Source organism: Bradyrhizobium sp. NBAIM14, assembly GCF_020193895.1.
Lineage (GTDB): Bacteria > Pseudomonadota > Alphaproteobacteria > Rhizobiales > Xanthobacteraceae > Bradyrhizobium > Bradyrhizobium yuanmingense.
Map to the genome: position 1 here is coordinate 1 of NZ_JADYVQ010000027.1, position 57,039 is coordinate 57,039.

Below are 57,039 nucleotides of genomic sequence, written 5' to 3' on the forward strand. Positions count from 1 at the left end.
GCCGCAGGAAAAGCGCACAGCGTCGCCCTGATCGCTTGCGCCAGGAAGCTCCTTATCTACGCCAACACCGTTGTTGCCCGAGGTACGCCCTGGCGTGAAAATACCGCCGCAACTTAATGGTTGCTACGCGACTGTGGTTATGGATCCCGGGCTCGCGCTCCGCGCGCCCCGGAGTGACCGCGGAAATTACTTCGGCGCCTGCCACGCCTTCATCACCGCCCCGATCTCCGCCGCCTCCGGCTCGCGCGCGGCCGAGGGCGTGCGCGAGAACCGCGGCGCCGGGGCCGGCTGTTTCACGCCGTGACGCTCGATGAAGACGTTGCGGGCGACCATGTGCGGATGCTGTGTCGCCTCAGACATGGTCAGCACCGGCGCGAAGCAAATGTCAGTGCCTTCCATGATCTTGCACCAGTCCTCGCGCGTCTTGCTCTTGAACACGGCCTTCAGCTTCTCCTTCAGCGCTGGCCAGGCCTTGCGGTCCATCTGCGCGTCGAAATCGGCGTCGGTGAGGCCGGCGTGCTCGCGCAGCAGCGCGTAGAATTGCGGCTCGATCGAGCCGATCGAGACGAAGTGCCCGCAGGCGCATTCGTAGACGCCGTAGAAATGCGCGCCGCCGTCGAGGAAGTTCTGGTTGCGCTCCTCGGTCCAGCGTCCCATCGTGGTCATGTCGAAGAAGAACGACATCAGCGAGGCCGCGCCGTCGCACATCGCCGCGTCCACCACTTGGCCTTTGCCCGACTTCTGTGCTTCCAGCAGTGCGGCGAGCACGCCGACGACGAGATAGAGCGCACCGCCGCCGAAATCGCCGACCAAATTGAGGGGCGGCACCGGCGCTTCCTCAGTGCCGATCGCGGCGAGCGCGCCGGTGATGGAGATGTAATTGATGTCGTGGCCGGCGGCGTTGGCGAGCGGGCCTTCCTGGCCCCAGCCGGTCATGCGGCCATAGACCAGCTTCGGGTTGCGTGCGAGCACGACGTCCGGCCCGAGGCCCAGCCGCTCCATCACACCGGGGCGAAAACCCTCGACCAGCGCGTCCGCGCTCGCGAGCAGATCCAATACTTGCGCGATCGCCGCCTTGTCCTTGAGGTCGAGCTCGATCACCTTGCGGCCGCGCCCGGCCACCGACTTCATGCTCTTCTTCGCGCCGACGCGGTCGAGCGTGACGACGTCGGCGCCCATGTCGGCCAGCATCATGCAGGCGAACGGACCGGGCCCGATGCCGGCGAATTCGACGATGCGGAAGCCCGAGAGCGGGCCGGAAGCGCGGACGGAGGAGGTGGGGGCGGGTTTGTCGAGCACGTTGTTGTTTCCTCGGGTCGCGGACGGATGCCGGCGATCGGCAATCGCCTCTGACGTTTCTTCTGTTGAGCGAGTTAATCGGCCGATTAACTTTTCTCGCCTTCACGCCAGCGAGGCAAGCGGTTTTCATGCCGCACGGCCAAAATAAAACGGCGCGCACCGAAGTGCGCGCCGCGGAAAATTTGCGTGGAGACGCTAAGTCGAACTGTCAGCGCGCAGCAGCGACCGCGCGTTGTGCCATCACCTTGATCAGATTGGCGCGATATTCCGCCGTGCCGTGGATGTCGGCCAGCAATCCGTTCGCCGAGATGCTGACGCTGTCGATCGCCGATGGCGACCAGTTCGCCTTCAGCGCCGCCTCGATCGCGCCCACCCGCATCACGCCGGTTTGCGAGGCGCCGGTGGCGGCGACCCGAACCTCGCCCGACTTGGCCTGCGCCACGAACACGCCGGTCAGCGCGAAGCGCGAGGCCGGATGCCGCATCTTCTCGTAGCCCGCCTTTGCCGGCACCGGGAATGACACGGCGGTGATGATCTCGCCGTCTTCGAGCGCCGTCGTGAACAGGCCCTGGAAGAAATCATCCGCCGCAATCGACCGCTTGTTGGTCTTCACGGTGGCGCCGAGCGCGAGCAGCGCCGCCGGGAAATCCGCGGCCGGATCGTTGTTGGCGATCGAGCCGCCGATCGTGCCGCGGTAGCGCACGGCGGGGTCGCCGAGCACGGAGGTGAGGTAGGCGATTGCAGGAATCGCCTGCTTCACGTCGGCATTCGTCATGATGTCGTAATAGGTCGTCGCAGCCTTGATGGTCAGCGTGTCGCCTGACAGCTCGACGCCCTGCAGCTCCTTGATCCTGCCGAGGTCGATGACGTCGGAGGGACCTGCGAGGCGCTGCTTCATGACCGGCAGCAGCGTCTGACCGCCGGCGAGGAACTTCGACTCGCTACCCTTGGCGAACAGGCTGGCGGCCTCGTCGACCGAGAAGGCGCGATGATAGGTGGTCTGGTACATCTTCGGTCCTCCCTTAAGCCGCGTGGATCGTGCGCCACACCCTGTCAGGGGTTGCGGGCATTTCCAGGTTGTTCTTGCCGATCGCATCCGTGATCGCGTTGATCACGGCCGCCGATGCGCCGATCGCGCCGGCCTCACCGCAGCCCTTGATGCCCAAGGGATTGCCCGGGCACAGCGTCGTGGTGTGGGACAGGTTGAACGACGGCACGTCGTCGGCGCGCGGCATGGCGTAATCCATGAACGAGGCCGTGACCGGCTGGCCGTTGGCATCATAGATCGCATGCTCGAGCAATGCCTGCCCGATGCCCTGCACGAGGCCACCATGGACCTGGCCCTCGACGATCATCGGGTTGATCAGCCGGCCGAAATCGTCCGCCGCGACGAAGTTGACGAAGGAGGTCTTGCCGGTGCCGGGATCGACCTCGAGCTCGCAGATATAGGCGCCGGCCGGGAAGGTGAAGTTGGTCGGGTCGTAGAAGGCGCTCTCCTTCAGGCCCGGCTCCATCCCGTCAGGCAGATTGTGCGCCGTATAGGCCGCGAGCGCGACCATCGGCAGGGCGATCGCCTTGTCGGTGCCTGTCACCTTGAACTCGCCGTTCTCGATGACGATGTCGGCCTCCGACGCCTCCAGCGCATGCGCGGCGATCTTCTTGGCCTTGGATTCCATCTTCTCCATCGCCTTCAGGATCGCGGTGAGGCCGACGGCCGCCGAGCGCGAGCCGTAGGTGCCCATGCCGAACTGCACCTTGTCGGTGTCGCCATGGACGATCGAGACCTGGCTGATCGGAACGCCCAGGCGCTCCGCGACGAGCTGGCAGAAGGTGGTCTCGTGACCCTGCCCGTGGCTGTGCGAGCCGGTGAGGATCTCGATGGTGCCGACCGGGTTGACGCGCACCTCGGCCGATTCCCAAAGGCCGACGCCGGCGCCCAGGCTGCCGACCGCCTTCGACGGCGCGATGCCGCAGGCCTCGATGTAGCAGGACACGCCGATGCCGCGCAGCTTGCCGTCGGCCTTCGCCTTGGCCTTGCGGGCAGGGAAGCCGGCATAATCGATCGCTTTCATCGCCGCATCGAGGGAAGCGTTGAAGTCGCCGGTGTCGTAGGCCATGATGACAGGCGTCTGGTGCGGGAACTGGGTGATGAAGTTGGTCCGCCGCAACTGGGCCGGATCGACGTTCAGCTGCCGCGCCGCCGTTTCCATCAACCGCTCGATCAGATAGCTCGCCTCGGGCCGGCCCGCGCCGCGATAGGCGTCGACCGGCGTGGTGTTGGTGTAGACCCCGATCACCTCGGCATGGATCGCCGGGATGTTGTACTGGCCCGACAGCAGCGTCGCGTAGAGATAGGTCGGCACCGAGGACGAGAACAGCGACATGTAGGCGCCGAAATTGGCGTAGGTCTTCACCTTGAGGCCGATGATCTTGTTGTTGGCGTCGAAGGCCATCTCGGCATGGGTGATGTGATCGCGGCCATGCGCGTCGGTGAGGAAGGCTTCGGTGCGGTCGCCGGTCCACTTGACGGGACGGCCGACTTTCTTCGAGGCCCACAGCGCCACCATCTCCTCGGGATAGATGAAGATCTTGGAGCCGAAGCCGCCGCCGACGTCGGGCGCGATCACGCGCAGCTTGTGCTCGGGGGCGATGTTGTAGAACGCCGAGAGCACGAGACGGGCGACGTGCGGGTTCTGCGACGTCGTATAGAGGGTGAAGTGCTCCTCCGCGGTGTCGTAATCGGCGATCGCCGCGCGCGGCTCCATCGCATTCGGCGCGAGGCGGTTGTTGGTGACGTCGAGCTTCACCACATTGGCGGCTTTCGAGAAGGCGGCATTCACCGCGCCCTCGTCGCCGATCACCCAATCATAGACCTGGTTGCCGGGCGCCTCAGGATGAAGCTGCGGCGCGCCGGGCTTGATGGCGGCGTGCATGTCGGCGACCGCGGGGAGCTCCTCGTAGTCGACCACGACGGCTTCCGCCGCGTCGCGCGCGAGATTCTTGCTGTCGGCGATCACGACGGCAATTGCCTGTCCGACGAAGCGCACCGTGTCCGGCGCCATCGCCGGCCATGCGCCCATCTTCATCGGGCTGCCGTCCTTGGAGGTGATGGCCCATCCGCAGATCAGGTTGCCGACCTTGTCGTCGACCAGCTCCTGTCCGGTGAGCACCGCGACCACGCCCGGCATCTTCAGCGCCGCGGACGAGTCGATCTTCTTGACCTTGGCGTGCGCGTGCGGGCTGCGGATGAAATAGGCATGGGTCATACCCGTCAATTTGATGTCGTCGACGTAACGGCCCTTGCCGGTAATGAAACGCTTGTCTTCCTTGCGCACGACGCGTGCGCCGATGCCTTCAACACCCATGTCTGGTCCTCCCGACCGGAAATTTCCTTGATCGCGCCGTCCATCGACGGCTGCGACGGTTGTTCTTGTTTCGAGGCGCGCCGCTTACTCGGCCGCCTGCGAGACCTTCATGCGGCCGGCGGCGTCCAGCACCGCCTTGACGATGTTGTGATAGCCGGTGCAGCGGCAGATATTGCCTTCGAGCTCGGTGCGGACGGTCGCCTCGTCGAGCTGTCCACCATGGCGGTGCACGATGTCGATCGCCGACATGATCATGCCCGGCGTGCAATAGCCGCACTGCAGGCCGTGATTGTCGCGGAAGGCGGCCTGCATCGGGTGCAGTTCGTCGCCCTTGGCGATGCCCTCGATCGTGGTGACGTTGGCGCCGTCGGCCTGCCCCGCCAGCATGGTGCAGGATTTCACCGCGCGGCCGTCCATGTGCACGACGCAGGCGCCGCACTGGCTGGTGTCGCAGCCGACATGGGTCCCGGTCAGGTTGAGGTGATCGCGCAGGAGCTGGACCAGCAGCGTGCGGTCCTCGACATCGACAGCAACGGCCTTGCCGTTGACCGTCAGTTTGACTGTAGACACTTGAAGTCCTCCCAAAGTTATTTTGATTGGTTCTAATTAGAGACAGCGCAAACGAAACTTTGCAACTGGGTTTTTGCTGACCGCGGTCATGGAAGGGTCATCGTGATGACGGTCGCCGATCTGCGATTCGGCCACGACGTCTCGTGCCGCCGCCATCACGTGCTGCGACATTGTAGGAGACACACGGAAAGTCGCAGCTAGCATCTGCGATGGCGTGCTCGGCTGCCGCCGCAATAGGCGCGTGAGCCGGTCGCGCGTGCCGTGGTCATCTCGCCGCTTGCCCTGGACCTAGGCCCGGTCGTGCGTCGTTCCTCCCTTTAATGCCGTGCTCGTTGCGCGAATAGGAGCATGCGCCCCCGCCTTTGTAATCGCGATCTTGGTAGTAGGGCGAGACGACTTAAGCCATTGATTTTGCTTACGGCAATGCAGCGAAGTGCCGCCGTCGAGCCGCGTGGGTTAGGACGCCCCGCGTGTTGCGCTTCCAACAACCCACTGCGTCATTCCGGGGCCCGAGCGGAGCGAGGGAGCCCGGAATCCATCGGGCCGCAGAGTCCGCGGGGAAATGGATTCCGGGTTCGCGCCAAGAGGCGCGCCCCGGAATGACATCGCGTGAATGAGAGGTCCGGAAAGCAGGACTACTACTTCCTGGCGATAGATCGCAGCCGCCCGTCCCCCTAGTCGAGCCGTACAGGCAACGGCAACAAGGGTGGAAGCGATGCAGATGAACGACAGTCAGCGGATCCCGGCGTCGAAGGCAAAGGTCTGGGCCGCGCTCAACGATCCCGAAATTCTCAGGCGCTGCATTCCCGGCTGCCAATCGCTCGAGATGGCGTCGCCGACCGAGATGACGGCGACCGTGGTGCTGAAGGTCGGTCCGGTGAAGGCGGCGTTCAGCGGCAAGGTGAGGCTGACCGATATCGATGCGCCCAACGGCTATCGCATCGTCGGCGAGGGCGCCGGCGGCGTCGCCGGCTTTGCCAAGGGCGGCGCGAAGGTCAGGCTGGAAGAAGAAGCCCCTGATGTCACCATCCTGCACTACGAGGCCGATGCGCAGATCGGCGGCAAGCTCGCACAGCTCGGCTCGCGATTGATCGACTCGACGTAGCGAAAACTCGCCGCGAGCTTCTTCGAAAATCTCGCCGGCGTGGTAGCGCCATCATCGTGATTGATGCGCGATGCCGCCTTCATTCGAACGCGCATTTCAAGCTGCAAAACAAGGGCAGGACGCAAGGCGCGACAACAAGATGAGCGGCGAAAGCCGCCGATGATTTGCACTACTACCTTCCGCCTATACTAAGCGCGAAACGGCGATGCTGTAATTTCGAACGATGGCTCGCAGGCGAACTGCGCATCACGAGCGCAGTGCGCTCAGGCGCCCAACGAGGCGTGCACAACAACATCGCGGAGGGAATACATGACCTTTGGAACGAAGGGCTTCTTGGCCGGCATCTCCATGATTGCGATGCTCGCCGCCGTTACACCGGGCGTTCGCGCCAACGACTCGGTGCTCAACGCGCAATCCGATTCGAATCAATGGGCCGTTGCCGGCCACGATTACGGCAACACGCGCTTCAGCCCGCTCAAGCAGATCAACACCGAGAACGCCGGGAAGCTGACGCTCGCTTACTCCTTCTCGCTGGCGTCGTTGCGTTCGAACGAATCCTCGCCGATCGTCATCGGCAACACGCTGTACGTTTCGAGCTCGTGGGGTCCGAAATACGTCTATGCGCTCGATGCGGCGACGGGGCAGCGCAAATGGACCTGGGAGCCCGATATTCCCGAGGACGTGCTGCAATACTCCTGCTGCGACGTGAACAGCCGCGGCGTCTCCTACGCCGACGGCAAGATCTTCGTCGGCCGCCTCGACGGCAAGCTGACCGCGCTCGATGCCGCGACCGGCAAGTCGCTGTGGACGGCGAAGGTGGTCGACTACAAGCAGGGCTCGGTCATCACCTCGCCGCCGCTCGTCGTGCGCGACAAGGTCATCACCGGTTTCGGCGGCGGCGAATACGGCGTGCGCGGCGCGCTGCTGGCCTTCGACATCAACACCGGCAAGCAGGTGTGGCAGACCTACACCGTTCCTTCGCCGGACGAGCCCGGCGGCGATTCCTGGAAGGGCGACTCCGCCCAGCATGGCGGCGGCGCGGCCTGGCTGGTCGGCTCCTACGATCCGAAGACCGACACGGTCTATTGGGGCACCAGCAATCCCGCCCCGTGGAACACGGCGGTGCGTTCGACCGGCGACGGCAACTTCGGCAAGCTGACCAACCTCTACACGGCTTCGACGCTCGCGCTCGATCCCAACACCGGCAAGATCAAGTGGCACATCCAGACCACGCCGGCCGACGCGTGGGACTATGACGGCGTCAACGAAGCCGTGCTCGCGGATCTCAAGATCGGCGGCAGCACCGTTCCGACGCTGATGAAGGCCGACCGCAACGGCTTCTTCTTCGTCGCCAACCGTGAGACCGGCAAGGTGCTGTCGGCGGAGAAATACGTGTTCTCCAACTGGGCCAAGAAGTGGGACGTCGCCACGATGCGCGCGGTCGAGGATCCCGACAAGCGTCCCGGGCCGGGCCATCCCGCCAAGGACATCTGCCCGAACCTGATCGGCGGCAAGAACTGGCAACCGATGTCGTTCAATCCGCAGACTGGCCTCGTCTACATCCCGTCCAACAACGTCTGCATGGACTGGTCGGTCAGCGACGTCACTTACAAGCGCGGCGTGTTCTATCTCGGCGCCGAATTCCCGACCAAGGAAGGCCCCGGCGGCTTCCTCGGCGAGCTCGTCGCCTGGGATCCGGTCGCGCAGAAGAAGGTCTGGTCGATCAAGGAAGACCTGCCCTTCAACGGCGGCACGCTGACCACCGGCGGCGGCCTCGTGTTTGCCGGCAACATCCATGGCGACTTCCGTGCCATCGATGCGAAGTCCGGCAAGGTGCTGTGGAGCAAGAATCTCGGCTCCGGCATCGGCGCAGGTCCGGTGACCTATCAGGTCGACGGCAAGCAATATGTCGCCATCGTCGTCGGCCGCACCGCTGCGCTGCCTGCGTTCCTGGGCGAGGTAGGAAAGAAGATGACGGCCGCAGCCCCCGAGGGCGGCTCGCTCTTCGTGTTCTCCGTCCAGTGACAACTCGCGCGCGTATCCTCGAGGTGACGGGATACGCGCGCGCTTTCTCCGGATTTTAGCTGCGGCATCGGCCGATGCCTGGTGCCGCTGCGCCCGGCTCAACGAGCTCCGGCGCAACAAAGCCAACACCAAGGGAGACGAGGATGCGTCCGAATCATTCCGCCACCGGTGCGAGCCGACATCGCGCCATCGCAGGCCTGCTCGCATGTGCCGCCGCGGCGCTGATCGTTCCGGCCTCGCCGCTGCAGGCCAACGAGGCGCAACCGTTCCGTCTCTGCGCCGATCCGACCAACCTTCCATTCTCCAGCGACAGTTCGTCGAAGCCGGGCTTCTATGTCGAGATCGGGCAGGCCTTGGCGCAGGCGCTCGGCCGGCCGATCGCCTATGACTGGTACAAATCCTATTTCGGCAAGCGCACGGTGCGGGTCACGCTGCTCGGCAAGCAATGCGACGCCATGATCGGGCTGCCGCGGTCCGCAGATTTCATGGGCCCGGCCGTGATCTTCTCCGACGCCATCGCCAAAGAGGGCTATGCCCTCGTCGCCACCAAGGAATCTGCGAAGGGCGCGGCGATCGGCGGCATCGAGGGCCTCAAGGGCAAGCGCGTCGCCGTGCAGTTCGCCAGCACGCCGCAAAACCTGCTCGCGAGCCGCGACGACATCCAGAAAGTGACGGTGCTGTCGCCTGAGGAGGGCATGCAGGCGCTCGACCAGGGCCGGGCCGACGTCGCCTTCATCTGGGGCCCGGTCGCCGGCTGGCTGAACAAGACCAGCTACGGCGGCCGCTACCAGATCGAGCTCACCGAGGGCGAGGGCCTGTCATGGGACGCCGCCATCGGCTTTGCCAAGGCCTCGACCGAGTTGCGCGACCGCGTCAATGCCGTGCTGCCGCAGCTTCAGGGCAAGATCGGCGAGCTCGCCGTGAAATACGGTTTGCCGGGCGGCGCGCCGGTTCGCTTCGGCGCAGCGCCGACGCCAGCGCCGCTGACGACGGGCACGGGAAGCGGAGCCGGCGTCGTCCAGGTCGCCAATGTCGTGGCGACTGAGACCAAGGGCGATGCGGTCACGCCGGGCCTTGAGGCCGTCGGCGCGGGCAAGGAGATCTTCAACGGAACCTGCGCCCACTGCCACGGTCCCGATGCGATCCAGAGCGAGCGCAAGATCGATCTGCGGCTGCTGCGTCACCGCTACGGCGACGAGATGCGCGAGAAATATTTGACCACCGTGCAGGAGGGACGGCCGAACAAGGGCATGCCGGCCTGGAAGGAGGTCTATACCGAGGACCAGGTCAACAGCATCTATTCCTTCCTGCTGACGGTCCAGGTCGAATCGAACGATTGAACGGTCTTGACCGAACCCGATCGGGAGGATGTGGTAGCGTTCATCCGGCGCCATCCCGGTGCCGGATTGATGCCGGATGGTTCCGCCTCTTCCGCTGCGGCGGCGGATGCCCGTACGGTGCAGCATTCGGCGGTGCAGTCCTGTGAAGGCGCCATGACCAGCTTCCTGATCATCGACGATCATCCGCTGTTTCGCGAGGCCCTCGGTAATGCGGTGCGGCTGGCTCTGCCGGAGGCGCGGATTGTCGAGGCGATGTCGATCGAGGACGCCCTTCACATCCTGACGGCCGAGCAGGGCGAGGGCATCGACCTCGCACTGCTCGACCTCCTGCTGCCCGATGCGACCGGCTTCTCCGGCTTTCTGCGCTTGCGCGAGGCCCATCCACGCCTGCCCGTCGCCATCGTGTCGAGCGAGGAGGACCAGCGCGTCGTTCGCGAGGCGCTGGAGCTTGGGGCCGCGGGTTTTCTGCCGAAGTCGCTGTCGAAGCGCGAGCTGGCGCAGTCGATCGAGGGCGTGCTGAACGGATCGGTGTCGGTGCCGAAGGATTTCGTGGTAACGTCGCAGCGGCGTCGGGCCGAGGCCAGCAAGGCGCTCGAGGTCAAGCTGCGCGAGCTCACGCCGCAGCAGCTTCGCGTGCTCGATCTGCTGCGGCGCGGCTATCCGAACCGGCAGATCGGCCAGGAGCTTCAGCTCGCCGAATCCACGGTGAAGGCGCATATCACCGAAATTCTGCGCAAACTCGGCCTGTTCAGCCGCAACAAGGCGATCATCGAGATCGGCAAGGTGGACCTGCCGGATCCCAAGGCCCGGCCTTATGCGCGGGCCGACCGCGGGCGGCCGCAATGACGCGCAATATCCTGCTTGATCTGGATCAAACCGGTCTGGTCCGGCTGCGACATTCTCGTTTCGGCGTCGAACCCTTCGATCATCTGGCCAATCAACCGGGAATGGCTCACGCGTGATGCGATTTCTGATCGTCGAAGACCATCCGTTGTTTCGAGAAGCCTTGGAGGGCGCGCTCCAGATGGCGGCGCCGGCGGCCGAGATCCTTCAGGCGACGTCGATCGACGGTGCGCTCGAGCAGGCCGCGGCGGCTGCCGAGCTCGACCTCATCCTGCTCGATCTGTCGATGCCGGGCACCACGGGCCTTTCCGGCATCATCCGCATCCGCAAGGCCTTTCCCAGGATTCCCGTCGTCATCGTATCAGGGCATCAGGATCCGCAGATCATAGCCGGCGCCTTGTCGCTCGGCGTCTCCGGCTACATCCTCAAATCGTCCTCCAAGCAGGAGCTGGCGCAGTCGATCGGCGAGGTGCTGCGCGGTGCGGTCTGTGTCCCAGCCGCCTATCGCGGGCTCGTCCGCCCGCAACGCGCCGCCGGCCCGGCGCAGGATCTGCTGAAACGCCTGCACGAGTTGACGCCGCAGCAATTGCGCGTGCTCGAAATGCTCAAACGCGGCCTGCAGAACAAGCAGATCGCCTTCGAGCTGAACATCTCCGAGACCACGGTGAAGGTCCACGTCTCCGACATCCTGCGCAAGCTCAACGTGCTCAGCCGCACCAAGGCCATCGTCGAAATGTCCCGGATCGATTTCGCGACCCTGGCCGGCGAAGGCGCCGGCCTGAAGGGGGAGCGTTCGCAGGCCGATCCGCCCTCAGGATAATCCGGTGTCATTCGTCGGAACGAGGCGAGCCGCGGTTCAAGCCGGTAGCGGCTGGCCGGCTTGCTCGCGAGCGATGTAGTCGGCGTACCAGTCCGGCCAGTTCGCATCGTACTGACCGCCGTTCCGCTTCTCGTGCTCACCGTGTGCCTTAGCCGCACGTCGGAGCGCGCTCGCGAGCTCGGACGAGGAGGTGAATGTTGTTCCTGCTGGCTCTACGCGTCCCGGCAATCGCGTGGTGATCTCCTGGAACAGCCAGCCGTTGCCATCGGGATCGTTGAATGAGACGTACGAGCGATAGCTGGCGCGTGCGGGATCCAGACCAGCAATCCGACGGCGCCCGAACAGATAAGGCTCGTCGGGTCCGGTGTGCACGTCGCCTTCAGCGTGGAAGACTTCGCTGACCTCGACGCCGCGACCGCGCAGATCGTCTCGCGCGGCTTCAATGTCGGAGACGATCAGGTACAGACCCTGGGCGGAGCCGGGCGCCGCCGCGGTCACGTTCTTGCCGAAAATGACCGAGGAGGGGGAGCCGGGAGGTGTGAACTGGATGACGCGGTAGTCGTCAGGCCCGGCGAAATCGGCATCGAGCCGCCATCCGAGGTTCGCATAGAACTTCTTGGCGCGATCGATGTCCGAAACAGGGATGACGACGACTTCGAGCTTCATGTCGATCGTTGGCGCTTGGGTGGTCTCATTTGCATCGGGGGCAGGCATTGCTTCTCTCCTGATTATAGCGGTTACGATATAATCGTGTACGAGATATAAAGTACCTTGGAGCCTCAATGTCAACCTTCCGATTTAATCGGACACGATATATATGCACGCGGAGTTTCACATGTCCGTGTTGGAAAGGGCACCCCCATGAGCCTGAAGAACGGTCCCAGAGCCGAATTCAGAGACGATTCCAGAGATGATTCAACGACCAATCAGCCGAAACCGGCCGAGGGCGACCGGCGCCTCGACGATTTCCTGTGCTTCGCGATCTATTCGGCCAACCTCGCCTACGGACGAGCCTACAAGCCGGGCCTCGATGAGCTCGGCCTAACCTACCCCCAGTGGATCGCGATCGTGGCGCTGTGGGAGCAGGACGACCAAACCGTCAGCGAACTCGGCGACAAGATGTTCCTGGAATCCAACACCCTGACGCCGATCCTCAAAAAGCTCGAGGCGGCAGGCTATTTGCGCCGCCAGCGCGATCCCGCCGACGAGCGGCAGGTGCGCGTCAGTCTCACCGACGCCGGCCGACGCCTCCGCGAGAAAGGCATGCACATGAATCTCGTGAAGTCGAGCGGACTAAAGCCCGATGAGTTCGCGCGGCTGCAGAAAAGCGTCGTCAAGCTCCGCGACAATCTAATCAAGGCGATGGAGGAGGAGTGACAGGCCCCTGTCTACTTTGCATGGGGTTGTTTTCGACATTCTTGTCTTGGCTACGTCCGATAGCCCCGCCGCAAGGAAGGCGAGGCGAAGATCATCCGCGCTTCAGCTCAGCAGGAACGACAGCAGCGCCCGCATCTCGGCCGGCTTGATCGGCTTCTTCAGCACTTCGAGGCCCTGCAGGCTCGCCTGCTTCGCCGCCTGTTCGGAATAGTCGGCGGTGATGATCATGGCGGGCGTGTCGAGCTTCAAATGCTCCCGCACGTCGGTGATGGCCGACAGGCCGCTTTCGCCGTGGTCGAGATGGAGGTCGGCGATCACGACATCGGGCGCGCCGCCGAGCTCGCTGAGGCGCACGAGCGCGTCCGCACCCGATCGCGTGGTCGCGACGTCGCAGCCCCATCCCTCCAGCAGCGCGGCCATCGCCTCCGAGCCGTTCGGATCGTTCTCGATCAGCAGGATCTTGGCGCCTTCGAGCCCGCTGTAATCGTAGTGCCGCGCGGCGGGCGCGACCTCCTGCACCTCGTCGGCGACCTCGGCGAGGTCGGCCGGCTCCAGCTCCAGGGTGAAGGTCGATCCCTTGCCGAGCTGTGACGACAGCCGCACCTCGTGCCCGAGCTCGCTGGCGAAGCGGCGGACGATGGAGAGGCCGAGCCCGAAGCCGGCTTGGTCGGCCGCGTTGGCATCGCCGCGCTGGAATTCGCGGAAGATCGCCTCCTGCTGCGCCTGCGCGATCCCGGGTCCGGTGTCGGAGACCTGGACGCAGATCTGCCCGCTGCGCGGCCGGCATCCGATCACGACGCCGCCGCTGCGGGTATAGCGAATGGCATTGGCGAGCAGGTTCTGCAGGATCCGCCGCAGCATCATCGCATCCGACATCACCGCGAGCTGAGAGGGGCGGATGCGCAAGGACAGGCCTTGCCGCGCGGCGATCGGCTCGAACTCGTTGCGGAGCTGCTCGAACAGGGGGGCCAGCGCGATCGCGCGCACGTCGGGCTTGAGCGCGCCGGAATCGAGCTTGGCGATCTCCAGCAGCGAGCGCAGCAGGTCCTCCAGCATCACCAGCGAGCGGCTCGCCTGGTCGATCAGCACGCCCGCTTCCTGCGACTCCATCATCTCCGTCAGTGCGGACAGGGTCAGGCGCGCCGCGTTGAGCGGCTGCAACAGATCGTGGGTGACCGAGATCAGCACGGAGGATTTCAGCGAGCTTGCCGCCTCTGCCTGCTGCTTGGCGCGGTAGAGTCCCTCATTGGCACGCTCGACCGAATGCAGCGCCTCGCGCAATTGGTGCGTCCGGTCGCGAACCTTGTGGTCGAGCGCGATGGCGGTTTCGAACAATGAAAAGGCGTTGAGCTGCTGGTCCATCGAGCGCTCGACGCGCGACATCAGCGCGGCATTGATCTTCCTCAGCTTGGCGGCCTCGCGCCTGAGCTGGTCGACCGCATCGGGGCCCTGCCACATGTCCGTCACGACCGGCGCCTTCCGATCGCAACTCCCGTGAAGGTCTGGTTCACATGCATGGAGCCGAACTGCTCGCCGTAAGTGTGAAAGCCGACCACACGGTTCTGCCGGTACAGTTCTGACATGTCGCGGGCGAGCTGATGCTGCTCGGCATCGAGCCGGCGGAGCAGGCATTCGAAGCCGATATAGAGCGAGACGTCTCCGATCTGGTCGCGGATGTCGGCGAACGTCTCGCGGGCCGCGCCGACCAGGCTTCGCGAGGTCGCGGCGGTCAGCACCATGCCCTCGTCGATGGCGCAGAAGAAATGCAAGGAGCCGTCCGGCTCGACCCGCTGGATCGAGCGTGCGTAATAGGCGCCGCCGACGCGCACGAGGACCGGATGCGAGGCGAAGGAGAACGGATCGAGCTTGGCATCCATGATGCCGACCACGCGCGAATATTCTTGCGCGGCAGGCTCTGCGTTCAGCTCCCGGACCATGCGGTTTTCGATGTCGGCCTCGGTCACCACCATCTTCTGCGCCTGCGGCTCGAAATTGTCGCACTTGAAGACGCGGAACGGCAACGAGGTGTTCAGCAGGATCAAGAGGGCGGCATTGCTGTGTGCCTTGCCGTCGAAGAACACGAATGTCTTCTCGAAGCGCAGCCCGTCGCCTGCCGACCCGCCGACGACCGGAATATCGTCCAGCGATGCATAGATCGCGGACATCACCGCTTCTTCGCGGCGGCACAGGCCGTCGATCAGGACCAGGCCGAAGGGACTGCCGCGCTCGACCTGCGGCGTGGCCCGCAACAGCTCGTGCCGGAGCTCGCCGCCGATCCTGCGGCCGTCCTCGACGCGGAAGCTGTCGAGATTGAAGATCGGCCGCACCACCGCGGAAAAGTCCGCGCGGCTGAACGCCAGCGCCACGACGCTGTTCTCGTCCCAGCCGTCAGGAGCAAGCTCGCCCGCGGTGGTACAGCCGCAGACCTCTGTGTCGTCGAATTGGCGGCTGATCTCCGCGATGAAGCGATCGGGGTCGTAGCTGGGAGAGACGAACACCAGGATCAGCGCCAGCCCGTCGGACGGGAGCTGGGCCGCCAGCTCGGCCACGGCGTCATCGACGCTCGCGGCCTTCGACTTGGCCACGGCAACGCCAGACGCACCGCCAAACCGAAAATCGGTTTGCCCCACTCCGTTTCTCCCTTAAGGCTCGGTCTGATGCCAAGTGCCTGATAATTATCGAGAGTAGGGCGTTTTCCGGTGAGCCGCAACACGGCAGCCGCTCCCCGCAAGCCCGGTCGGATTTACCACCCCTTGAGGATTCTGCCCTAATTTTCCGCAACGTTCGGAAAGGGCTGCTTCCGGGCCGCAGAATCACATGAGCTGGGGGTTGGGAATGTCCGGGCGTACCGCGTCGCCGTCGAAGCGTGCACAATTTCCGACCCTCAAGTTCCGCGCAAAGATCATACTCGGCTTCGCCGCCGTGCTGGTGATCTCCGCCGGCAGCATGGCGTTTTCCTATTTCGGCTTCGAGCGGGTCGCCGCCGGGGTCGGATCCTACCGCAGCAGCGTGTCGGAGGCCGATCTCGCCCGCAATATCGACCGTGAGCTGCTCGCCTATCGTTCGGCCGCCAAATATTTCGTCGTCACCGGTAAGGAAGACGACGCCAAGGCGGCGCTCGATGCCGAGGCCAGCCTGAAGAACGCCATCGACCAGGCCGTCAAGGCCGCCACCAAGCCGGCGCGGCAGGAAAGCCTCGGCAAGCTCGCCAAGGAGTTTTCCAACTTCTCCGCAACCTTCGCTAAGGTGCTCCAGGCCAAGCGCGACAGCGCGCTGCTGGTGCAGAACCAGCTCCAGCGCCAAGCCAATCTTCTGAAGTACAAGCTCGACGACATCGGCAACAACGCCTCCGACGCCGAAGCGCAGGCGATCGAGTTTGGCACCAAGCAGGTCAACGCCCAATTCCAGACCGCAAGCGCTGCAGCCACCCAGTTCGTGCTGACGTCCGATCAGGCGATCGCGAACAGCGCCCTCGCGCGGCTGAAATTCGTCGAGAACTCGCTGGGTGCGGTCTATTCCATGGACGACAAGATTGTCGCTGGCCTCAAGGAGGCCAAGTCCATCCTCGGCGCCTATCGCGAGGCGCTGGAGAAGTTGATCGCCAACGCCAAGCTGGTCGATGGCCTCGTCACGGAGATGAGCGGCTCGGCTGGCGCGATCCAGCAAGGCGCCACCGCCATGAAGGCGGACCTGGTCGCCGAGCAGCAGCGGCTGGATTCGGAATCGGCGGCGACCATCGGACAGACCGAGCAGCTGGTGCTGATGCTGGCCGTCGGCGGCACGCTGTTAGGCGCGGTCCTCGCCTTCCTGCTCGGCACCGGCATCTCGCGGCCGATGATTGCGATGTGCAAGGCGATGCGCGAGCTCGCCTCGGGCAATTTCGATGTCGTGTTGCCGGGCCTGGGGCGCAAGGACGAGATCGGCGAGATGGCCGGCGCGGTCGAGGAGTTCAAGATCCAGGCCGTCGCTAAGGCCGAGCGCGATGCCGCCGCCAGCGAAGTGCAGAACCGCGAGCAGGCCGCAAGCCGCCGCGCCGAACTGATCCGCTTTGCCGACGATTTCGAGAGCGCGGTCGGCGCCATCGTCTCCAACGTCTCGGCCTCGGCCGTGCAGCTGGAATCGGCCGCCTCGACGCTGACCCGCACCGCCGAGACCACGCAGAGCCTGTCGAGCCAGGTCGCCGGCGTCTCCGAGCAAGCCTCCTCCAATATGCAGTCGGTCGCGACCGCGACCGAAGAGCTCTCGGCTTCGGTCGAGGAGATCGGCCGCCAGGTGCGCGATTCCAGCCGCATCGCAGAGGCTGCCGTCATGCAGGCCAAGGAGACCGACGGCCGCATCGGCAAGCTGTCGCACGCGGCACAGCAGATCGGCGAGGTGGTCAAGCTGATCACCGCGATCGCCGAGCAGACCAATCTGCTCGCGCTGAACGCCACCATCGAGGCCGCCCGCGCCGGTGAAGCCGGCCGCGGCTTCGCGGTGGTTGCGAGCGAGGTGAAGTCGCTGGCGAGCCAGACCGCGAAGGCGACCGACGAGATCTCCTCGCACATCACGGGCATGCAGGGCGCCACCGCCGAATCGGTTGCGGCGATCAAGGAGATCGGCGCGACGATCGGCCAGATCTCGTCGATCTCGACCTCGATCGCGAGCGCGGTGGAGCAGCAGGGCGCCGCCACCCAGGAGATCGCCCGCAGCGTCCAGACCGTGGCGCAGGGCACCCAGACCGCGGCCACCGATATCGGCGAGGTCAACCGCGGCGCCGCCGAGACCGGCTCGGCCTCGGAAGAGGTGCTGAACTCGGCCAAGACACTATCGAGCGAAAGCACCCGTCTTCGCGCCGAGCTCGACCGCTTCATGGCGAACATCAGGGCGGCGTAGTAAAGCGCACCTTAACAAATCCCTACGTCACCTAACCGCCAGTTGCGGCGCCACAAGTTTACCGCAGCTTATCCTTTGCCGGTTACCGTGCACACGAGTCGGAAGCGGGCTGCTTCCCGGCTGCGCCTGGTTTTCCGCGAATGGAATGGGGTGGGGGAATGTCGGTCACGTCCAAATCGAGCCAATCGAAGTCGCGCCAATCGAAGCTGCCAACGCTGCGTTTTCGCGCAAAAATCATCCTCGGCTTCGTGGCGGTGCTCGCCATCCTCGCCGTCAGCATGGCGTTCGCCTATTTCGGCTTCGAGCGGATCGCAGGCGCTGTGGCCTCCTACCGCACCAGCGTAGCGGAAGCCGATCTGGCGCGGACGGTCGATCGCGAGCTGATCGCCTATCAGGGGCTGGCACGGGCCTATACCCTGACCGGCGCGGCTGATGACGAGACCGCGGCCAAGGCCGCTGAAGGAAATCTGAAGAGCGCGATCGCCAAATCGATGGCCGCCACCACGGGCGCGGCTCGCCGCGAGCAGGTCGGCAAGCTCGAGGCCGAGTTCCAGAGCTTTACGAAAGTCTTCAGCGAGATCATCACGCTGACGCGCGAGAACAACAAGATCGCGGCCGACGAGCTCAACAGTGTCGGCAACAAGATCCGCTTCAAATTCGACGATCTCGCCGACACCGCGGCGCTGGCGGGTCTCTCCTCGGTGCAGACCACGGCCAAGGACATCACCTCGCAATATCTGGCGGTCTCGACCTCGGTCAGCGCTTTCGTCGCCAAGCCGGAGCCGAAGACCGCCGACGGCGTGATCGCCCGCATCAAGTTCCTCGAGACGCTGCTGGTCTCTGTCTACGCGAACGACCAGAAGATCACCGATCGCGTCAAGGAGATCGGCGATCTCTTGAAGCAGTACCGCACCTCGTTCGCAAAGCTGACCGAGAACGTGAAGGTCATCGTCAAGCTGAACGGCGAGATGACCAAGACAGCGGCGACCATCCTCAAGCTCTCGGCCGAGCTGCGTTCGGATCTCACCGCGGACCAGCAACGCATCGAGGCGAGCGCCAATGCGACGATCGTAGAGACCCAGCAGCTGATGCTGATGATGGCGCTCGGCGGGCTGGCCATCGGCATCGTGCTGGCCTTGTGGCTCGGCAACGGCATCTCGCGGCCGATGATCGCGATGTGCAAGGCGATGCGCGAGCTGGCCTCGGGCAATTTCGACGTCGTGTTGCCGGGCCTGGGGCGCAAGGACGAGATCGGCGAGATGGCCGGCGCGGTCGAGGAGTTCAAGATCCAGGCCGTTGCAAAGGCCGAGCGCGACGCCGCCGCCAGCGAAGTGCAGAACCGCGAGCAGGCCGCAAGCCGCCGCGCCGAACTGATCCGCTTTGCCGACGATTTCGAGAGCGCGGTGGGTGCCATCGTCTCCAACGTCTCGGCCTCCGCCGTGCAGCTGGAATCGGCCGCCTCCACGCTGACCCGCACCGCCGAGACCACACAGAGCCTGTCGAGCCAGGTCGCCGGCGTCTCCGAGCAAGCCTCCTCCAATATGCAGTCGGTCGCGACCGCGACCGAAGAGCTCTCGGCTTCGGTCGAGGAGATCGGCCGCCAGGTGCGCGATTCCAGCCGCATCGCAGAGGCTGCCGTCATGCAGGCCAAGGAGACCGACGGCCGCATCGGCAAGCTGTCGCACGCGGCACAGCAGATCGGCGAGGTGGTCAAGCTGATCACCGCGATCGCCGAGCAGACCAATCTGCTCGCGCTGAACGCCACCATCGAGGCCGCCCGCGCCGGTGAAGCCGGCCGCGGCTTCGCGGTGGTTGCGAGCGAGGTGAAGTCGCTGGCGAGCCAGACCGCGAAGGCGACCGACGAGATCTCCTCGCACATCACGGGCATGCAGGGCGCCACCGCCGAATCGGTTGCGGCGATCAAGGAGATCGGCGCGACGATCGGCCAGATCTCGTCGATCTCGACCTCGATCGCGAGCGCGGTGGAGCAGCAGGGCGCCGCCACCCAGGAGATCGCCCGCAGCGTCCAGACCGTGGCGCAGGGCACCCAGACCGCGGCCACCGATATCGGCGAGGTCAACCGCGGCGCCGCCGAGACCGGCTCGGCCTCGGAAGAGGTGCTGAACTCGGCCAAGACACTATCGAGCGAAAGCACCCGCCTTCGCGCCGAGCTCGACCGCTTCATGGAGAATATCCGCGCGGCGTAGGTTCGCTGCTCCTGTAGCTCGCGGCCCCGAAGGGCCGCGCTATCGCCTTACACTCCGCTGTCCGGAACGACAGCGGAGTGAGTTCATTCCCTTCCGAACGCCCGCTTCAGCTCGACCTTCGCGCGCTCCAGTCGCGTGCGCTGCGTCTTGGACAGCGTCTTGCCGGCGCGGTTGATGTAGAAGGTCAGCATCGACAGCGCCGAGCCATAGGCGCCAGTCTTGCGTCGCGAGCTGTGCTCGGCCGAGCGCTTCAGCGAGGCCGCAATCCTCTTCGCGCTGGTCAGCTTGAACACCCCTTGCTTGAGGTCGAGCGCATCGCTCTCCTCCGTCACGCGCAGCGACCAGCGCCTTGTGGCGCGTTTGGTGCTCTTGTGCGCGGTCCCGCTCCGCCGGGTGTTTGCCTTGCGTGCCGTCTTGCGCGGGCTGCTGTTTCGAGAATGTGTCGTCTTTCTGACCTGAGCCATGCGCCAACTCCTTGCGGGTCCAGCGGAAACGAGCGGTGCTCGCTGGCGTTCCCGCGGGAACCCGGCCCCCTCGCAAACGTTGTCGCAGGTGGCAGGCAGAATGCCGCACCCCGATGATCGGATCGACCCCGTCCACGTTATGTGAGCCGGGGCCGCTTCCATTGATCAGACGCAACAATCCGATGGAACTGCAGCAGAGCCCAGCGCTGAACTATGCACCCGTAGTCTCGGCGGCGGCCGTGACCGACCGCATCGTCGAGACCAGCATTCCCTCGCGGCTCGATGCGCTGCCGTGGAGCGGTTTTCACACCCGCGTCGTGCTCGCGCTGGGCATCACCTGGATTCTCGACGGCCTCGAGGTGACGCTTGCGGGTGCGCTCTCCGGTGCGCTGAAGCAAAGCCCATCGATGCAGTTCTCCAATCTCGATCTCGGCATCGCCAACTCCGCCTACCTCGCGGGCGCCGTGCTCGGTGCGCTCGGCTTCGGCTGGCTGACCGACCGTATCGGCCGCAAGAAGCTGTTCTTCATCACGCTGGCGCTCTACCTCTCGGCAACGGCCGCAACCGCGCTGTCATGGGATGTCGCGAGCTACGCGCTGTTCCGCTTTCTCACCGGCGCCGGCATCGGCGGCGAGTACACAGCGATCAACTCGACGATCCAGGAGTTGGTGCCCGCACGCTATCGCGGCTGGACCGATCTCGTGATCAACGGCAGCTTCTGGATCGGGGCTGCGATGGGCGCAGTGGCGGCCATCGTGCTGCTCGATCCCGCAGTATTCGCTCCCGATCTCGGCTGGCGCCTGGCCTATCTGATCGGCGCCGCCCTCGGCCTCGTCGTTCTCTTGATGCGGATGTGGATCCCGGAAAGTCCGCGCTGGCTGATGATTCATGGTCGTCCCGACGAGGCCCATGCCATCGTCGACGGGATCGAGCGGTCGGTGATCGGGCACGACCAGGATACCAGCGACGGACGCTTCACCAAGATCCGCCTGAAGATGCGCGATCACACGCCGATCGCCGAGGTGGTCCACACCTTGTTTTCGGTCTATCGCCGGCGCGCATTGGTCGGCCTCGTGCTGATGAGCGCGCAGGCATTCTTCTACAACGCCATCTTCTTCACCTTCGCGCTGGTGCTGACTGATTTCTATGGCATCAAGGCCGACCACGTCGGCTGGTACTTGCTGCCGTTCGCGGCCGGCAATTTCCTCGGGCCGCTGCTGCTCGGCCGCCTGTTCGATACGCTGGGACGCCGCACCATGATCACGTTCACCTATGGCGCATCGGGCCTGTTGCTGGCGCTATCAGGCTATCTGTTCTCGATCGGTGTCCTGAGCGCGCAGGGGCAGACCATCGCCTGGATGGTGATCTTCTTCTTCGCCTCGCCCGCCGCGAGCGCGGCCTATCTCACCGTCAGCGAGACCTTTCCCCTCGAGGTTCGCGCGCTGGCGATCGCGGTGTTCTATGCGGTCGGCACCGGCATCGGCGGCGTGATCGGGCCGGCGTTGTTCGGCGCGCTGATCGACACGGGATCGCGCACCAGCGTATTCGCCGGCTATCTGCTGGGGGCCGTCCTGATGATCGCGGCTGCGATCGTGGCGTGGCGCTATGCCGTCGCCGCCGAGCGCAAATCGCTCGAACACATCGCGCGGCCGCTCGCCTTTATGGAGTAGACTGATGAAATCGGAACTTGCGGAAATGGCGTTGGACCAGAAGCTCACCATACCTGATGACGACGAGACGCCGGAAACGGTGCCGGTGCCGCATGCGTTGGTGCCGCATCTCGATGAAATCGCCATTCTGCTCGACATCGATGGCACGCTGCTTGAGCTGATGCCGACGCCGCGCGAGGTGTGGGTGCCGCCGGGCCTGTCGGAAACGCTGAAAGCTTTGACCGAGCGCACCTCGGGGGCGCTGGCGCTGGTCAGCGGCCGCTCGCTCAACGACATCGACCTGATCTTCGCGCCCGACGTGTTCCGCGCCGTCGCCGGTCATGGCGCGGAGATGCGGCTGGCGGTGGACAGTGAAGCGGATGCCCTGCACGCGCCGCCGCTCGACAAGGAGCTGAAGCGGCGCCTCGCCGCCATCGCCAAGCTCAGCCCTGGAATCCTGCTCGAGGACAAGGGCTATTCGCTCGCGCTGCATTACCGCCTGGCGCCGCATGCGGAGAAGGCGATCTACGAATCCGTCTCACTGATCCGCGCCGATCTGCCCAATGCGCCGATCGAGGTGCTGCCGGGCAAGTTCGTCTGCGAGATCAAGCATTCCGGATTCACCAAGGCGAGCGGCGTGCGCGAGTTGATGAAGCGCGCGCCGTTCAAAGGACGTCGTCCGCTGTTCATCGGTGACGACGTCACCGATGAGACCGTGTTCGCGATCATGCCCGACATGGACGGGCTGGCGTTCTCGGTCGGCCGCCGCGCCATGGGCGTGAATGGCCACTTCGATGCGCCGGCGGATGTGCGTGCGTTCCTTGCACATCTGCTCGATCCCAGGTGAAACCAAGGCAGCGTCATCTCGCAGACACAAAGGCCTCCATCGCAGCGCCATTGCGCGCTGCAATGCATGCTGCGCAACAGGACCGGAAACGCTGTCTTTGCAGCGAAATGACTGGGTTCCACGAGCGAAACCAGTTCCAACGCGCACGCCCGATTTTGGTTTCAATTGGTTGAAACGATGATCAGGAACCATATTGATGAACGGCAGTTAAATGGGGCGGAATGAACAGGAGGGGACGACCTGTGAACTTGATCGTCGTTTCAAATCGCGTCGCCCGCGGCAAACCCAACGAGCCCATGACGGGCGGCCTTGCGGCGGCATTGCTTCCCGTTGTGGAACATTCTGGTGCGATCTGGGTCGGTTCCTCCGGCCGGGTGCGTGATGGCCACCAGAAGGAGCCGTTCGCCGAGATCGAGGCGCTCGGGACAGGCGCGATTGCGACGTTGGATCTGCCGGCGGCCCATTACGGCGGATACTACGAAGGCTTTGCCAATTCGGCGCTGTGGCCGGCGCTGCATTCGCGCAGCGACCTGATCCGCGTCTCGCGCGAGGACTATGTCAGCTATCGCGAGGTCAACGCCTTCATGGCGCGCGCCTTGATGCGTTTCCGCAAAGCCCGGACTGCGTTCTGGGTTCAGGACTATCATTTCCTCGCGCTTGGTGCCGAGCTGCGCGAGCTCGGCGTCGATGATCCCATCGGCTTCTTCCTGCATACGCCGTGGCCCGTCACTGCTGTGATGCAGGGCGTACCCAACCATCGCGAGCTGATCACCGCGATGCTGGCCTATGATCTGCTCGGCTTCCAGACCGAGGAAGATCGGCAGAACTTCCTCGGCTATGTCGGCGCCGAGCTCGGCCTCACCATCGAGGACGGGGTCGTGGTCTCGCAGCATGGGCGCACGCGCTGTGAAGTTTTCCCGATCGGCATCGATGCGGAGAAGTTCGCCGCCTATGCCGCGAAGTCGGCCGCGCATCCGGATGTGTCGCGCCTGCGCCGCAGCCTCAACGGCGAGCGCCTCGCGATCGGCGTCGACCGGCTCGACTATTCCAAGGGTCTCGTCAACCGCATCAGCGCATTCGACCGGCTCTGGACCGAGCAGCCGCAGTTTGCGCGCAGCATCTCGCTGCTCCAGATCGCCAATCCCTCGCGCGGCGGCATCGAGGCCTATGGCAATCTCCAGAACGAGGTCGCGCGCCTCGTCACCGACGTCAACGGCCGCCACGGCGAGGTCGACTGGACGCCGATCCGCTATTTGAACAAAGGCTTCAGCCAGGCCGTGCTCGCCGGTCTCTACCGCACCGCGCAGGTCGGCGTGGTGACGCCGCTGCACGACGGCATGAACCTCGTCGCCAAGGAATACGTCGCCGCGCAAAACCCCGCCGATCCCGGCGTGCTGGTGCTGTCGAAGTTCGCCGGCGCCGCCAACGAGCTCGACGCTGCGCTGCTGGTCAATCCGCACGATATCGACGGCATGGCCCGCGCGGTCGCGGTCGCGGCATCCATGCCGCTCACCGAGCGCAAGATGCGCTGGGATGCGATGATGAAGAAGCTGCGCGGCCACACCATCCAGCAATGGTCCGCCGATTTCGTCGCCGAGCTCGAGAAGTGCCGCACCGAGAAGGCCGCCGTGGCGCCGCTCGCGGCCCAGCCGCCGCAGGCGCTGCGCTGGTTGAAGTCGGCGATCTCAGGCGTGCGGTTGATCTAATCTCAGCTTGGCTCGATCTCACCCTCTGCCCTTGTTGTGGGAGAGGGTGGCATAGGGGGCCTCTGGCCGCCGTTCTTAAGAACGCCGATGCTTTGCATCGGCTATGGCGACAGCGGCGAGACGGGTGAGGGGTGTCTCTCCACGCGTGAACGTCTCGCAGCAAGATTCGTGGATGCAACCCCTCATCCGGCGCTTCGCGCCACCTTCTCCCGCAAGGGGGAGAAGGCAAGAGCGCCCCTCAATAGCAATACGACACGCCGTCCAGGATCGCGCATTGCCGCTTGTTCGGCGCGTTCGGATCGTCCAGCGGCACCACGCCCTTGCCCTGACCGACAAACACGCCGGTCCCGACACGCACCGAGCTCTTGTTGCCGATGATCACGCTCTGATGCGGCGCCGAGCTGGAGCGGGTTCCGTCCGGCCAGAGGATGGTATCGCCTGAAAGCACCCCGCGCCGGCCGTCGTCGCAGCTGACGTCGCCCCCCTGCCGGGTGCAGACCTGTGCCAGGGCCGGCGCGGCAAGGGCGGAGCCGAGGGTCGAAATCAGGCTCAAGGCGGCGATGGTCTTGCGGATGGTCATGGCGTCCCCGGTCGTGTGTGGCGGCTTGCCGTGAATCGTCGCGCCAGGGCCGCCCGCGGTTCAGCCCCGCGGCCGCTTCGGGTGCCCGCGGAGCCGGATATTGTGCTGCAAATACAGTAAGTTGCGGAAAAATCGCCCGATATCTCCGCGATCCCTTGCAAAATCGTCGGCGCCCCTTCAAGAGAGGGCGCTCCGGAGAGATGGCCGAGTGGCTTAAGGCGCACGCTTGGAAAGCGTGTGTGCGGGAAACCGTACCGTGGGTTCGAATCCCACTCTCTCCGCCACCCGCTCAAATCAATGGCGCCGGCTTATTTGCCTTCGGGGCCAGCAATCGTCGCCAAGCGTCCGAGCAGGGCCGCCTCGGCCCTGGAAGTCAGACGGTAGCCTTCCGCCATCTCGGCCATGTCGCCGCGGGCGACGCACGCGTCCCACCAGTCCCTCACAAAGCCCTCGGCGTACCCGCGCGTGTTGAAGCCGTAAGGTTCGGTGACAAGGTCGAAAGCGATCATCAGCTCGTAACAAGGCGAGTCGTAGGAGGTGCCGGTCTCGGACCGGCCCAAGAAAGCTTCGAAGGATCTGGCCGTACGAAGGCTCGAATAAAGCCAGAACATCAGTCCATACATCAGATGTGAGCGCTCGTCGTCGTGCAGGGCAAAGAAGCCCTTCTCGTCCACGATCTGCCGGGCCAAGGTGCGCAACATTCGCTCGCCGTGCGGCAGACGGTCGCCGACGGCGGCCAAGGCTCGCACCACGATTGGCGATAACGTTCCCCGCTCGACGGTCGCGATCGCAGCGGCCCGATCCTCCTCAGCAGTGTCGTACTCGGACTCCTCCACCAAGCCGCGAATGAAGGTCTCGAAGTCCGGCGCGACGACGACGATACGGCAGTCATCCTCCTGGTCGACGTACACGACCTGCGGCTCGCCCCGCTTTCCGCAGCTCCGGTAGTCCAGCATGATCAGTTCGTGGCCGCCGGCCGGCGTGTCGGCGATTCCGACGCCAATCGGCGGGTAGCCCCATTCCTCGATCATGAACTTGGCGCCAAACTTCCCGGCGAGTGAATAGGTGGACGTACGGCCAAGAGCGAAGAGCCCCTCGATAGCCACGTGGTCCTCCGCCCAGCCTGTACGCTCCTTCATTGGATGGCAGTTGCGCTTGACCATTCCGCCATTGTGGCGCCGTGCGAGGTCGACATAGGCCGCCGGCAGCCGATACCCTCCGATTTCATGCTCAATGGAGGCGATCAGCTCGTCGGTCGGCGGAGGCTCGACATAGTTCTCCAGGGAATACGGACAGTCGTCCCAGAAGCCTTCGAAGTCGAAGTCGTCAAAGAGCCGTTTCGTCGCCATCTTCATTACCTCGTCATGTTACGAGGCGTGTCTAAGCGCCCAGTAGCCAGGACCGTTGATTGCCGCCCTTCGGAATGAAAACAGCTTATACGTCAATCAGGATTGACTGACACTCTCTCCGCCATTTGCTGCCGCTCATAACGGTTTGGTTGCAGGCTCGAGTCCCGCCGGTGCGGTTGAGGCGCTTAGTTGCTTTCATTGCTGGGCAGCGGCTTCATATTCGTGGGGTCATGCCCTCAGGAGCTTATTCCGTGCCGCAAGCGATCCTATCCGCGCAGAGCCGACCCCTCCGTTCCCGTGCCGAGTTAGCCTCCATCATCATAAGCGCCTATGAGCGCATCGAGCGGGACCGGCACCGCAATTGCTGGATCTATGTGCGGCCCATGGAAGAAGCGCTGGCTGAGGTTGATGCCCTTGTGCAACGAGCGGAAGAGGGTGAAGTCCTGCCGCTCCTTGGCGTGCCATTCGGCGTCAAGGACAATATTGACGTTGAGGCCATGCCAACGACAGCAGCCTGCCCGTCATTCGAATATAGGGCTGCGCAATCGGCTAGATGCGTCGAGAAATTGGCGGCCGCGGGTGCGATCTGTCTTGGCAAAACCAACCTGGATCAGTTCGCAACCGGACTGTCCGGCGCCCGCTCCCCCTACGGCGCCTGTTCCAGTGCGGCGGACGATCTGTATGTCTCCGGCGGTTCGAGCTCCGGCTCGGCTGCTGCCGTAGCATCCGGCCATGTTGCCTTCGCTCTCGGCACAGATACCGGCGGCTCAGGCCGGATTCCCGCAGGTTTCAACGGAATCATCGGGATCAAGCCAACCGTCGGCCTCGTCTCGTCCCGGGGACTTGTGCCGAACTGTCCGACGCTCGATTGTCCCTCGATCTTCTGCAATTCCATTGCCGAAGGTCGAATTCTGCTCGGGTTGATCGAAGGATTCGACGACAGTGATCCCTTTAGCCGCCAACGGATTGCCACGTCCTTCCCACCTCCTCGCAAATTCCGGTTCGGCCAGGTCCCTGTCGGTCATCTCAATTCATTCGGCATGCCGGAATGCGATGACCTCTACAGGCAGGCCTGCACGAGGCTTTCGGGATTGGGAGGTCAAGCCAGGAACATTGACTTCGCGCCTTTCGCCGAAGCCGGTGAAATGCTCTTTTCAGGGCCTTGGATTGCCGAACGTCATGCGGCGATCAGCAAGCTCATGAACATCGATCATGGAGACCTGCTTGACGTCATCCGCAACGTGCTGAGCGGAGCTGCCCGGTTTTCCGCAACAGATGCATTCGCCGCGCAACATCGACTTTGGAAGCTGCGACGCCAGATCCAAACGCTTTTCGAGGAGATCGATGTTCTGGTGGTACCGACCGCGCCACGCCCCTTCACGATTGCGGAGATGATGGAAGATCCCATCACGCTCAACAACCGCCTCGGTTACTACTCCTATTTTGCCAATCTCGTGGACTTGTGCGCGGTGTCGGTTCCCAATGCAACGCTCGGCAACGGCATGCCGATGGGTATCACTTTGCTGGCACCTGCGTGGCGCGACCATGTTGTTCTCGACCTTGCCGAACGATGGCTGCCCGATGCGAAGGCCAGACTGTTCGATCTAAAGGAATATCCGAAGGCCGCCTCCTAGACCACTTCGAGATCGAGGGCGCGCAGATTGAGGATCACAATCAGGCCCCGGTGATAACGGATGACGCCTCTTGCCTGCATGCGGGAAAGCTGCACCGTCACCCATTGGCGGGTTGAGCCGATCAGATTGGCGAGATCACCATGCGTGAACGGGATCCCGATCACGATCTCGCGGCCCTGCTGCGAACCGTAGATCTTCGAGAGGAAGACCAACAGACGATGCAGCCGCTCGGTCACCGAGCGGGTCCCCAGCATTTGCGCCATGGCCGAGTAGCACCGTGCCTTGAAGGCGAGCGCATCCAGCAGCGCGACTGCGATACTTGCCGATTGAAGCGCCAGCGCGCGCAGGGCTGGGCCGGGCAAGAACGTCACTCGGCTTCGTTCCACTGCGACCGAAGACCATACATGGGCACCAGTACCGAACAGATCGGGGCCGCCGACGAAATTGCCGGCGAACCAGTAGGCCAGCGTCACCTCGCGTCCGGAAGGCGCCGCGTAGTAGCTGCGAATACGCCCCTCTTCGATCAGATAAATGCCGTTTTGCAGATCGCCCTGACGCCAGACATGCTTGCCTGCCGGCAGGACCTCCTCGCGGCCGATGGCGAGGACACGACGCCGGTCAGCCTCACACAACGGATCCAACAAGCTCGGCAGCGACCCGACCAGAGCATCCGATCCCGCCAGCATGATGCCGGTCGCATTCCTGAGACTTGCCGCTGACATCTGCTCGCTCCCCTGCCGCCGCAGGGGAAAGCCATTCAAGAGCCATGCCAGAACATATCGTCAGGCGCCTACGTCTTGATTTCCATCTGCTCGAAGGCCCTGCGGCCTTCCGAGCGGATCAGGTCAAGGCAATCCCGCTTGAGGGCGAGATAGGCGGCCTCCGCGACGATGGCGCTGGAGCGCGGCCGCGGCAGGCTCACCTGAAGATCCCTGAGGATGCGGCCAGGTCCGGCGCTCATGATCAGCACACGGTCAGAGAGAAGGATCGCTTCATCGATGTCGTGTGTGACGAAGACGATTGTTGCATTGATCCGCTCGCGGAGCTCCAGCAGATTGTCCTGCATGACCGCCCGGGTCTGCGCATCCAGCGCTCCGAACGGCTCGTCCATCAACATGACACTCGGCTGATTGGCGAGGGCACGGGCAATCGCAACCCGCTGCTGCATGCCCCCGGATAGCGTGTGCGGATATGCCGACGCAAATCTGGTCAGACCGATCATCTCGATGAGGCCGTCGGCAATCCGCAGCGCCTCCGCTTTCGGCTTGCCGAGAGCGCGGGGCCCGTGTGCGATATTCCGGCGCACCGATTTCCACGGAAACAGATGTGGCTGCTGGAAGACCATTCCGATCTCGGGCCGTGGCTTGCGCATTGCTTCGCCGGCCATGAGCACCTGGCCTCCGAACGGCCGCTCGAGGCCGGCCATTGCATTCAGCAGCGTGGACTTGCCGCAGCCGGATGGACCGACGATCGAGACGAATTCTCCCTGGGCTACTGCCAGGGATACGCGGTCGACCGCGATGACCTGCCCGCTCGGCGCATCGAAGACGATGCTCAAATCCTCGACCCGGATGATCGCCTGACACGCCGCGGCGGACGGCGGGTACGTATCCACGAGCCTGAGCGGCTGGTCTGGACGAAGCAGGCTAGGGGTCATCGCCACCACACGGCACGTTCGGCAAGAATCGCGAAGGAACGGTCGGCGACGAAGGAAAGCAGTCCGAGAGCCGCCAGCCCGCCCATGACCTGACCCGTTTGCATGTTCTGTTGCGCAATTTCGATACGATAAACGATACCGGCGAACGCTCCTGCCAACTCGGCGGCGACCAGCGTGTAGAAGGAGATGCTCACCGCGGTTCGAAGACCGACCGTGATATAGGGCAGCGCGCCAAGAAGGACGATCTCCCACAGCATCTGCGGTTGCGGCGTGCCGAGCATCTGGGCGGCTCGGATAAGTCCGTGGTCGACTTTCTGCACCCCGATGTGGGTCGCGAGCCATACCGTGAAGAACACGCCCCAAACGACCAGGAAAAGCTTGCCTGTTTCCGAGAGGCCAAACCAAAGGATGACGATCGGCACGAAGGCGATGGGAGGAATTGGACGAAGGATGTGAAACAAGGGCGAAAGCAGGCTGGACACCAGTCGAAATCGGCCGGTCAGGATGCCGAGCACGATTCCGCCCGCGGCCCCGATGGCAAATCCCGCGGCCACGCGCGCGAGGCTCGCCATCAGGTCGGCGAAGAATTGTCCGCTGCGAATCCATTCGAGAACGGCAACGGCGACGGTCGATGGCGGCGGAAACAGCACGGTGTTCACGATGCCGGAGCGCGCAACCAGTTCCCACATGCCTGTGAAGGCGGGCACGGAGAGGACAGCGACCAGTACGCTCAGCCGTTCGGTCGCGCTGCTGCGTCTGCCGACGCTCACGGGCGTGCCCCCAGCGTGACGCGAGCTGAATCGAGCGCCTTCAGCGGCGCCGTCACCAGGACTTTCGTGAAATCGGGCATGCTCGCTCCAGGGGGATGATTGCCGGTCTCGAGCCGCCAGGCGGCATGGGTTTTCAGAGTCGTGAGAATCCTGTCGTCGAGGCGCACATGGTAGACGTAGTCCGTCCAGATCGACGCCAATTCATCGCGTTTCATCCCCGTCGCCGCTGCGATGACGTCGATTGCTTCACCCGGATTCGCCTTGAGCCAGTCCTCGGCTTCGATGAGGGACGCCAGGAACTTGCTTACGATCGCCGGGTTGGCGGCGAGGTAAGACTGCGTCACGACGATATTGAAGGTCTCCGAGTAGAGACCTTTGGTATCAAGCGGAATCGCGCCTTCGCCGAGAGCCTTCTTCGCATTCGCGACGTGCGGCTCCCAGGTGTCGAATGCGTCGATGCTGCCGGCCGCCATGGCAGGGAGCATCTCCTGCGGTCGCAGGTTGACGAGCGTCACGTCCTTCGAGGTCAGGCCCGCCGCTTTCAACAGAACCGAGGTGTAGACTTCGCTGCCGGTTCCGGCCGTGAAGGCGATTCGCTTTCCACGCAGATCGGCCTTCGTCTTGATCCCGGCAGAAGCTGCGGTCATGGTCTTGAGATCCGAATATTCCATCCCCGCCACGAAGGCGATGGGTTGTTGCGCCATCGCGGCCGCCGTGACCGGCGCCTCGGCTGTTGTCGCGAAATCCGCCCCTCCCCCAAGCACCGTATCGAGGCACTGCTTCCCGCTGGTGAAATTGGAGACCGCGATGTCGAGCCCGTGCTTGGCGAAAAGGCCCTTCGCATTGGCAACGATCGCCAGTCCCGAGATCGGCCCAAGATTCTGGGCGAGCCGCGCCTTCAGCAATTCCTGGGCTGTCGCACGCTCGAGCGGCGCAAACAGGAAGGACGCAGATAGCACGAACACGGCGAACCGAAGTGCAGTTGTTGATCGCATGCCAAACCCCTGTGATGCCGGCGACCGGAGGTGATCGACGTTAACGACAGGATCGTCTGAAGATCGAAGACCATGAAGCAATTAATCGACAAGGCCCTGCTGTCCACTTTTTGCGCAAGCAAAACAGCTTCCAACCGTGATCGGGGCAATAAATTCATCAAGCTGCTCACACCTTGGGCGCAGCATGGCCTGCGGCAACGGCACTCTGCTGGCTTCCGCCAAGTCCTGATCTCGACTCAATCAGAACCGATCGAGCTTTGGATGCCGTTGCGTGCGCGGCGAAACCAGGCCCACGTCTGCCGCGTCACTGCGATGTAGCCCGGGCCCCGATAGACGATCCGATCGGCGATGATCCGGTTCAGTTTCGGCAGCGCATGGAAAGGAATCGAAGGATAGGCATGGTGTTCGACATGATAGGGCATGTTCCATGCGAACCAGCGCACGAACCTGGCGGTATAGGTGGTGCGGGTGTTCTGGAAGGCGCTGCGCGTGCGATCGCAGCCGGTGTGTTCGGCAAGCAGATACGGACGCAGAAACAATTGACCGACGATCACGGGGACGACCCAGACCCACAACAGGATCAAGGTGTGCAACGCGATCGATGCCAGCAACAGCGCGACGTAGCCTGCCAGATGGAGACGCGCCTCTGTCACGACGATGTGGCGTTTATTTTCAGGAATCCATGGTGACGTGGCGTTGCCGGTCAACGCATGGCGAAGCATCAGCCCCACCCGGAAGGCAACCTGCCGCAAGCCGCTGTAGACGATCACCAATTGCGCGTCCGAGGTCGGGATCGGAACCGACAGCAGTTCCGGATCCCTCTTTGGATCCTGCGTATACCGATGATGATCCCAGTGGAATAAGCAGTAATATTCGTAAGGCAAGCCGACCGCGAACGAGGAGAGATGACCGAAGGCGAGATTAAGCGCCCGGCTGCGAAATGCCGTCTTGTGGGCGGTCTCGTGGACCACCATGAACAGGAATGCGACAAAGTAGCCTTGGACGACCACCAGCGGCAACGCCCAGACGATTCCGTATTGCGATGAGACCAGCCAGATCAGCGCGCCGACAACGACGATCACGCCGTAGTGGCTGGCCGCGCGGATCAGACCCTGCCAATCGGACCGCACCGACAATTCGCGCAGCATGGCTGGAGTCAGCGGCTTCTCTCCGGTGGCAGTGATGGCATTGCTCATGATCGTGGTCGTCTCTTTTTCGGAATCGCACACTTGACCGTGCTCGTGAGGACGCTGGAATTGGCCAAGCACAGGCCGACCCTAGGAAGCGCGGCCGCAATGCAGAAGCAATTTATTTCGTCGGCGTTGGCTCGCCCGGCATCCCTGGACTGACACTCTCCTCGCCAGCCTTCGCAAACCAAGTTTGCGCAAGGCTGGCGCGCCGAAGCCCGCAGGCCGAAGGCGGACTCGGTGCCGTTTGCTTCGGCTCGGCAAGCCTGCCGGGGGCAAGCTTCTCCTGCGCCCTCCGCCGCCGCTTCACCCCACCAGCTTCCACTTCCCATCCCCGGTCCGCTTCAACGCGGGGTCGCTCACCCGCACGTGCTCGGCGAGGAAATCGATGAACGCGCGCACGCGTGCCGGGAGTGGGGCGGTGTGGCCGACATAGACGGCGTGGATGTCTTCGCGGTCGCCGGGATTGTATCCTTGCAGCACCGGGACGAGGCGGCCGGATTCGATGTCGGGGCCGATGTGGAAGAGCGCGAGGCGCGCGAGACCGACACTGCCGAGGCAGAGGCGGCGGGCGGCTTCGCCGTCGCTGGCGCGCGCGACCGGCGGGGGCAGGGCCTCCTCGGCGTGGTCGCCACGCCTGAACGGCCAGCCGCGGATGCTGCGTGGAAAGGTCCAGCCGATGCCGCGGTGGTCGGCGAGATCGGCCGGAATCTTCGGCATGCCGCAACGGGCGAGATAATCCGGCGCGCCGACCACGACCATGCGGCTGGTGCCGAGCTTTCGCGCGACCAGCCGCGAGGCGCGCAGCGGACCGACGCGGATGGCGACGTCCGCGCGCTCCTGCATCAGGTCGATCACCGTATCGGTCAGCACGAGATCGAGCGTGACGTCGGGATGCTGCGCCAGAAACCGCGGGATCAAAGGCATCACATGCAGCATGCCGAAGGGGATGTTGCAGTTGACCGTGAGGCGGCCGCGCGGCGCCGCGCCCGAGGCCGCCTCGCGCTCGGCCTCCTCCATCTCGGCGAGGATGCGCAACGATCGCTCGTAGAAGGCCTGGCCTTCCGCTGTCAGCGTCAGCTTGCGCGTGGTGCGGTTGACGAGCCGCGCGCCGAGGCGCGCCTCCAGACGCGAGATAAGCTTACTGACGCCCGATGGCGTCAGACGCAGCTTTCGCGCGGCCTGGGTGAAGCCGCCGAGGTCCACGACGCGGACGAAGACCTCCATCTCGGCCGAGCGGTTGGTATCGAAACGGGCCATGTTGAATTCACGTCACAAATGATTGGATTGCGGACATTCTAATGGTTTGGCGGCAGCGCCGCTATCTGCGTGGCTCGTCTCATCCCTTGGAGCAACGCATGCCTCCTGCCGTCCTCGCGCTCACCGCCGGTGCCTTCGGCATCGGCACCACCGAATTCATCATCATGGGCTTGCTGCTGCAGGTCGCCGCCGACATGCACGTCTCGGTGCCGGTCGCGGGCCTGCTGATATCAGGCTATGCGCTCGGCGTGTTCGTCGGCGCGCCGGTGCTGACGCTGGCGACGCGGCGGATGCCGCGGAAAACTGTGCTGCTGGCGCTGATGGCGATCTTCACGCTCGGCAATGCGGCTTGCGCGCTCGCACCCACTTACGAATTGCTGATGGCCGCGCGGGTGCTGACCTCCCTCGCCCACGGCACGTTCTTCGGCGTCGGCTCGGTGGTGGCCACCAGCCTCGTCGCCGAGGACAAGCGTGCGTCTGCGATCGCCACCATGTTCATCGGCCTGACGGTCGCGACGCTCCTGGGCGTGCCCTTCGGTGCCTGGCTCGGCCTGATGCTCGGCTGGCGCGCGGCGTTCTGGGCGGTGACTGTCATCGGCGTGATCGCGTTTGCGGTCGTCGCCGCGCTCGTCCCCGGCCATGTCGGCGATGGCGACAAGCCGATCTCGCTTGCCGAGGAAGTGGCCGTGCTCGGCCGTCCGCAGGTGCTGCTCGGTCTTGCCATGACCGTGTTCGGCTTCGCCGGACTGTTCGTCGTCTTCACCTATATCCAGCCGATCCTGACGCGCTTCACCGGCTTTTCGGAGGCTGCCGTCTCGCCGATCCTGCTGGTGTTCGGCGTCGGCCTTGGGATCGGCAATATCGCCGGCGGCAAGCTTGCGGACCGCGGCCTCGCACAGGCCTTGACCGGCACGCTTGCCGCGCTTGCGATCGTGCTGCTCGGCCTGGCGGCCGTGCTGTCGATCAAGATCCTGTCCGTCGCGCTGATCCTGCTACTCGGCACCGCCGCCTTCGCGACCGTCGCGCCGCTTCAGCTTCGCGTGCTGGAAGCCGCAGGTCCCAGCGGCCGGACGCTCGCCTCCAGCCTCAACATCGCCGCGTTCAATCTCGGCAACGCGCTCGGCGCCTGGGTAGGCGGCGTCACCATCGACCGCGGGCTCGGCCTTTCGGCGCTGCCGCTGGTCGCGGCCGGCATCACCGTCATTGGCCTCGTTCTGGCGCTGTGGAGTCTCCGGCTCGATCCCGCGCCGGCAACCGTCGCGGCGTGCCCGGCGGAATAGGAGAGCGATCATGGAATACCGCAATCTCGGCGCTTCCGGGCTCAAAGTCCCCGTCCTCAGCTTCGGCACCGGCACGTTCGGCGGCCAGGGTCCGTTGTTTTCCGCCTGGGGCCGCAGCGGCACTGATGAAGCCCGCAGGCTGGTCGATATCTGCCTCGATGCCGGCGTCAATCTGTTCGACAGCGCCGATGTCTATTCGAACGGCGCCTCCGAGGAGATCCTCGGTGCCGCGATCAAGGGGCGCCGCGACAAGGTGCTGATCTCGACCAAGATGAGCCTGCCGATGGGCGACGGTCCGCTCGATGCCGGCTCGTCGCGGCAGCGGCTGCTTGCCTCGGTTGATGCGGCGCTAGGACGGCTCGGCACTGACCATATCGATCTGCTTCAGCTCCACGCCTTCGACGCGTTCACGTCGATCGAGGAGGTGCTGTCCACGCTCGATATGCTCGTGCGCGCCGGTAAGCTGCGCTATGTCGGCGTCTCGAATTTCGCCGGCTGGCAGCTGATGAAGTCGCTCGCGATCGCGGACCGGCATGGCTGGCCGCGCTATGTCGCGCACCAGGTCTATTACTCCCTGCTGGGGCGCGACTATGAATGGGAACTGATGCCGCTCGCGCGCGATCAGGGCGTCGGCGCTCTGGTCTGGAGCCCACTGGGCTGGGGCAGGCTCACCGGAAAGATCCGGCGCGGCCAGCCGCTGCCGCAAGGAAGCCGCCTGCATGCCACCGCACAGTTCGGTCCGCCCGTGGACGATGCGCGCCTCTACGCCGTCGTTGACGTGCTCGATGCGATTGCTGTGGAGGCCGCTCGGACCGTGCCGCAGGTCGCGATTGCCTGGCTGCTGTCGCGTCCCACGGTCTCTTCCGTGATCATCGGGGCGCGCGACGAAGCGCAGCTGCGCGACAATCTCGGTGCCGTCGGCTGGTCGCTGAGCGCGGACCAGATCAAGCGGCTCGATGAGGTCAGCGGGGTGATGCCGCCTTATCCGTACTATCCCTATCGCGTCCAGGAGGGCTTTGCGCGGCTCAATCCACCGTTGGTGTAGGAGCTTGCTCATGGAAGGCTGCGATTGCGACAGAGCGTCGCGACAATGCGCCATGCAGAATCGCGCCTGTACAGGGTCCCATGTCGTCCCTAACCTCCGCCGCGCAAATTTAGGAGATGCGGCGTGGCGAAGAAGACGGCGACCAAGAAGAAAAGTGTGTTGAAGACGACGGCGAAGGCTTCGAAGAAGGGCTCCGGCCGCAAGAGCGCCGTCGCCAAGCCGGCCGGAAAGGCCGCTGCCGGCAAATCGGCGAAGCCGCGGCGCCCGAAGGGCCCGGCCTGGCAATGGTCGGCGGTTGAGACCGCGGCTGCGATCCGCTCCGGCGCCATCTCCGCGGTGGAGGCGGTGGAAGCGCATCTCGAACGAATGCGCACCGTCAATCCGAAGCTGAATGCGGTCGTCGTCGATCTCTCGGAGGAAGCACTCAAAGCGGCGCACGCGGCCGACAAGCAGCGCGCCAAAGGCGGCGAGCTCGGTCTCCTGCACGGCGTGCCGATTACGATCAAGGAAAATGTCGACTACGAGGGCCGGCCGAATTTCAACGGCGTGCCCGCCAACAAGGACCTCATTGCACCCTCCGACTCGCCCGTGGTGCGCAACCTGAAGAAATCAGGCGCGATCGTCATCGGTCTCACCAACACGCCCGAATTCTCCTTTCGCGGCTTCACCGACAATCCCCTGCACGGGCTGACGCTCAACCCCTGGGATCCCGACATCACCTGCGGCGGCTCCTCCGGGGGCGCGGGCTCGGCGGTCGCTGCGGGCATCGGCACTATCGCCCACGGCAACGACATCGGCGGCTCGCTGCGCTGGCCGGCGCATTGCAACGGCGTTGCCACCATCAAGCCGACGCAGGGCCGCATCCCCGCCTTCAACGGAAGCGCAACGTCGGAGCGGCCGATGCTGGCGCATCTGATGTCGGCGCAGGGGCCGCTTGCGCGCCACATCGCCGACGTTCGCCTCGCTTTGGAGGTGATGAGCCAGCGCGATCCGCGCGATCCCTGGTGGGTGCCCGCGCCGCTGGTCGGCGAGCGGCCGAAGCGGCCGATCAAGGTTGCACTGGCAAAGATCCCCGAGGACATGGACGTCGATCCCTCTGTCGCCGCGGCGCTGCGCCAGGCTGCCGATCATCTCGAGCGGTCCGGCTATCGCGTCAGCGAGGTCGAGGTACCCGACATCAACGGGGTCTGGCAGACCTGGTGCGACATCATCACCAACGAGACCGTGATGATGCAGGAGGCCGCCATGCTGAAGGTCACATCCGAGGATTTTCACAAGTCCTGGGGCGGCATGAAGGCCAAGGCCAACGTGCTCGATCTCAAGGGCTGGATGCAGGCGACCGCCGCGCGCAACGGCCACATCCGCGCCTGGCAATTGTTCTTCGAGGAGTATCCGGTGGTGCTGGCGCCGACCACGGTGAAGCCGACGCCGGGCCCGCGCGAGGACACCATCAGCTCCGAGCGCGTGCGCGAGATCTTCTGGGGCGAGATCCGCTTCATCTCCGCCATCAACGTGCTGGGCCTGCCCGGCGCGGTGGTGCCGGTGGCGCTGCATGACGGCAAGCCGATCGGCGTGCAATTGATTGCCGGCCGCTATCGCGAGGATCTCGCCCTCGATGCCGCAGCCGCCATCGAGAAACGCGTCGGCGTGCTCGCGCACCGGCTGTGGGAAAGAATGGCGTAGCGGCGGGTAATTTCACCCTCTCCCCTTGTGGGAGAGGGTGGCTCGCCCCAGAGCGGCGAGACGGGTGAGGGGTATCCCTCCACGAGTTCGCGTGTGGATAGACACCGCACATCCGGCGCTTCGCGCCACCTTCTCCCACAAGGGGAGAAGGAGCGCCACGGCGAGAGCGCGTTCGTTAATCCGCTTTAACCCGGATTTCAGCCAATCCGCGAGCAAGCATTAGGGTTACTTCCTCGATCTCTAAGCGAATTATTGTCCGCTTTACCACCCGCCTCTAACAGAGGAGCGGCGGACAACGCACATGCCTCATTCTAGGCCAATAAGTGCGGCCCGCTCCACGCGGAGGTGGCACGATGCGCAACGAGACGATCGCTATTCACGCCGGCTACGAGCCTGAAGCCACCACGCACGCAGTGGCCGTGCCGATCTACCAGACCGCGGCCTACGCCTTCGACAGCGCCGATCATGGCGCCGCCCTGTTCAATCTGGAGACCGAAGGCTTTCGCTACAGCCGCATCGCCAATCCGACCAGCGCAGTGCTGGAGAAACGCATCGCGCAGCTCGAGGGCGGCGTCGGCGCGCTCGCGGTCGCGACCGGGCAGGCAGCGCTGCATTTCGCCTTCGTCAACGTCGCCGATCACGGCGGCAACATCGTCTCCGTGCCGCAACTCTACGGCACCACGCATACGCTGCTCTCCCACATCCTGCCGCGCCAAGGCATTACCGGCCGTTTCGCCGAGAGCGACAAGCCCGAGGCGGTCGAGAAGCTGATCGACGAGAACACCCGTGCGGTGTTCGCCGAGACCATCGGCAATCCCGCCGGCAATGTCTGCGACATCGAGGCGCTGGCGAAGGTCGCGCACGCGCATGGCGTGCCGCTGATCGTCGACAACACCGTCGCCACCCCGATCCTCTTCAAGCCGTTCGACTATGGGGCCGATATCGCGGTGCATTCGCTGACCAAGTTCTTGGGCGGTCACGGCACCACGCTCGGCGGCGCCATCGTCGATTCCGGAAACTTTCCCTGGGCCGAGTACGCCGATCGCTTCCCGGCCTACAACAAGCCCGACGCCTCCTATCACGGCCTGGTCTATGCCGAGCGCTTCGGCAAGACCGCCTATATCGAGCGCGCGCGCAGCGTCTATCAGCGCACAATGGGCTCGGTGCTGTCGCCGTTCAACGCCTTCCTGCTGCTTCAGGGCATCGAGACCGTGGCGCTGCGCATGGAGCGCCATGTCGAGAACGCCCGCAAGGTCGCCGAATTCCTGCGCGGCGATCCGCGCGTGGCCTGGGTCAATTACACCGGCTTCCCGGCCAGCCCCTATTATCCCCTCGTGCAGAAGTACCTGAACGGCAACGCCTCCTCGCTATTCACCTTCGGCATCAAGGGCGGCATGGAGGCCGGCAAGGCGTTTTACGATGCGCTGAAGCTGATCACGCGCCTCGTCAATATCGGCGATGCCAAGTCGCTCGCCTGCCATCCGGCATCGACCACCCATCGCCAGATGTCGGCGGAGCAGCAGCGCGCCGCCGGCGTGCTGCCGGAGACGATCCGTCTGTCGATCGGCATCGAGCATGTCTCTGATATCATCGAGGACATCGACCAGGCGCTGGAAAAGGCCTGCCCGTCGGCGCGCCGCGAGGCTGCGGAGTAGGCGGCGCCGGCCATGACGATCTTGATCGACAAGGATCAGGTCATCGCGGGCCCGACGCTGGTGCCGGCCGCGCACGATCTCGCGCGCGATGCCGGCGCCGAACTCACCATCGGCCTCGTCAACAACATGCCGGATGCCGCGTTGAAGGCGACCGAGCGGCAGTTCATGAAGCTGCTTCTGGCCGCGGCGGGCTCGCGCCGTATCCGCTTCCACTGCTTCTCGCTTCCCAGCGTGAAGCGGTCGCCGGAAGCCAAGTGGCACGTTGAGAGCGAGTATTCCAACCTTTCCGATCTCGAGCACGGCAAATTCGATGGGTTGATCGTGACGGGCGCAGAGCCGATCGCGCCCGAGCTCGACGGGGAGCCGTACTGGCGCGACCTCGCCAACCTGATCGACTGGGCCAAGGCCAACACGCGTTCGACGATCTGGTCCTGCCTTGCCGCGCATGCCGCGGTGCTGCATCTCGACGGTATTGAACGGCGGCGGTTGCCGGCCAAATGCCACGGCATTTTCGATTGCGAGATCGCCGCAGACGATTCGCTGACCCGCGCTGCGTCTGCGCCGCTCAAGGTATCGCATTCACGTCTGAACGAGATCGCCGAGAGCGACCTCGTGCACGCCGGTTATCAGGTGCTGACACGCTCACGGGAGGCTGGCGTCGACGTCTTCGTTCGCCAATATGCCAGCCGCTTCGTGTTCTTCCAGGGTCACCCCGAATATGACGCGCTGTCGCTGCAGCGCGAATATCTGCGTGACATCGGCCGCTATCTCGCGCGGGAGCGGGAGACCTATCCGCGCCTGCCGGTGAGTTATTTTGACGCAGCGACTGAAGAGAAGCTGGCTCGGTTCGAGAAGAAGGCGGCGCACCAGCGCCATCCGGCGCTCAGCAACGAGCTGCCCGCGCTGAACCTGCGCGCCGATATCGGCGCTGGCGACGCGGCGGCGGTGCTCTTCCGCAATTGGTTGCGTTATCTCGGCGCGGACGCCGACGCGTCGATGTCGGTGCGCTAGCCGAAGCGCTCTTGGTTCGGCGTTAGGATTACCCGGGCGTTAGGCTTGCCTCGACCTGCGCACGAATGTTTCAGTAGAGCAAGAAGGCATCACAGGAAACGCAGTCGTGTGGTCGGCACTCCAGGGACGCGTGAGCAATCGGTTGGCCCGGCATTTCCGCGCCGCGCCGCACCGGCTGGCCGCGCATGCGGCGATGGTGAGCTTCACGTTCGACGATGCCCCCGATAGCGCCGCGGGCGAGGGCGCCGAGCTACTGGAGCGGCATGGCGGCCGCGGCACCTATTACCTCGCCGGCAGCCTGATCGGTCGGCCGTCGGAGCATTGGCACGGCCTCTCGGATGATGCGATCGTCCGGCTTCACCGCGCCGGGCACGAGATCGCCTGCCACACCTTCTCGCATCAGAGCTCGGCGACGCTCGACGAAACCGCCATGGCGCGCGAGATCGAACGAAACCGCAGCCATCTCCGCGGCATCGATGGCTCGATCACGCTGGAGAATTTCGCCTATCCCTATGGCATCGCCTCGGTGTGGCGCAAGCCGCAGCTGACAAAGGCCTTCCGTTCCGCGCGCGGCATTCTTCCCGGCGTCAACAGCGGCGTCATCGACCTCCAATTCCTGCGCGCCTCCCCCTTGGTCGATTGCGAGATCGACGAGGCGGGCGTCGATCGCTATTTCGACGAGGCGGTCGCGAGCGGCGGCTGGCTGATCTTCTACGGCCACGACGTCAGCGACAGGCCGAGCCCCTATGGCTGCACGCCGCATTTGATGCGTCATGCGCTCCAAGCCGCCGCCAAGCGCAACATGCCGATCGTGACCGTCGCAGAAGCGCTGCGACGGATCGGGGCGTAGCCTCTTCTTCCCTTCTCCCCTTGTGGGAGAAGGTGGCGCGAAGCGCCGGATGAGGGGTATGTCTCCACAAGCTCATATCTGCGTTCGCGGGTAGAACCCCTCACCCACCTCGCTTCGCGAGGCACCCTCTCCCACAAGGGGAGAGGGAAGAGTCGTGCCTCGCCTCCAAACAGTCTTGCCACAGCCACACCAGCATGCGACTGGCCTTGTGACGAATCCCACGGCCTGATCTGCTCCGCCCATGTCCGCTCCCTCCAACGCCCCACTGCCTGCGCCAGCCAACGGCCGCGACGCGCTGTCGGTGCTGCATTCGGTGTTCGGCCTGCCGGGATTCCGCGGCGCGCAGGGCGAGATCGTCCGCCATGTCACCGACGGCGGCAATTGCCTGGTCTTGATGCCGACCGGCGGCGGCAAGTCGCTGTGCTATCAGCTTCCATCCTTGCTGCGCGAAGGCTGCGGCATCGTGGTCTCGCCGTTGATCGCCCTGATGCGCGACCAGGTCGCCGGCCTGATCGAGGCCGGCGTCAATGCCGCCGCGCTGAACTCGTCGCTGACGCCGCAGGAGGCCTCCGACGTCGAACGCCGCCTGCTCGCCGGCGATCTCGACCTGCTCTATGTCGCGCCGGAACGGCTGGTCACGCCGCGCTGCCTGTCGCTGCTGGCGCAGGCGAAGGTGGCGCTGTTCGCGATCGACGAGGCGCATTGCGTCTCGCAATGGGGTCACGATTTCCGGCCCGAATATGTCGGCCTTTCCGTCATCGCCGAGCGCTTTCCCGACGTGCCGCGCATCGCGCTGACCGCGACCGCCGACGAGCTGACGCGCAAGGAGATCGTCGAGCGGCTGCAGCTGACGGGCGCGCCGCAGTTCGTCTCCAGCTTCGACCGGCCCAACATCCGCTATGAGATCGTCGACAAGCGCAATGCGGTGTCGCAGCTGAAGGAATTCATCCGCGAGCGCCACATGGGCGATGCCGGCGTGGTCTATTGCCTCTCGCGCAACCGCGTCGAGGAGGTCGCCGCAGCGCTTGCCGAGGCCGGCATTGCGGCGCTGCCCTACCACGCCGGGCTCGACGGGGCGGTGCGCTCGCGCAACCAGGATCGCTTCCTCAACGAGGACGGCATCGTCATCGTCGCGACCATCGCCTTCGGCATGGGCATCGACAAGCCCGACGTGCGCTTCGTCGCCCATCTCGACCTGCCCAAGAGCATCGAGGCCTATTACCAGGAGACCGGACGCGCCGGTCGTGACGGCAAGCCGTCGGCGGCGTGGATGACCTACGGCCTCTCCGACATCGTGCAGCAGCGCCGCATGATCGACGAATCGGCCGGATCGGAGGATTTCAAGCGGGTCTCGATCGGCAAGCTCGACGCGCTGGTCGGCCTCGCCGAGACGCCGCATTGCCGACGCCGGCGCCTGCTCGCCTATTTCGGCGAGATCGTGATGGGCGAGAGCTGCGGCAATTGCGACAATTGCCTGACGCCGCCGAAGATGCGCGACGGCAAGGTGCTGGCGCAGAAGCTGCTGTCCTGCGTCTATCGCACCGGGCAGCGTTTCGGCGCCATGCATTTGATCGACGTGCTGGTCGGACGCCTGACCGAGAAGGTCACACAGTTCGGTCACCACAAGCTGTCGGTGTTCGGCATTGGCCGCGAGCTCAACGAGAAGCAGTGGCGCACGGTGCTGCGGCAATTGGTGGCGACGGGCCATTTGCGCAGCGACAGCGAAGCCTACGGCGCGCTCAAGCTGACGGAGTCTTCGCGCGGCGTGCTGCGCGGCGAGACCGAGGTCTGGCTGCGCGAGGAGGCGCCCGGCACGCGGGTTCGCGCCAGCCGGGCCACGTCACGCCGCGGTGACCTCGCGCCCGCGGCGAGCGCGCCGCAAGGCGACGTCGATCCCGAATTGCGCGCGCGCCTGCGCGCCTGGCGGTCAGAGGTCGCGCGCGAACGCGGCGTGCCGGCCTATGTGGTGCTGCACGATGCCACCATCGACGGCATCGTCCGGGCCTGGCCGACCACGCTGGACGAGCTGCGCAACGTGCCGGGGATCGGCGACAAGAAGCTCGAGCACTACGGCGACGAGTTGCTGCAGATCGTGAGGACGAGGTAGGGCGAGCCAAAAACTCCCCTGTCATCCCGGACAAGCGAAGCGCAGATCCGGGATCCATAACCACAGGCCGGTGTGATGACGGCAGGCTGGCAACTGCCAGTCCTCGCAAAACGATTGCTGCGGCGTATGGGTCCCGGGCTCGCGACTTCGTCGCGCCCCGGGACGACAGTGATGCATGACGCGCGAGCGCTACGCTCTCACTCACCCATTCCTGAACGCATACGCATACCCGTTCAGCGCCGGCGCGCCGCCGAGATGGGCGTAGAGGATCTTCGCGCCTTTCTCGAAATAGCCCTTTTTCGCAAGATCGATCAGGCCCTGCATCGACTTGCCCTCATAGACGGGGTCGGTGATCATGCCTTCGAGGCGCGCGGTGAGGCGGATCGCCTCCTTGGTCTCCTCCGATGGCACGCCATAGGCGGGATAGGCGTAGTCCTCGATCAGCACGACGTCCTCAGTGACGAGATCCTTGCCGAGCTCGACGAGCTTTGCCGTGTTCTGCGCGATCTCGAGTACCTGGGCCTTGGTCTGGGCGGGCGTGAAGGAGGCATCGATGCCGATCACCTTTCGCGCACGGCCGTCCGCCGCAAACCCGACCAGCATGCCGGCATGGGTGGAGCCGGTGACGGTGCAAACGACGATGTAGTCGAACTTGAAGCCGAGCTCGGCTTCCTGCTTGCGCACCTCCTCGGCAAAGCCGACATAGCCGAGGCCGCCAAACTTATGCACGGAGGCACCGGCGGGAATGGCGTAAGGCTTGCCGCCCGCCGCCTTCACTTCCTCGATCGCCTGCTCCCAGCTCTTGCGGATGCCGATATCGAAGCCGTCGTCGACCAGGCGCACGTCGGCGCCCATGATGCGCGAGAGCATGATGTTGCCGACGCGGTCATAGACGGCGTCCTCGTGCGGCACCCAGGCTTCCTGCACCAGGCGGCATTTCATGCCGAGCTTGGCCGCGACCGCCGCGATCATGCGGGTGTGGTTCGATTGCACGCCGCCGATTGAGACCAGCGTATCGGCATTGGAGGCGATCGCATCGGGGATAATGTATTCGAGCTTGCGCAGCTTGTTGCCGCCATAGGCGAGGCCGGAATTGCAGTCCTCGCGCTTGGCATAGACCTCGACTTGGCCGCCGAGATGTTTCGACAAGCGCTCCAGCTTCTCGATGGGCGTCGGGCCGAAGGTCAAAGGATAGCGCGGAAATTTGTCCAGCTTCATGGGTCAATCCCGATTGGCGTTGGTGTTGGCGGCTCCCTAGCATCGCGTCGGGAAAATGTGCTCTCGAATATTGCGGCCATGTTGCGCAATTTCTTGCGAAAGTTGCGGCGATAGCTAATATTCCTTCCAGAACAGCATTTTCTTACGGAAGTTTCTTTCATGGCTGCCCGGCTCGACCGCACCGACCTCAAGATATTGAGATTGCTTCAGAATAACGGTCGGCTCAGCAACGCCGAACTGGCCGAAACGGTCGCGATCAGCCCCGCCACCTGCCATCGTCGCACCCAGCGCCTGTTCGAGGACGGCTTCATCGCCAATGTCCGCGCCATGGTCGCGCCGAAGAAGGTGGCAAAGGGCACGCTGGTGATGGTCGGGGTCGTGCTCGACCGCTCGACGCCGGAAAGCTTTGCCACCTTCGAGCAGGCCGTTGCAAAGCTGAAATTCGTGCTCGACTGCCATCTCGTCGCCGGCGATTTCGATTACTTCCTCAAGATCCGCGTCGGCGACATGGAGGATTTCAATCGCATCCACGGCGAGCAGCTGATCGCGCTCCCCGGCGTGCGCCAGACCCGGACCTTCTTCGTGATGAAGGAAGTCGTCGACAACGCGCCACTGGAATTTTAGGCGCAGCTATTGATGCGCTATCCGCATCATGAGAGATTCGTCCGATGCAGACATTCCCCTTCCGCCAGCACAATCCGGCCGGGCCGGCCTATCGGCGCGGCTGGGTCGACGAGGCCGTGGCCGCGATCGAGGCCGACCAGTGCCGCACCGCCGACACGCATCTGATCCGGCTGATCGTGCCGGCGCTATCGGGCATCGACATCTATCTGAAGGATGAGTCCACGCATCCGACCGGCAGCCTGAAGCATCGCCTCGCGCGCTCGCTGTTCCTCTATGCGCTCTGCAACGGCCACATCCGCGAAGGCACGCCCGTGGTCGAGGCCTCGTCGGGATCAACCGCGGTGTCGGAGGCCTATTTCGCTGAGATGATCGGCGTGCCCTTCTACGCCGTGATGCCGCGCACGACCTCGGCGGAGAAGATCGCCGCGATCGAGCATTATGGCGGCAATTGCCATTTGATCGACGACGGCCGCGCGCTCTATGCGGAAGCCGCGGCACTCGCCGCCCGGCTGGACGGCCACTACATGGATCAGTTCACCTTTGCCGAGCGGGCCACTGACTGGCGCGGCAACAACAACATCGCCGAGTCCATCTTCACGCAGTTGCAGGGCGAGCCGCGGCCGATTCCGGACTGGATCGTGATGGGCGCCGGCACCGGCGGCACGTCGGCCACCATCGGACGTTATCTGCGGTATCGGCAATATCCGACCCGGCTGTGCGTCGCCGATGTCGAGCATTCCGCGTTCTTCGATTGCTTCCGCACGCTGGACCGCTCCCGTGTTTGCGACCGCCCGTCGCTGATCGAGGGCGTCGGTCGCCCCCGCTGCGAGCCGTCCTTCGTGCCCGGCGTGGTCGATCGCATGATGAAGATCCCGGATGCGGCAACGGTCGCGGCGATGAACGTGCTGTCGCGACGGCTGCGCCGTGCGGTCGGCGGCTCCACCGGCACCAACTTCCTGGCGCTGTGCCGGCTCGCCTCGGAGATGCGCCAGGCGAGCGTCACGGGATCGCTGGTGACGCTGATCTGCGATTCCGGCGAGCGCTACCGGCAGACCTATTACGAGCCGGGCTGGCTGAAAGCGCGCGGCATAGATCCGACGCCGTTCGAGGCGGCGCTGTCGTCGTTCCTCGCCACAGGTGAGCCACTGACGCTGGACGTCGACGACGTCGTCAATCCCCAAAGCGTGCCAAGCCCCACGGCGTCATAGCCGAGATCTGCCTGGCATTTGCGAAATCGCACGGTCGTCACGGCAACTTCACTTGCCTTGCGCAGGCACGCAGGTGACGGTTGCGTCTTCTCAACGAGGAGACCCTACCGTGCGCCTTCCCATTCTCGATCCGAAAGAGCTGACCGACGAACAGAAGCCGCTCTATGACGACATGCGGGCCGGCATGAAGGACCACTTCAAGGGTTTTGTGAACATGCGCGAGGACGGCGCGCTGCTCGGGCCCTGGAATCCCTGGATCCGCGAGCCGCGCTTCGGCAAGCCGGTGTGGGAGCTGGTCAAGGCGATTGCGTCGAACCCGCTGCTGCCCGCGGCCGTACGCGAGGTCGCGATCCTCGTCACCGGCTCGCATTTCCGCTCCGGTTACGAGCTCTACGCTCATGTGCTGGTGGCCGAGCAGCGTGGCCTCTCCGACGAGAAGCTCGCGACCATCGTTGCCGGCCAGCGGCCGGTGGACCTCACCAGGCAGGAAGCCGTCGCCTACGACATGGCTTCGGCACTGGTCAGCGGCGGCGTGCTGCCGGAGCTGACTTGGCGTGCGGCGGTGAAGGAATTCGGCGAGCACGGCGCGGCCGAGCTGTCCTATCTCGTCGGCGTCTACTGCATGGTCTCGGTCACGCTCAACACCTTCGACGTGCCGGTGCCTGACTAGTTGCGCACGGCGTAGAGCGGTGTGCGCAACGTGACCTGATAGGACGGCTTCGGCATCCAGGCGATCTGCGCGGTAATGCCGAAAAGTCGGTTGTCGTTGTCGTCCATGCGATCGAGGTCGAGCCGCAGGACCGGCTGGGTGAAGGATTCCGCGAGCGTCCGGCCCGCGAGCAGCGCGCCGCCGAACGACTGCATGCCGAGGCGCCCGGTGAACTTCCAGTTGCTCGGCCATTGATAGTAGCCGCCGGCATAGAGGATCGTGTTCGGCCGGATCGTGGCGAACGGGCTGGCGATGGTGACGGTGGTGTATTGCAGGCCGGCGAGCCAGCCCCGTGTCTCGTCCTCGTCGACCGCGTAGTCGAATTCCACGATGTTGTTGAAGGAGTTCGTCATGCCCTGCTCGTTGGGCACCGACTGCGTCAGGGTTGATTGCAGCGTGATGGTCGGGATCTTCCCGCCATTCTGCTGGTAGAGATCGGCCTGCACGCCGATGTTCCAGCTCGTGATGTCGAAAGACGACCAGCCGCCGCCGATATCCGTCGTCGTGCCGGATACGCCGCCGTAGAGCGAAACGCGGTCGCTGACGTCGACGGTCAGCGGCAGGTCGATCGCAATCGATTTCGCGGCCGGCAGTCCATTCCGCAGCGACGTGCCTCGTTGCGCCGCCAGGGCTTGGAATGCGGCTGACAGCGAGGTGTTGCCGAAGCCGAGCGCGAGCGTGCCTGCGGGGATCGTCGCATAGATGGTGCGGAGATCGAGATAGATGTTCGGGACGGTCGGCTTTGCGGGCTCGTCCTCCTCATCGTCGGCGGCGAGGGCACCGCCTGCCGGGACCGCCAGACACAGCAGTCCCGCCGCGGCAGCGCGCAACGCACGACGGGATTGGCTGCGAAGAGGCACGTGACGATCCGACGCGTGGCGATTTGAGGGTGGAACCGTTGTTAGATGGAACGTGATCGCGCGCTTGGTCAAGCGCTATCCGCAAGCGATGGACGGCGCGGATGTGCGCGGTTACCCTGGCGTGATCGCACTGACACACTCGCCCGCCACAGTGCAGGCCGAAGAATGGAGGAGACAGCCATGAACACGTCACGCCGCATCCTGCTCACCGGTCTGGCGGGGCTTGCCGTTACTCCCGGTGCTGCGGTGGCTGCTGCACCCATAGCCGAGCCCGGCAAGGCGACTGTTGCGGAGGAACGTTTCGCGCGCACGATTGCGGCGGCGCATGCGCCCGACCGCACCTGCGCATGGCAGGCGGAGCATTATGCGGAAGCGCACTGGCCGGAATATGTCGCGGCGGCGCGCGCGGTGATCGGCGCGCGCGTATGATTGACGCTGTCAGGTCTTCACCGCGCGCCGCACCTGTTCGCCGATTTGCGACAGCACGAGCTGTGCCTGCGGCAGGATTGCGCCCATGGCGTGGAAATTGTGAACCATGCCATCGTGGCAGACATGCTCGACCGCGACCCCCGCGGCGAGCAGCTTGCGGGCATAGGCATTGCCCTCGTCACGCATCGGGTCATATTCGGCGGTGTGGATGATTGCGGTCGGCAGGCCCGTGAGGCGTGTTGCGCGCAAGGGAGAGACGCGGGGATCGGCGGTATCGATGCCGTCAGGCAGATAATCGGAAAGATCGGCTTCGATCGTGGCGCGATCGATCAGATGGCCCTCGGCAAAGGCTTCGCGCGAAGGCGAGGTTTCCTCGAAATCCAGCACCGGGCAGATCAGGCACTGCGCGGCGATGGAGAGGCCAGCGGTCTGCGCCGCATTCTGGCACACGATCGCCGCGAGTGTGGCGCCGGCGGAATCGCCGCCGACCACAAGGCGGTCCGCGTCGATGCCGAGCGATGCCGCCTCGCGCGCCACCCATTCGGTGGCGGCGATCGCGTCGTCGACCGCGGCGGGGAATCTGTGCTCCGGCGCGAGCCGGTAATCGACCGACACGAGGCGGCAGCCGGTGGCATGCGCCAGCGCCGCGGCGATGCGCTCGTGCGTGGCAATGCTGCCGGCGACGAGCCCGCCGCCATGAAAGAACACGAAGCCCGGTGCGGGCGCTTCAGTGCCTGCCGGCGTGTAGAGGCGATAGGGCAGCTCGCCGCCGGGACCGGGCAGCCTGCCGTCGGAGGTCGTCACATCCGGCGCCTCGGCCCGGGCGAACTGCATCAGCTTTGCCAGCGATTGCCGCCGCACCTCCACACTCGGCCGGCTCCGCGCCTGCGGCGCAGCCGCAGCCATCATGGTCAACAAACGCTTTGCGAGCGGATCCAGCGGCATGGATTCTTCCTTCTCCCCTTGTGGGAGAAGGTGGCGCGCAGCGCCGGATGAGGGGTTTTCTCCGCAGGTGAGTTCGCGGATGGATACCCCTCACCCGTCTCGCCGCTACGCGGCGAGCCACCCTCTCCCACAAGGGGAGAGGGTAACTCACCATTTCCCCGCAGCAAATCGTTTAGAAATTGGGACAATAGTGCCGGATCGTTCGAAAAGGAGGCCGGTCATGGCCGAGATCAAGAAGCCCATCGACTACTCGCCGAGCTGGACCTTCTTCGAGGGCAAATGGCACGAGGGCAACGTGCCGATCATGGGGCCGCGCACGCATGCGGCCTGGCTCGGCTCGATCGTGTTCGACGGCGCTCGCGCTTTCGAGGGCGTCGCACCGGATCTCGATCGTCACGTCGCCCGCGCCAATCAATCCGCGATCAGTTTCGGCCTGAAGCCGGTGGTCGATACCGACACCTGGCTGACGCTCGCGAACGAAGGCATCGCGCGCTTTGCCGGAAATGCCGAGCTCTATATCCGTCCGATGTACTGGGCGCAGAACGGAAGCGGCGGCGGCGTGCTGTTCGACCCCGAGACCACCAATTGGTGCCTGTGCATCTACGAAGCGCCGATGCCAAAGCCCGTCGGCAACGCGATCACCTTGTCGCCGTTTCGTAGGCCGACGGCCGAATGCGCGCCGGTCGAAGCCAAGGCCGCCTGCCTCTACCCGAACAATTCGCGCGCACTCGCCGAAGCTGCGTCGCGCGGCTTCCAGAACGCGCTGATGCTCGACATGCTCGGCAACGTCGCCGAGTTCGGCAATTCCAACGTGTTCATGGCCAGGGATGGCGTGGTGTTCACGCCGGTGCCGAACGGCACCTTCCTCAACGGCATCACGCGCCAGCGCGTCATCAGCCTGCTTCGCGCCGACGGCGTCACCGTGGTCGAGAAGACGCTGCGCTACGCCGATTTCCTGACCGCCGACGAGATCTTTTCGACCGGCAATTTCGCCAAGGTCGCGCCCGTGATCCGCATCGACGAGCGCGAGCTGAAGCCGGGCCCGTTCTACGCCAAGGCGCGCAAGCTCTACTGGGACTTTGCGCATGCTGTGAAGATGGCGGCTTGATCCGGAGTCTCTGTCGTCATGCCCGCGCTTGTCCCCGGGGATCCACGTTCTTCGCGTCGCGCGTCAAGACGTGGATGGCCGGGTCAAGCCCGGCCATGACGAGAACTATTTCTGCCGCCGAAACCGGCTGAACTGAAACGCCTGCGTCGAATGCCGCGGCGTGTGGTGCGTCTCGCTGCGCGTCTCGACCAGTTTAAATTCCGGCCCGAGCTCCGCCGCAAGACTCGCGCTGTCGTGGCGCTGCACCGGCAGGCCGCTGCATTTCTCGGGACCATCGGGTGCAAACGTCCCAATGATGACGTGGCCGCCAGGTCTGACCGCCGACCGCAGGCGCTCCACGTAAGCGACCCTGTCGCGCGGGTCAGTCAGGAAGTGAAACGCTGCGCGATCGTGCCAGACATCGTAGGTCCTGGTCGGACGCCACGTCGTGGCATCGGCAACGATCCAGTCGACCGTCGAAGCGGCCGGACCGATGCGCTTCTTCGCCGCCGCGAGCGCATTGGCAGAAAGATCCAGCACGGCGATGTCGCGATAGCCGTCCTGCAACAGCGCATCGACCAGGCGCGATGCGCCGCCGCCGACATCGATGATGGTCGTGTCGCGATCGGAGCCGGCTGCGCGAATCATCGCGAGCGAGATCGCGGGGCTATCCTGATACCAGCTGACCTCGGCCTCGCCCTTGGTGGCGTAGACATGGTCCCAATGGTTGCTTCGGTCAGACGTGGCTCGCCCTCCCGCGGACAGGGGCCGGCGCGAATGAAAGACTATTCGTCCTTCTTCGACATCCGCTCGAGGCGCTCCTGCATTTCCTTCATCTGCTGGCGCAGCTCGTCGATGTTGCTGTCCTTCGGCGCCTCGGCATTCGCATCGGGCTCCGGCTCGGGGCTGGCCGCCGGACGGGGCGCAGCGAACGGCTTGAACATCGAGAAGGTTTGCTGGAACAGCTCCATGTTGCGGCGGACTTGCTCTTCCAACGGAGCAAAAGGAGTGCCGGACAGCGTATTGGCGATCTGCTTGCGGAACTTCTCCTGCTCCTGGGTCAGGGTCGCGATCGACTGCTCCAGATATTTCGGCACCACCATCTGCATGCTGTCGCCATAGAAGCGGATCAGCTGGCGAAGGAAGGTGGTCGGCAACAGGTTCTGGCCGGCCTTGTTCTCCTGCTCGAAGATGATCTGGGCGAGCACGGAGCGGGTGATGTCGTCGCCGGTCTTGGCGTCATAGACCAGGAAGTCTTCGCCGTCCTTGACCATCGCGGCGAGGTCTTCGAGCGTCACATAGGTGCTCGTTCCGGTGTTATAGAGCCGGCGGTTCGCGTATTTCTTGATTGTGGTGGGTTGGTCTGATTTCGCCATGGGCTCTCACTTGCAAACGCGGAGAACGGGAACCTGTCGGGCAATGCCGCAGGGCGGGAAGAGTACGCAACGCAACAAAATAAGCATTTTCAAAGGGCTCACGCTACCGTTTTGTGCGGCACGGTTAATTGCAGAGCAAAATCCTGCTTGCGAAAACGCCAAGAACGCTATTTTGAATGCGCTGCGGTATGAATTCGGGCCCCGGCCGATTGACATGCCTCAACGACGTTAACAGGATGGCTGACGAGACTGGCGATCGCTTTCCAGCCCGCCTGCCCCCTTCACAAGAACCTCAAGCCCCAGGAGATGCCCATGTCAGACGATGTCGTCATCGTCAGCGCCGCCCGCACCCCGGTCGGAAGCTTCAACGGAGCGTTCGCGACCCTTCCCGCCCATGACCTCGGCGCCGTTGCCATCAAGGCCGCGCTGGAGCGCGCCGGCATCGAGCCCGGCCGGGTCTCCGAAGTGATCATGGGTCAGATCCTGACCGCCGCCCAAGGCCAGAACCCGGCCCGCCAGGCGTCGATCGGCGCCGGCATTCCGGTGGAGAGCCCGGCTTGGGGCGTCAATCAGCTGTGCGGCTCGGGCCTGCGCACGGTTGCGCTCGGCTACCAGGCGCTGCTCAACGGCGATTCCGAGATCGTGGTCGCCGGCGGGCAGGAATCGATGAGCATGGCCCCGCACGCCCAGCATCTGCGCGGCGGCGTGAAGATGGGCGGCCTGGAGCTGGTCGACACCATGATCAAGGACGGCCTGTGGGATGCCTTCAACGGCTACCACATGGGCAACACCGCCGAGAACGTCGCGCGGCAATGGCAGATCACCCGTGCCCAGCAGGACGAGTTCGCCGTGGCCTCGCAGCAGAAGGCCGAGGCGGCGCAGAAGGCCGGCAAGTTCAACGACGAGATCGTCCCCGTCACCATCAAGACCCGCAAGGGCGACGTCGTCGTCAGCGCCGACGAATATCCGCGCCATGGCGCCACGCTCGACGCGATGGCCAAGCTCAAGCCCGCCTTCGAGAAGGATGGCACGGTGACCGCGGGCTCGGCCTCGGGCATCAACGACGGCGCTGCCGCCGTGGTGCTGATGACCGCCAAGCAGGCCGCCAAGGAAGGCAAGAAGCCGCTGGCGCGGATCGTGTCCTGGGCGCAGGCCGGCGTCGATCCGAAGATCATGGGCTCGGGCCCGATCCCGGCCTCGCGCGCCGCGCTGAAGAAGGCCGGCTGGAGCGTCGGCGATCTCGATTTGATCGAGGCCAACGAAGCCTTCGCGGCACAGGCCTGCGCGGTCAACAAGGACCTCGGCTGGGATACCTCCAAGGTCAACGTCAACGGCGGTGCGATCGCGATCGGCCATCCGGTCGGCGCGTCCGGCGCACGCGTGCTGGTGACGCTGCTGCACGAAATGCAGAAGCGCGATTCGAAGAAGGGCTTGGCCACGCTGTGCATCGGCGGCGGCATGGGCATCGCCATGTGTGTGGCGCGCGACTGATCTTACGCGCAGCTGACGGGTGCGCCGCACACGTCAGCGCGTGCGTTGCACGCGACTAAAAAGGCAGCGGTTGCAAATCAAATATTCTTCGCAACCCGACAAGCCTCGACTAAAGAAAAACGCCCGGCTCGATGCCGGGCGTTTTGTTCTTGATGTCCGTCAAACCAACCGCATAATCCGTAGCTAAAAAGCGATCACGTCAGAAAAGTCCGAAGCGTCCAAGGAAGAGGGAAGGAATACGACATGGCACGTGTTGCATTGGTGACGGGTGGTACGCGGGGCATCGGTGCTGCGATCAGCAAGGCGCTGAAGGCCGCCGGCTACAAGGTTGCGGCGAGCTATGCCGGCAACGACGCTGCCGCGGAGAAATTCAAGGCCGAGACCGGCATTGCAGTTTACAAGTGGGACGTCAGCAGTTTCGAGGCCTGCGCCGAGGGCGTGAAGAAGGTCGAGGCCGAGGTCGGCCCGGTCGACGTGCTGGTCAACAATGCCGGCATCACCAAGGACGGTGCCTTCCACAAGATGACGCTTGAGCAGTGGAACGCCGTCATCAACACCAATCTCGGCTCGCTATTCAACATGTCGCGCCAGGTGATCGAAGGCATGCGCGGGCGCAAGTTCGGTCGCATCATCAACATTTCCTCGATCAACGGCCAGAAGGGGCAGTTCGGACAGGTCAACTACTCCGCAGCGAAAGCCGGCGAGATCGGTTTCACCAAGGCCCTGGCGCTGGAGAACGCCAAGGGCGGCATCACCGTGAATGCGATCTGTCCCGGCTACATCAATACCGAGATGGTGCAGGCAGTGCCGAAGGACGTGCTGGAGAAGGCGATTCTGCCGCTGATTCCGATCGGCCGTCTCGGCGAGCCCGAAGAGATCGCGCGTGCCGTCGTGTTCCTCGCCGCGGATGAGGCCGGCGCCATCACCGGCTCGACGCTGTCGGTCAACGGCGGCCAGTACATGGTGTGATGCGATCGCATCACGCAGGCTGATATTGTCCACATCGTCATGCCCGGGCTTGTCCCGGGCATCCACGGCCTTACAACAGCCGTCGCCACGGAAGAACGTGGATGGCCGGGACAAGCCCCGCCATGACGGAAACATTGGGCCAATGACTCCCCGCACTGCCACGCTGATCGGTCTGACCGCGATCCTGATGTGGTCGCTGCTGTCGGTGATGACGGTGGCGACCGGAAAGATCCCGGCGTTTCAGCTCGCTGCGATGACCTTCGCGATCGGCGGTGTCGTCGGCCTGCTCACCTGGATCGGGCGGAGCGAGGCGGCGAGAAGCTTGCGGCAACCGCTCGCCGTCTGGATCGTCGGCGTCGGCGGCCTGTTTGGCTATCACGCGCTGTATTTCCTCGCGCTGCGCTTCGCCCCGCCGGCCGAAGCCGGCCTTCTGAATTACCTGTGGCCGCTCTTGATCGTGCTGTTCTCGTCCTTCCTGCCGGGCGAGCGGCTGGCGGCGCACCACATCATCGGCGCCGTGCTCGGCCTCGTCGGCACGGTGCTGCTGTTCGCCGGCAACACCAGCGGTTTTGCGCCTGGAGCTGTGCCGGGTCTCATCGCGGCCTTCATCGCGGCGTTCGTCTGGGCGACCTATTCGGTGCTGTCGCGCCGGTTGAAAGCGGTGCCGACCGATGCGGTCGCGGGCTTCTGTCTTGCCACGGCAATATTGGCCGCGCTGATGCATGGCCTGCTTGAAACCACGGTCTGGCCGGAGACCGCGGTGCAATGGCTCTCGGTCATCGCACTCGGCATCGGCCCGGTCGGTGCCGCGTTCTACGCCTGGGACATCGGCATGAAGCGCGGCGACATCCGTGTGCTCGGCGCCGCCTCCTACGCGACGCCATTGCTCTCGACGGGATTCCTCATCGCTGCCGGTTTCGCCAAGGCCAGCGCCAACATCGCCCTTGCTGCGATCCTCATTGCCGGAGGCGGCCTGATCGCGGCCAAGGACATGGTGCTGCGGAAGCGATGATTGGAGCGGAGCTACGGCTCCCAGCCGGGCGGCGCGAGCTCGAAGCCCGCGAACTCGAACGCGGGTGCCACGGTGCACCCGACCAGCGTCCACTCGCCGGTGGTTTCCGCCATCTGCCAGGCCAGCGCAGGCACGATCGCCTGCGGCCGCTCACCGCCGCCGAGGTCGGCGCCGAGCCGCACCTCGTGCTGCGAGCAGCCGTCATGGGCGATGCGCAGCGTCAAGGGGCTGCCGGAATAATAGTGCCACGTCTCCACCGCATCGACGCGATGCCAGTGCGAACGCTCGCCGCGCGCGAGCAGGAAGTAGATCAGCGTCGAGCGCGAACGCCCGTTGGCGTCCGTGCTCTGGTCGCGAAACGTCTCGCGATAATGTCCGCCTTCCGGATGCGGGCGGAGCTCGAGGCGTGCGATGATCTCGGCTGCGGTCGGCATCGATCCTCGTCGGGATGTGTGCTTCAGGACTTGTGCGTCAGGATTTATTCTTGCGCTCGCGCAGTTCGCCGAACACCGCAGCGGGATCCGCGCCCTTCATATGCAGCTTGGCCGCGACCGCCGGCTCATCGGCGCGCAGGAACACGTTGGCGCGCTTCTCCTCGCCGAGCAGCGAGGGAATGGTCGGCTTGTTCTCGGCGCGCAGCTTTGTCACCTCCGCGGCGCGCGCCTGCAGCGCCGCGTTGTCCGGCTCGATGGTGAGCGCGAACTTGACGTTGGACGCCGTGTATTCGTGGCCGCAATAGAGCTTGAAGTCGTCGGGCAGGGCGCGCAGCTTCAGCAGGGAATCCCACATCATCGGATAGGTGCCCTCGAACACGCGGCCGCAGCCGATCGAGAACAGCGTGTCGGCGGCGAACACCGTCTTCTCATTGTCGAACACGTAGGAGATGTGGTCGAGCGTGTGGCCGGGCGTCTCCACGACACGCGCCAGCAGATTGCCGATCTTGACCACGTCGGCATTGGCGACGCGCTGGTCGACGTTGGCGATCTTCGTGGTCTTGTCGTGCGGCGCGACGACGCGGCAATTGAATTTCTGCTTGAGCTCGGCGACCCCGCCGACATGATCGCCATGATGATGGGTGATCAGAATGTCGGTGAGCTGCCAGCCCTCGCGCTCCAGGGCCTTGAGGATCGGGCCGGCCTCCGGCGCGTCGATCGAGGCCGTCGCTTTGGTTTCCACATCGTGGATCAGATAACCGAAATTGTCGTTTAAACAGTTGAAAGTACGAATTTCGGCGGCCATGTCATCTCCATCGCGCTCAGCCCCGCCAGACAAATATGGCGTTAACGTTGCGCAGGCAATGCAATATTCCGCGCGCAGCAGCGCCCTGGCGCATGTTACATTGCGGTCATGACCATCGACGTCGTCGACCTCCGCGAGTTCTATTCCCGCCGCCTCGGCATCGTGGCGCGGCAAATGATCAATCGCGGTATCAGGGAGCGTTGGCCCAGCGCCGAGGGCCAGCGCGTGCTCGGCGTCGGCTATCCCACACCCTATCTGGGGTTGTTCCGCGAGGACGCCGAGCGCTGCCTCGCCTTCATGCCGGCGGCGCAGGGTGT

The 57,039-nt window shown here is 64.6% G+C and carries 51 protein-coding genes and 1 tRNA gene (1 of these 52 only partly in view); 29 read left to right on the forward strand and 23 right to left on the reverse strand.

Going from position 1 to position 57,039, the window contains the following annotated elements:
- Positions 1-186: 186 nt before the first annotated feature.
- From I6F28_RS34180 to I6F28_RS34195, 4 genes are all read right to left on the reverse strand, one after another.
- Positions 187-1,299 carry a CaiB/BaiF CoA transferase family protein gene (locus I6F28_RS34180; RefSeq protein WP_225143290.1) on the reverse strand — a complete coding sequence of 371 codons (1,113 nt, stop codon included), beginning with the start codon at positions 1,297-1,299 and terminating at the stop codon, positions 187-189.
- 208 nt (positions 1,300-1,507) lie between these two features.
- A complete protein-coding gene (locus I6F28_RS34185) occupies positions 1,508-2,308 on the reverse strand; it encodes an FAD binding domain-containing protein (RefSeq protein WP_225143291.1) in 801 nt (266 codons plus the stop codon).
- A gap of 13 nt (positions 2,309-2,321) precedes the next feature.
- Positions 2,322-4,664, reverse strand: a complete 2,343-nt coding sequence (locus I6F28_RS34190; RefSeq protein WP_225143292.1) for a xanthine dehydrogenase family protein molybdopterin-binding subunit — start codon at positions 4,662-4,664, stop codon at positions 2,322-2,324.
- Positions 4,665-4,748: 84 nt separating this feature from the next.
- Positions 4,749-5,234, reverse strand: a complete 486-nt coding sequence (locus I6F28_RS34195; RefSeq protein ID WP_225143293.1) for a (2Fe-2S)-binding protein — start codon at positions 5,232-5,234, stop codon at positions 4,749-4,751.
- Between the two features lie 715 nt (positions 5,235-5,949).
- Here I6F28_RS34195 and I6F28_RS34200 point away from each other — a divergent pair.
- The 5 genes from I6F28_RS34200 to I6F28_RS34220 all read left to right on the forward strand — a co-directional run bounded on the left by I6F28_RS34200 (position 5,950) and on the right by I6F28_RS34220 (position 11,367).
- Entirely contained in the window at positions 5,950-6,339 is a 390-nt protein-coding gene (locus I6F28_RS34200; RefSeq protein ID WP_225143294.1) for an SRPBCC family protein, read from the forward strand.
- 309 nt (positions 6,340-6,648) lie between these two features.
- Positions 6,649-8,364 carry a PQQ-dependent methanol/ethanol family dehydrogenase gene (locus I6F28_RS34205; protein ID WP_225143296.1) on the forward strand — a complete coding sequence of 572 codons (1,716 nt, stop codon included), beginning with the start codon at positions 6,649-6,651 and terminating at the stop codon, positions 8,362-8,364.
- Between the two features lie 143 nt (positions 8,365-8,507).
- Entirely contained in the window at positions 8,508-9,704 is a 1,197-nt protein-coding gene (locus tag I6F28_RS34210; RefSeq protein WP_225143298.1) for a c-type cytochrome, read from the forward strand.
- A gap of 153 nt (positions 9,705-9,857) precedes the next feature.
- Positions 9,858-10,550 (forward strand): response regulator, encoded by a 693-nt coding sequence (locus I6F28_RS34215; RefSeq protein ID WP_225143332.1) that lies wholly within the window; start codon positions 9,858-9,860, stop codon positions 10,548-10,550.
- A 115-nt stretch (positions 10,551-10,665) separates the two neighbouring features.
- The gene (locus I6F28_RS34220; RefSeq protein ID WP_050996263.1) at positions 10,666-11,367 is read left to right on the forward strand and encodes a response regulator; all 702 of its coding nucleotides are present in this window, start codon (positions 10,666-10,668) and stop codon (positions 11,365-11,367) included.
- Between the two features lie 36 nt (positions 11,368-11,403).
- Here the strand turns inward: I6F28_RS34220 and I6F28_RS34225 are convergent, their stop codons facing one another.
- Positions 11,404-12,081, reverse strand: coding sequence for a VOC family protein (locus tag I6F28_RS34225; RefSeq protein ID WP_225143300.1), 678 nt, complete (start codon positions 12,079-12,081; stop codon positions 11,404-11,406).
- Positions 12,082-12,228: 147 nt separating this feature from the next.
- On the opposite strand from I6F28_RS34225, the gene I6F28_RS34230 reads away from it, so the two are divergent.
- A complete protein-coding gene (locus I6F28_RS34230; RefSeq protein ID WP_036016140.1) occupies positions 12,229-12,744 on the forward strand; it encodes a MarR family winged helix-turn-helix transcriptional regulator in 516 nt (171 codons plus the stop codon).
- Positions 12,745-12,846: 102 nt separating this feature from the next.
- On the opposite strand, the gene I6F28_RS34235 is transcribed toward I6F28_RS34230, so the two are convergent.
- The gene (locus I6F28_RS34235) at positions 12,847-14,202 is read right to left on the reverse strand and encodes a hybrid sensor histidine kinase/response regulator (RefSeq protein WP_225113768.1); all 1,356 of its coding nucleotides are present in this window, start codon (positions 14,200-14,202) and stop codon (positions 12,847-12,849) included.
- A 5-nt stretch (positions 14,203-14,207) separates the two neighbouring features.
- Positions 14,208-15,374 (reverse strand): FIST N-terminal domain-containing protein, encoded by a 1,167-nt coding sequence (locus tag I6F28_RS34240; RefSeq protein WP_225143302.1) that lies wholly within the window; start codon positions 15,372-15,374, stop codon positions 14,208-14,210.
- Positions 15,375-15,579: 205 nt separating this feature from the next.
- Between I6F28_RS34240 and I6F28_RS34245 the strand changes: the two genes are divergently transcribed.
- Both I6F28_RS34245 and I6F28_RS34250 read left to right on the forward strand, forming a co-directional pair.
- Positions 15,580-17,619 carry a methyl-accepting chemotaxis protein gene (locus I6F28_RS34245; RefSeq protein WP_225137212.1) on the forward strand — a complete coding sequence of 680 codons (2,040 nt, stop codon included), beginning with the start codon at positions 15,580-15,582 and terminating at the stop codon, positions 17,617-17,619.
- Between the two features lie 158 nt (positions 17,620-17,777).
- A complete protein-coding gene (locus tag I6F28_RS34250) occupies positions 17,778-19,826 on the forward strand; it encodes a methyl-accepting chemotaxis protein (protein WP_225143303.1) in 2,049 nt (682 codons plus the stop codon).
- An 83-nt stretch (positions 19,827-19,909) separates the two neighbouring features.
- Here I6F28_RS34250 and I6F28_RS34255 read toward each other — a convergent pair whose 3' ends face one another.
- Positions 19,910-20,290 carry a DUF3175 domain-containing protein gene (locus tag I6F28_RS34255; RefSeq protein WP_225143305.1) on the reverse strand — a complete coding sequence of 127 codons (381 nt, stop codon included), beginning with the start codon at positions 20,288-20,290 and terminating at the stop codon, positions 19,910-19,912.
- Between the two features lie 182 nt (positions 20,291-20,472).
- Between I6F28_RS34255 and I6F28_RS34260 the strand changes: the two genes are divergently transcribed.
- The 3 genes from I6F28_RS34260 (at position 20,473) to I6F28_RS34270 (ending at position 24,492) form a co-directional block, all read left to right on the forward strand.
- On the forward strand, positions 20,473-21,960 hold the full coding sequence (locus tag I6F28_RS34260) for an MFS transporter (RefSeq protein WP_225143307.1): 1,488 nt from the start codon (positions 20,473-20,475) through the stop codon (positions 21,958-21,960).
- A gap of 4 nt (positions 21,961-21,964) precedes the next feature.
- Positions 21,965-22,786 (forward strand): trehalose-phosphatase, encoded by an 822-nt coding sequence (gene otsB / locus I6F28_RS34265; RefSeq protein ID WP_036016048.1) that lies wholly within the window; start codon positions 21,965-21,967, stop codon positions 22,784-22,786.
- Between the two features lie 242 nt (positions 22,787-23,028).
- On the forward strand, positions 23,029-24,492 hold the full coding sequence (locus I6F28_RS34270) for a trehalose-6-phosphate synthase (protein WP_036016051.1): 1,464 nt from the start codon (positions 23,029-23,031) through the stop codon (positions 24,490-24,492).
- 238 nt (positions 24,493-24,730) lie between these two features.
- Here I6F28_RS34270 and I6F28_RS34275 read toward each other — a convergent pair whose 3' ends face one another.
- Positions 24,731-25,072 (reverse strand): hypothetical protein, encoded by a 342-nt coding sequence (locus I6F28_RS34275; protein ID WP_225143308.1) that lies wholly within the window; start codon positions 25,070-25,072, stop codon positions 24,731-24,733.
- 194 nt (positions 25,073-25,266) lie between these two features.
- Between I6F28_RS34275 and I6F28_RS34280 the strand changes: the two genes are divergently transcribed.
- Positions 25,267-25,356, forward strand: a tRNA-Ser gene (locus tag I6F28_RS34280).
- 24 nt (positions 25,357-25,380) lie between these two features.
- Here I6F28_RS34280 and I6F28_RS34285 read toward each other — a convergent pair.
- Positions 25,381-26,427: an SMI1/KNR4 family protein gene (locus tag I6F28_RS34285; RefSeq protein ID WP_225129874.1), complete on the reverse strand. Its 1,047-nt coding sequence runs from the start codon at positions 26,425-26,427 to the stop codon at positions 25,381-25,383.
- Positions 26,428-26,672: 245 nt separating this feature from the next.
- Between I6F28_RS34285 and atzF the strand changes: the two genes are divergently transcribed.
- Positions 26,673-28,055 (forward strand): allophanate hydrolase, encoded by a 1,383-nt coding sequence (gene atzF / locus I6F28_RS34290; RefSeq protein ID WP_225143310.1) that lies wholly within the window; start codon positions 26,673-26,675, stop codon positions 28,053-28,055.
- Here the strand turns inward: atzF and I6F28_RS34295 are convergent.
- The 6 genes from I6F28_RS34295 to I6F28_RS34320 form a co-directional block, all read right to left on the reverse strand.
- Complete coding sequence (locus tag I6F28_RS34295) at positions 28,052-28,741, reverse strand: Crp/Fnr family transcriptional regulator (protein WP_225129871.1); 690 nt, start codon at positions 28,739-28,741, stop codon at positions 28,052-28,054. The two genes, atzF and I6F28_RS34295, sit on opposite strands and share 4 nt — an antisense overlap.
- A gap of 104 nt (positions 28,742-28,845) precedes the next feature.
- The gene (locus I6F28_RS34300) at positions 28,846-29,721 is read right to left on the reverse strand and encodes an ABC transporter ATP-binding protein (protein WP_225143312.1); all 876 of its coding nucleotides are present in this window, start codon (positions 29,719-29,721) and stop codon (positions 28,846-28,848) included.
- Complete coding sequence (locus I6F28_RS34305) at positions 29,709-30,482, reverse strand: ABC transporter permease (RefSeq protein ID WP_057030178.1); 774 nt, start codon at positions 30,480-30,482, stop codon at positions 29,709-29,711. Before I6F28_RS34305 ends, I6F28_RS34300 begins: the two co-directional genes overlap by 13 nt.
- On the reverse strand, positions 30,479-31,477 hold the full coding sequence (locus I6F28_RS34310) for an ABC transporter substrate-binding protein (protein WP_225143313.1): 999 nt from the start codon (positions 31,475-31,477) through the stop codon (positions 30,479-30,481). Before I6F28_RS34310 ends, I6F28_RS34305 begins: the two co-directional genes overlap by 4 nt.
- A gap of 236 nt (positions 31,478-31,713) precedes the next feature.
- Entirely contained in the window at positions 31,714-32,673 is a 960-nt protein-coding gene (locus I6F28_RS34315; RefSeq protein ID WP_225143314.1) for a fatty acid desaturase, read from the reverse strand.
- 297 nt (positions 32,674-32,970) lie between these two features.
- Positions 32,971-33,924, reverse strand: a complete 954-nt coding sequence (locus tag I6F28_RS34320) for a LysR family transcriptional regulator (RefSeq protein WP_109141763.1) — start codon at positions 33,922-33,924, stop codon at positions 32,971-32,973.
- A 98-nt stretch (positions 33,925-34,022) separates the two neighbouring features.
- On the opposite strand from I6F28_RS34320, the gene I6F28_RS34325 reads away from it, so the two are divergent.
- From I6F28_RS34325 to recQ, 7 genes are all read left to right on the forward strand, one after another.
- Positions 34,023-35,204, forward strand: coding sequence for an MFS transporter (locus I6F28_RS34325; protein ID WP_225143315.1), 1,182 nt, complete (start codon positions 34,023-34,025; stop codon positions 35,202-35,204).
- A gap of 10 nt (positions 35,205-35,214) precedes the next feature.
- Positions 35,215-36,249 carry an aldo/keto reductase gene (locus I6F28_RS34330; protein ID WP_225143316.1) on the forward strand — a complete coding sequence of 345 codons (1,035 nt, stop codon included), beginning with the start codon at positions 35,215-35,217 and terminating at the stop codon, positions 36,247-36,249.
- Between the two features lie 123 nt (positions 36,250-36,372).
- Entirely contained in the window at positions 36,373-37,932 is a 1,560-nt protein-coding gene (locus tag I6F28_RS34335; RefSeq protein WP_225143317.1) for an amidase family protein, read from the forward strand.
- Positions 37,933-38,285: 353 nt separating this feature from the next.
- Complete coding sequence (locus tag I6F28_RS34340; protein ID WP_225143318.1) at positions 38,286-39,587, forward strand: O-acetylhomoserine aminocarboxypropyltransferase/cysteine synthase family protein; 1,302 nt, start codon at positions 38,286-38,288, stop codon at positions 39,585-39,587.
- A 12-nt stretch (positions 39,588-39,599) separates the two neighbouring features.
- A complete protein-coding gene (gene metA / locus I6F28_RS34345; protein ID WP_225143319.1) occupies positions 39,600-40,598 on the forward strand; it encodes a homoserine O-succinyltransferase MetA in 999 nt (332 codons plus the stop codon).
- Between the two features lie 106 nt (positions 40,599-40,704).
- Positions 40,705-41,448: a polysaccharide deacetylase family protein gene (locus I6F28_RS34350; protein ID WP_346656759.1), complete on the forward strand. Its 744-nt coding sequence runs from the start codon at positions 40,705-40,707 to the stop codon at positions 41,446-41,448.
- Between the two features lie 241 nt (positions 41,449-41,689).
- The gene (gene recQ, locus I6F28_RS34355) at positions 41,690-43,555 is read left to right on the forward strand and encodes a DNA helicase RecQ (protein WP_225143321.1); all 1,866 of its coding nucleotides are present in this window, start codon (positions 41,690-41,692) and stop codon (positions 43,553-43,555) included.
- A 201-nt stretch (positions 43,556-43,756) separates the two neighbouring features.
- Here recQ and I6F28_RS34360 read toward each other — a convergent pair whose 3' ends face one another.
- Positions 43,757-44,773: a 1-aminocyclopropane-1-carboxylate deaminase gene (locus tag I6F28_RS34360; protein WP_225143322.1), complete on the reverse strand. Its 1,017-nt coding sequence runs from the start codon at positions 44,771-44,773 to the stop codon at positions 43,757-43,759.
- A 159-nt stretch (positions 44,774-44,932) separates the two neighbouring features.
- Here I6F28_RS34360 and I6F28_RS34365 point away from each other — a divergent pair, with 159 nt between their 5' ends.
- From I6F28_RS34365 to I6F28_RS34375, 3 genes are all read left to right on the forward strand, one after another.
- Entirely contained in the window at positions 44,933-45,397 is a 465-nt protein-coding gene (locus I6F28_RS34365; protein ID WP_057030169.1) for an Lrp/AsnC family transcriptional regulator, read from the forward strand.
- Between the two features lie 44 nt (positions 45,398-45,441).
- Positions 45,442-46,605: a PLP-dependent cysteine synthase family protein gene (locus I6F28_RS34370; protein WP_225143323.1), complete on the forward strand. Its 1,164-nt coding sequence runs from the start codon at positions 45,442-45,444 to the stop codon at positions 46,603-46,605.
- A gap of 109 nt (positions 46,606-46,714) precedes the next feature.
- Positions 46,715-47,275, forward strand: a complete 561-nt coding sequence (locus tag I6F28_RS34375) for a carboxymuconolactone decarboxylase family protein (RefSeq protein ID WP_225143324.1) — start codon at positions 46,715-46,717, stop codon at positions 47,273-47,275.
- Here the strand turns inward: I6F28_RS34375 and I6F28_RS34380 are convergent.
- Entirely contained in the window at positions 47,272-48,144 is an 873-nt protein-coding gene (locus I6F28_RS34380; protein ID WP_225143334.1) for a hypothetical protein, read from the reverse strand. The genes I6F28_RS34375 and I6F28_RS34380 overlap by 4 nt on opposite strands.
- 210 nt (positions 48,145-48,354) lie before the next feature.
- Here I6F28_RS34380 and I6F28_RS34385 point away from each other — a divergent pair, with 210 nt between their 5' ends.
- Complete coding sequence (locus I6F28_RS34385; protein ID WP_036014770.1) at positions 48,355-48,603, forward strand: hypothetical protein; 249 nt, start codon at positions 48,355-48,357, stop codon at positions 48,601-48,603.
- 9 nt (positions 48,604-48,612) lie between these two features.
- On the opposite strand, the gene I6F28_RS34390 is transcribed toward I6F28_RS34385, so the two are convergent.
- Complete coding sequence (locus tag I6F28_RS34390) at positions 48,613-49,548, reverse strand: alpha/beta hydrolase (protein WP_225143326.1); 936 nt, start codon at positions 49,546-49,548, stop codon at positions 48,613-48,615.
- A 220-nt stretch (positions 49,549-49,768) separates the two neighbouring features.
- On the opposite strand from I6F28_RS34390, the gene I6F28_RS34395 reads away from it, so the two are divergent.
- Complete coding sequence (locus I6F28_RS34395; protein ID WP_036026190.1) at positions 49,769-50,656, forward strand: branched-chain amino acid aminotransferase; 888 nt, start codon at positions 49,769-49,771, stop codon at positions 50,654-50,656.
- 105 nt (positions 50,657-50,761) lie between these two features.
- Here I6F28_RS34395 and I6F28_RS34400 read toward each other — a convergent pair whose 3' ends face one another.
- On the reverse strand, positions 50,762-51,283 hold the full coding sequence (locus I6F28_RS34400; RefSeq protein ID WP_346656760.1) for a class I SAM-dependent methyltransferase: 522 nt from the start codon (positions 51,281-51,283) through the stop codon (positions 50,762-50,764).
- Between the two features lie 137 nt (positions 51,284-51,420).
- A complete protein-coding gene (gene phaR, locus I6F28_RS34405) occupies positions 51,421-52,011 on the reverse strand; it encodes a polyhydroxyalkanoate synthesis repressor PhaR (protein ID WP_036014750.1) in 591 nt (196 codons plus the stop codon).
- A gap of 312 nt (positions 52,012-52,323) precedes the next feature.
- Between phaR and I6F28_RS34410 the strand changes: the two genes are divergently transcribed.
- The 3 genes from I6F28_RS34410 to yddG all read left to right on the forward strand — a co-directional run bounded on the left by I6F28_RS34410 (position 52,324) and on the right by yddG (position 55,483).
- Entirely contained in the window at positions 52,324-53,502 is a 1,179-nt protein-coding gene (locus I6F28_RS34410; RefSeq protein ID WP_036026194.1) for an acetyl-CoA C-acetyltransferase, read from the forward strand.
- Between the two features lie 243 nt (positions 53,503-53,745).
- A complete protein-coding gene (gene phbB / locus I6F28_RS34415) occupies positions 53,746-54,471 on the forward strand; it encodes an acetoacetyl-CoA reductase (RefSeq protein WP_036014745.1) in 726 nt (241 codons plus the stop codon).
- Positions 54,472-54,613: 142 nt separating this feature from the next.
- Positions 54,614-55,483 carry an aromatic amino acid exporter YddG gene (gene yddG / locus I6F28_RS34420; protein ID WP_036014743.1) on the forward strand — a complete coding sequence of 290 codons (870 nt, stop codon included), beginning with the start codon at positions 54,614-54,616 and terminating at the stop codon, positions 55,481-55,483.
- Between the two features lie 11 nt (positions 55,484-55,494).
- On the opposite strand, the gene I6F28_RS34425 is transcribed toward yddG, so the two are convergent.
- Positions 55,495-55,917: a cupin domain-containing protein gene (locus I6F28_RS34425; protein ID WP_036014741.1), complete on the reverse strand. Its 423-nt coding sequence runs from the start codon at positions 55,915-55,917 to the stop codon at positions 55,495-55,497.
- Between the two features lie 37 nt (positions 55,918-55,954).
- Positions 55,955-56,722 carry a hydroxyacylglutathione hydrolase gene (gloB, locus tag I6F28_RS34430; RefSeq protein WP_036014739.1) on the reverse strand — a complete coding sequence of 256 codons (768 nt, stop codon included), beginning with the start codon at positions 56,720-56,722 and terminating at the stop codon, positions 55,955-55,957.
- 108 nt (positions 56,723-56,830) lie between these two features.
- Between gloB and I6F28_RS34435 the strand changes: the two genes are divergently transcribed.
- Positions 56,831-57,039, forward strand: partial view of a methyltransferase domain-containing protein gene (locus I6F28_RS34435; protein WP_036014737.1) — the beginning only. The gene runs 538 nt beyond the window's last position; the window shows 209 of its 747 coding nt (coding positions 1-209); its start codon is at positions 56,831-56,833; its stop codon lies beyond the right edge, outside the window.

Excerpts from the sequence above, each read along its gene's own strand:
- I6F28_RS34370 (WP_225143323.1), top strand. The coding sequence starts at position 45,442 with ATGCAGACATTCCCCTTCCGCCAGCACAATCCGGCCGGGCCGGCCTAT.
- I6F28_RS34215 (WP_225143332.1), top strand. The coding sequence starts at position 9,858 with ATGACCAGCTTCCTGATCATCGACGATCATCCGCTGTTTCGCGAGGCC.
- I6F28_RS34295 (WP_225129871.1), bottom strand. The coding sequence starts at position 28,741 with ATGCTGGCGGGATCGGATGCTCTGGTCGGGTCGCTGCCGAGCTTGTTG.
- I6F28_RS34200 (WP_225143294.1), top strand. The coding sequence starts at position 5,950 with ATGCAGATGAACGACAGTCAGCGGATCCCGGCGTCGAAGGCAAAGGTC.
- I6F28_RS34255 (WP_225143305.1), bottom strand. The coding sequence starts at position 20,290 with ATGGCTCAGGTCAGAAAGACGACACATTCTCGAAACAGCAGCCCGCGC.
- I6F28_RS34205 (WP_225143296.1), top strand. The coding sequence starts at position 6,649 with ATGACCTTTGGAACGAAGGGCTTCTTGGCCGGCATCTCCATGATTGCG.
- I6F28_RS34190 (WP_225143292.1), bottom strand. The coding sequence starts at position 4,664 with ATGGGTGTTGAAGGCATCGGCGCACGCGTCGTGCGCAAGGAAGACAAG.
- I6F28_RS34310 (WP_225143313.1), bottom strand. The coding sequence starts at position 31,477 with ATGCGATCAACAACTGCACTTCGGTTCGCCGTGTTCGTGCTATCTGCG.
- I6F28_RS34250 (WP_225143303.1), top strand. The coding sequence starts at position 17,778 with ATGTCGGTCACGTCCAAATCGAGCCAATCGAAGTCGCGCCAATCGAAG.
- I6F28_RS34225 (WP_225143300.1), bottom strand. The coding sequence starts at position 12,081 with ATGCCTGCCCCCGATGCAAATGAGACCACCCAAGCGCCAACGATCGAC.
- I6F28_RS34410 (WP_036026194.1), top strand. The coding sequence starts at position 52,324 with ATGTCAGACGATGTCGTCATCGTCAGCGCCGCCCGCACCCCGGTCGGA.
- I6F28_RS34400 (WP_346656760.1), bottom strand. The coding sequence starts at position 51,283 with ATGATTCGCGCAGCCGGCTCCGATCGCGACACGACCATCATCGATGTC.
- I6F28_RS34425 (WP_036014741.1), bottom strand. The coding sequence starts at position 55,917 with ATGCCGACCGCAGCCGAGATCATCGCACGCCTCGAGCTCCGCCCGCAT.
- yddG (WP_036014743.1), top strand. The coding sequence starts at position 54,614 with ATGACTCCCCGCACTGCCACGCTGATCGGTCTGACCGCGATCCTGATG.
- I6F28_RS34365 (WP_057030169.1), top strand. The coding sequence starts at position 44,933 with ATGGCTGCCCGGCTCGACCGCACCGACCTCAAGATATTGAGATTGCTT.
- phbB (WP_036014745.1), top strand. The coding sequence starts at position 53,746 with ATGGCACGTGTTGCATTGGTGACGGGTGGTACGCGGGGCATCGGTGCT.
- I6F28_RS34360 (WP_225143322.1), bottom strand. The coding sequence starts at position 44,773 with ATGAAGCTGGACAAATTTCCGCGCTATCCTTTGACCTTCGGCCCGACG.
- phaR (WP_036014750.1), bottom strand. The coding sequence starts at position 52,011 with ATGGCGAAATCAGACCAACCCACCACAATCAAGAAATACGCGAACCGC.
- I6F28_RS34230 (WP_036016140.1), top strand. The coding sequence starts at position 12,229 with ATGAGCCTGAAGAACGGTCCCAGAGCCGAATTCAGAGACGATTCCAGA.
- I6F28_RS34340 (WP_225143318.1), top strand. The coding sequence starts at position 38,286 with ATGCGCAACGAGACGATCGCTATTCACGCCGGCTACGAGCCTGAAGCC.
- recQ (WP_225143321.1), top strand. The coding sequence starts at position 41,690 with ATGTCCGCTCCCTCCAACGCCCCACTGCCTGCGCCAGCCAACGGCCGC.
- I6F28_RS34390 (WP_225143326.1), bottom strand. The coding sequence starts at position 49,548 with ATGCCGCTGGATCCGCTCGCAAAGCGTTTGTTGACCATGATGGCTGCG.
- I6F28_RS34220 (WP_050996263.1), top strand. The coding sequence starts at position 10,666 with ATGCGATTTCTGATCGTCGAAGACCATCCGTTGTTTCGAGAAGCCTTG.
- I6F28_RS34185 (WP_225143291.1), bottom strand. The coding sequence starts at position 2,308 with ATGTACCAGACCACCTATCATCGCGCCTTCTCGGTCGACGAGGCCGCC.
- I6F28_RS34385 (WP_036014770.1), top strand. The coding sequence starts at position 48,355 with ATGAACACGTCACGCCGCATCCTGCTCACCGGTCTGGCGGGGCTTGCC.
- I6F28_RS34320 (WP_109141763.1), bottom strand. The coding sequence starts at position 33,924 with ATGGCCCGTTTCGATACCAACCGCTCGGCCGAGATGGAGGTCTTCGTC.
- I6F28_RS34275 (WP_225143308.1), bottom strand. The coding sequence starts at position 25,072 with ATGACCATCCGCAAGACCATCGCCGCCTTGAGCCTGATTTCGACCCTC.
- metA (WP_225143319.1), top strand. The coding sequence starts at position 39,600 with ATGACGATCTTGATCGACAAGGATCAGGTCATCGCGGGCCCGACGCTG.
- I6F28_RS34260 (WP_225143307.1), top strand. The coding sequence starts at position 20,473 with ATGGAACTGCAGCAGAGCCCAGCGCTGAACTATGCACCCGTAGTCTCG.
- I6F28_RS34210 (WP_225143298.1), top strand. The coding sequence starts at position 8,508 with ATGCGTCCGAATCATTCCGCCACCGGTGCGAGCCGACATCGCGCCATC.
- I6F28_RS34395 (WP_036026190.1), top strand. The coding sequence starts at position 49,769 with ATGGCCGAGATCAAGAAGCCCATCGACTACTCGCCGAGCTGGACCTTC.
- I6F28_RS34245 (WP_225137212.1), top strand. The coding sequence starts at position 15,580 with ATGTCCGGGCGTACCGCGTCGCCGTCGAAGCGTGCACAATTTCCGACC.
- otsB (WP_036016048.1), top strand. The coding sequence starts at position 21,965 with ATGAAATCGGAACTTGCGGAAATGGCGTTGGACCAGAAGCTCACCATA.
- I6F28_RS34330 (WP_225143316.1), top strand. The coding sequence starts at position 35,215 with ATGGAATACCGCAATCTCGGCGCTTCCGGGCTCAAAGTCCCCGTCCTC.
- gloB (WP_036014739.1), bottom strand. The coding sequence starts at position 56,722 with ATGGCCGCCGAAATTCGTACTTTCAACTGTTTAAACGACAATTTCGGT.
- I6F28_RS34315 (WP_225143314.1), bottom strand. The coding sequence starts at position 32,673 with ATGAGCAATGCCATCACTGCCACCGGAGAGAAGCCGCTGACTCCAGCC.
- I6F28_RS34285 (WP_225129874.1), bottom strand. The coding sequence starts at position 26,427 with ATGAAGATGGCGACGAAACGGCTCTTTGACGACTTCGACTTCGAAGGC.
- I6F28_RS34325 (WP_225143315.1), top strand. The coding sequence starts at position 34,023 with ATGCCTCCTGCCGTCCTCGCGCTCACCGCCGGTGCCTTCGGCATCGGC.
- I6F28_RS34235 (WP_225113768.1), bottom strand. The coding sequence starts at position 14,202 with ATGTGGCAGGGCCCCGATGCGGTCGACCAGCTCAGGCGCGAGGCCGCC.